The 54216-nt window shown below is 72.6% G+C and carries 58 protein-coding genes and 1 tRNA gene (1 of these 59 only partly in view); 35 read left to right on the plus strand and 24 right to left on the minus strand.

Annotation, left to right across the window (positions count from 1 at the left end; genetic code table 11):
• The 4 genes from BLW78_RS31350 to BLW78_RS12080 all read left to right on the plus strand — a co-directional run.
• Positions 1-823: methyl-accepting chemotaxis protein (locus BLW78_RS31350; RefSeq protein ID WP_244526926.1), on the plus strand; the 823-nt coding region annotated here is incomplete at its 5' end.
• A gap of 107 nt (positions 824-930) precedes the next feature.
• A complete protein-coding gene (locus tag BLW78_RS12070; protein WP_026605341.1) occupies positions 931-1347 on the plus strand; it encodes an FKBP-type peptidyl-prolyl cis-trans isomerase in 417 nt (138 codons plus the stop codon).
• 36 nt (positions 1348-1383) lie between these two features.
• Positions 1384-2754, plus strand: coding sequence for a Wadjet anti-phage system protein JetA family protein (locus BLW78_RS12075; RefSeq protein ID WP_091679805.1), 1371 nt, complete (start codon positions 1384-1386; stop codon positions 2752-2754).
• Positions 2747-3373, plus strand: coding sequence for a DUF4194 domain-containing protein (locus tag BLW78_RS12080; RefSeq protein ID WP_020095807.1), 627 nt, complete (start codon positions 2747-2749; stop codon positions 3371-3373). The genes BLW78_RS12075 and BLW78_RS12080 overlap by 8 nt, the downstream gene beginning before the upstream one ends.
• A gap of 169 nt (positions 3374-3542) precedes the next feature.
• Here BLW78_RS12080 and BLW78_RS12085 read toward each other — a convergent pair whose 3' ends face one another.
• A complete protein-coding gene (locus tag BLW78_RS12085) occupies positions 3543-5219 on the minus strand; it encodes a methyl-accepting chemotaxis protein (protein ID WP_020095808.1) in 1677 nt (558 codons plus the stop codon).
• Between the two features lie 176 nt (positions 5220-5395).
• On the opposite strand from BLW78_RS12085, the gene BLW78_RS12090 reads away from it, so the two are divergent.
• Positions 5396-8833: an SbcC/MukB-like Walker B domain-containing protein gene (locus BLW78_RS12090; RefSeq protein ID WP_091679808.1), complete on the plus strand. Its 3438-nt coding sequence runs from the start codon at positions 5396-5398 to the stop codon at positions 8831-8833.
• Positions 8834-8903: 70 nt separating this feature from the next.
• Here the strand turns inward: BLW78_RS12090 and BLW78_RS12095 are convergent, their stop codons facing one another.
• Positions 8904-9119, minus strand: coding sequence for a hypothetical protein (locus tag BLW78_RS12095; RefSeq protein WP_042674010.1), 216 nt, complete (start codon positions 9117-9119; stop codon positions 8904-8906).
• A gap of 413 nt (positions 9120-9532) precedes the next feature.
• Here BLW78_RS12095 and BLW78_RS12100 point away from each other — a divergent pair, with 413 nt between their 5' ends.
• Genes BLW78_RS12100 through BLW78_RS12110 form a run of 3 tightly spaced genes read left to right on the plus strand, consistent with a single transcriptional unit; the run spans position 9533 to position 11673 of the window.
• Entirely contained in the window at positions 9533-10663 is a 1131-nt protein-coding gene (locus tag BLW78_RS12100; RefSeq protein WP_091679812.1) for a S1C family serine protease, read from the plus strand.
• Positions 10660-10908: a hypothetical protein gene (locus BLW78_RS12105; protein ID WP_020095812.1), complete on the plus strand. Its 249-nt coding sequence runs from the start codon at positions 10660-10662 to the stop codon at positions 10906-10908. Before BLW78_RS12100 ends, BLW78_RS12105 begins: the two co-directional genes overlap by 4 nt.
• A gap of 3 nt (positions 10909-10911) precedes the next feature.
• Positions 10912-11673: a J domain-containing protein gene (locus BLW78_RS12110; RefSeq protein ID WP_091679814.1), complete on the plus strand. Its 762-nt coding sequence runs from the start codon at positions 10912-10914 to the stop codon at positions 11671-11673.
• A gap of 138 nt (positions 11674-11811) precedes the next feature.
• Here the strand turns inward: BLW78_RS12110 and BLW78_RS12115 are convergent, their stop codons facing one another.
• On the minus strand, positions 11812-13281 hold the full coding sequence (locus BLW78_RS12115) for a D-alanyl-D-alanine carboxypeptidase (RefSeq protein WP_091679817.1): 1470 nt from the start codon (positions 13279-13281) through the stop codon (positions 11812-11814).
• 338 nt (positions 13282-13619) lie between these two features.
• On the opposite strand from BLW78_RS12115, the gene BLW78_RS12120 reads away from it, so the two are divergent.
• The 5 genes from BLW78_RS12120 (at position 13620) to BLW78_RS12140 (ending at position 18821) form a co-directional block, all read left to right on the plus strand.
• Positions 13620-13964: a phasin family protein gene (locus BLW78_RS12120; RefSeq protein WP_091679819.1), complete on the plus strand. Its 345-nt coding sequence runs from the start codon at positions 13620-13622 to the stop codon at positions 13962-13964.
• Positions 13965-14169: 205 nt separating this feature from the next.
• On the plus strand, positions 14170-14556 hold the full coding sequence (clpS, locus tag BLW78_RS12125) for an ATP-dependent Clp protease adapter ClpS (protein ID WP_026605344.1): 387 nt from the start codon (positions 14170-14172) through the stop codon (positions 14554-14556).
• Positions 14557-14594: 38 nt separating this feature from the next.
• Positions 14595-17081, plus strand: coding sequence for an ATP-dependent Clp protease ATP-binding subunit ClpA (gene clpA / locus BLW78_RS12130; protein ID WP_026605345.1), 2487 nt, complete (start codon positions 14595-14597; stop codon positions 17079-17081).
• Positions 17082-17173: 92 nt separating this feature from the next.
• On the plus strand, positions 17174-17458 hold the full coding sequence (locus BLW78_RS12135; protein WP_020095819.1) for a hypothetical protein: 285 nt from the start codon (positions 17174-17176) through the stop codon (positions 17456-17458).
• A gap of 64 nt (positions 17459-17522) precedes the next feature.
• A complete protein-coding gene (locus BLW78_RS12140; RefSeq protein WP_091679822.1) occupies positions 17523-18821 on the plus strand; it encodes a flavin monoamine oxidase family protein in 1299 nt (432 codons plus the stop codon).
• A gap of 21 nt (positions 18822-18842) precedes the next feature.
• On the opposite strand, the gene BLW78_RS12145 is transcribed toward BLW78_RS12140, so the two are convergent.
• From BLW78_RS12145 to egtB, 3 genes are read right to left on the minus strand one after another with little or no spacing between them, the layout of a single operon-like run.
• Positions 18843-19907 carry an adenylate/guanylate cyclase domain-containing protein gene (locus tag BLW78_RS12145; protein WP_056525392.1) on the minus strand — a complete coding sequence of 355 codons (1065 nt, stop codon included), beginning with the start codon at positions 19905-19907 and terminating at the stop codon, positions 18843-18845.
• A gap of 27 nt (positions 19908-19934) precedes the next feature.
• A complete protein-coding gene (gene egtD, locus BLW78_RS12150; RefSeq protein WP_091679825.1) occupies positions 19935-20909 on the minus strand; it encodes an L-histidine N(alpha)-methyltransferase in 975 nt (324 codons plus the stop codon).
• A gap of 18 nt (positions 20910-20927) precedes the next feature.
• Complete coding sequence (gene egtB / locus BLW78_RS12155) at positions 20928-22196, minus strand: ergothioneine biosynthesis protein EgtB (protein WP_091679828.1); 1269 nt, start codon at positions 22194-22196, stop codon at positions 20928-20930.
• Positions 22197-22490: 294 nt separating this feature from the next.
• Here egtB and murI point away from each other — a divergent pair, with 294 nt between their 5' ends.
• Positions 22491-23366: a glutamate racemase gene (gene murI, locus BLW78_RS12160; protein ID WP_091679830.1), complete on the plus strand. Its 876-nt coding sequence runs from the start codon at positions 22491-22493 to the stop codon at positions 23364-23366.
• A 113-nt stretch (positions 23367-23479) separates the two neighbouring features.
• Positions 23480-24196, plus strand: coding sequence for a cache domain-containing protein (locus BLW78_RS12165; protein WP_091679833.1), 717 nt, complete (start codon positions 23480-23482; stop codon positions 24194-24196).
• Between the two features lie 59 nt (positions 24197-24255).
• Here the strand turns inward: BLW78_RS12165 and BLW78_RS12170 are convergent, their stop codons facing one another.
• Together BLW78_RS12170 and BLW78_RS12175 are read right to left on the minus strand one after the other, a co-directional pair.
• Positions 24256-24447, minus strand: coding sequence for a hypothetical protein (locus BLW78_RS12170; RefSeq protein WP_091679836.1), 192 nt, complete (start codon positions 24445-24447; stop codon positions 24256-24258).
• 424 nt (positions 24448-24871) lie between these two features.
• Positions 24872-25084, minus strand: a complete 213-nt coding sequence (locus BLW78_RS12175; RefSeq protein WP_020095827.1) for a hypothetical protein — start codon at positions 25082-25084, stop codon at positions 24872-24874.
• Between the two features lie 242 nt (positions 25085-25326).
• On the opposite strand from BLW78_RS12175, the gene BLW78_RS12180 reads away from it, so the two are divergent.
• The 4 genes from BLW78_RS12180 to BLW78_RS12195 all read left to right on the plus strand — a co-directional run bounded on the left by BLW78_RS12180 (position 25327) and on the right by BLW78_RS12195 (position 27680).
• Positions 25327-25539: a hypothetical protein gene (locus tag BLW78_RS12180; RefSeq protein ID WP_020095828.1), complete on the plus strand. Its 213-nt coding sequence runs from the start codon at positions 25327-25329 to the stop codon at positions 25537-25539.
• A 106-nt stretch (positions 25540-25645) separates the two neighbouring features.
• Complete coding sequence (locus tag BLW78_RS12185; protein WP_091679838.1) at positions 25646-25903, plus strand: hypothetical protein; 258 nt, start codon at positions 25646-25648, stop codon at positions 25901-25903.
• A gap of 133 nt (positions 25904-26036) precedes the next feature.
• Entirely contained in the window at positions 26037-26678 is a 642-nt protein-coding gene (locus tag BLW78_RS12190) for a DUF47 domain-containing protein (RefSeq protein WP_020095830.1), read from the plus strand.
• Between the two features lie 15 nt (positions 26679-26693).
• Positions 26694-27680 carry an inorganic phosphate transporter gene (locus BLW78_RS12195; protein WP_042673857.1) on the plus strand — a complete coding sequence of 329 codons (987 nt, stop codon included), beginning with the start codon at positions 26694-26696 and terminating at the stop codon, positions 27678-27680.
• Between the two features lie 30 nt (positions 27681-27710).
• On the opposite strand, the gene BLW78_RS12200 is transcribed toward BLW78_RS12195, so the two are convergent.
• From BLW78_RS12200 to BLW78_RS12215, 4 genes are all read right to left on the minus strand, one after another.
• The gene (locus BLW78_RS12200) at positions 27711-28064 is read right to left on the minus strand and encodes a GCG_CRPN prefix-to-repeats domain-containing protein (protein WP_091679841.1); all 354 of its coding nucleotides are present in this window, start codon (positions 28062-28064) and stop codon (positions 27711-27713) included.
• Positions 28065-28148: 84 nt separating this feature from the next.
• A complete protein-coding gene (locus tag BLW78_RS12205) occupies positions 28149-28412 on the minus strand; it encodes a GCG_CRPN prefix-to-repeats domain-containing protein (protein WP_042673859.1) in 264 nt (87 codons plus the stop codon).
• A 181-nt stretch (positions 28413-28593) separates the two neighbouring features.
• Positions 28594-29967, minus strand: coding sequence for a sensor histidine kinase (locus BLW78_RS12210; protein WP_091679842.1), 1374 nt, complete (start codon positions 29965-29967; stop codon positions 28594-28596).
• Entirely contained in the window at positions 29967-30701 is a 735-nt protein-coding gene (locus BLW78_RS12215; RefSeq protein ID WP_091679845.1) for a response regulator, read from the minus strand. Before BLW78_RS12215 ends, BLW78_RS12210 begins: the two co-directional genes overlap by 1 nt.
• Positions 30702-30852: 151 nt before the next feature.
• Between BLW78_RS12215 and BLW78_RS12220 the strand changes: the two genes are divergently transcribed.
• Positions 30853-31932 (plus strand): tartrate dehydrogenase, encoded by a 1080-nt coding sequence (locus BLW78_RS12220; RefSeq protein ID WP_091679847.1) that lies wholly within the window; start codon positions 30853-30855, stop codon positions 31930-31932.
• Between the two features lie 25 nt (positions 31933-31957).
• Here the strand turns inward: BLW78_RS12220 and BLW78_RS12225 are convergent, their stop codons facing one another.
• The gene (locus BLW78_RS12225) at positions 31958-33013 is read right to left on the minus strand and encodes a zinc ribbon domain-containing protein (RefSeq protein WP_091679850.1); all 1056 of its coding nucleotides are present in this window, start codon (positions 33011-33013) and stop codon (positions 31958-31960) included.
• A gap of 210 nt (positions 33014-33223) precedes the next feature.
• On the opposite strand from BLW78_RS12225, the gene BLW78_RS12230 reads away from it, so the two are divergent.
• The 4 genes from BLW78_RS12230 to BLW78_RS32030 all read left to right on the plus strand — a co-directional run bounded on the left by BLW78_RS12230 (position 33224) and on the right by BLW78_RS32030 (position 34622).
• Positions 33224-33685 (plus strand): cupredoxin domain-containing protein, encoded by a 462-nt coding sequence (locus BLW78_RS12230; RefSeq protein WP_091679853.1) that lies wholly within the window; start codon positions 33224-33226, stop codon positions 33683-33685.
• Positions 33686-33707: 22 nt separating this feature from the next.
• The gene (locus tag BLW78_RS12235; RefSeq protein ID WP_091680170.1) at positions 33708-34109 is read left to right on the plus strand and encodes a thiol-disulfide oxidoreductase DCC family protein; all 402 of its coding nucleotides are present in this window, start codon (positions 33708-33710) and stop codon (positions 34107-34109) included.
• A gap of 4 nt (positions 34110-34113) precedes the next feature.
• Positions 34114-34329 carry a hypothetical protein gene (locus BLW78_RS12240; RefSeq protein WP_012317770.1) on the plus strand — a complete coding sequence of 72 codons (216 nt, stop codon included), beginning with the start codon at positions 34114-34116 and terminating at the stop codon, positions 34327-34329.
• 158 nt (positions 34330-34487) lie between these two features.
• Positions 34488-34622 (plus strand): hypothetical protein, encoded by a 135-nt coding sequence (locus tag BLW78_RS32030; RefSeq protein WP_280142460.1) that lies wholly within the window; start codon positions 34488-34490, stop codon positions 34620-34622.
• Positions 34623-35089: 467 nt separating this feature from the next.
• Here BLW78_RS32030 and BLW78_RS12245 read toward each other — a convergent pair.
• Both BLW78_RS12245 and leuC read right to left on the minus strand, forming a co-directional pair.
• Positions 35090-35174 (minus strand) — tRNA-Leu (locus tag BLW78_RS12245).
• 67 nt (positions 35175-35241) lie between these two features.
• Positions 35242-36654, minus strand: a complete 1413-nt coding sequence (gene leuC, locus BLW78_RS12250; RefSeq protein WP_091679856.1) for a 3-isopropylmalate dehydratase large subunit — start codon at positions 36652-36654, stop codon at positions 35242-35244.
• A gap of 244 nt (positions 36655-36898) precedes the next feature.
• On the opposite strand from leuC, the gene BLW78_RS12255 reads away from it, so the two are divergent.
• Both BLW78_RS12255 and BLW78_RS12260 read left to right on the plus strand, forming a co-directional pair.
• A complete protein-coding gene (locus tag BLW78_RS12255) occupies positions 36899-37864 on the plus strand; it encodes a 2-hydroxyacid dehydrogenase (protein WP_091679858.1) in 966 nt (321 codons plus the stop codon).
• Positions 37861-38772: an AprI/Inh family metalloprotease inhibitor gene (locus tag BLW78_RS12260; protein ID WP_091679860.1), complete on the plus strand. Its 912-nt coding sequence runs from the start codon at positions 37861-37863 to the stop codon at positions 38770-38772. Before BLW78_RS12255 ends, BLW78_RS12260 begins: the two co-directional genes overlap by 4 nt.
• 42 nt (positions 38773-38814) lie before the next feature.
• On the opposite strand, the gene BLW78_RS12265 is transcribed toward BLW78_RS12260, so the two are convergent.
• The 4 genes from BLW78_RS12265 to BLW78_RS12280 form a co-directional block, all read right to left on the minus strand.
• Complete coding sequence (locus BLW78_RS12265) at positions 38815-39429, minus strand: cytochrome b (protein ID WP_091679862.1); 615 nt, start codon at positions 39427-39429, stop codon at positions 38815-38817.
• A gap of 67 nt (positions 39430-39496) precedes the next feature.
• Positions 39497-40063 (minus strand): NAD(P)H-dependent oxidoreductase, encoded by a 567-nt coding sequence (locus BLW78_RS12270; protein WP_244526927.1) that lies wholly within the window; start codon positions 40061-40063, stop codon positions 39497-39499.
• 184 nt (positions 40064-40247) lie between these two features.
• Positions 40248-40907, minus strand: coding sequence for a class I SAM-dependent methyltransferase (locus tag BLW78_RS12275; RefSeq protein ID WP_091679867.1), 660 nt, complete (start codon positions 40905-40907; stop codon positions 40248-40250).
• Positions 40908-40909: 2 nt separating this feature from the next.
• Positions 40910-42073 (minus strand): glycosyltransferase, encoded by a 1164-nt coding sequence (locus tag BLW78_RS12280; RefSeq protein ID WP_091679870.1) that lies wholly within the window; start codon positions 42071-42073, stop codon positions 40910-40912.
• 137 nt (positions 42074-42210) lie between these two features.
• Between BLW78_RS12280 and BLW78_RS12285 the strand changes: the two genes are divergently transcribed.
• Positions 42211-43422 (plus strand): DNA topoisomerase IB, encoded by a 1212-nt coding sequence (locus BLW78_RS12285; RefSeq protein ID WP_091680172.1) that lies wholly within the window; start codon positions 42211-42213, stop codon positions 43420-43422.
• Between the two features lie 35 nt (positions 43423-43457).
• On the opposite strand, the gene BLW78_RS12290 is transcribed toward BLW78_RS12285, so the two are convergent.
• Both BLW78_RS12290 and BLW78_RS12295 read right to left on the minus strand, forming a co-directional pair.
• Positions 43458-44144 (minus strand): LuxR C-terminal-related transcriptional regulator, encoded by a 687-nt coding sequence (locus BLW78_RS12290; RefSeq protein WP_091679872.1) that lies wholly within the window; start codon positions 44142-44144, stop codon positions 43458-43460.
• A gap of 212 nt (positions 44145-44356) precedes the next feature.
• Positions 44357-45253, minus strand: coding sequence for a GGDEF domain-containing protein (locus BLW78_RS12295; protein WP_091679875.1), 897 nt, complete (start codon positions 45251-45253; stop codon positions 44357-44359).
• Positions 45254-45327: 74 nt separating this feature from the next.
• Between BLW78_RS12295 and BLW78_RS12300 the strand changes: the two genes are divergently transcribed.
• Positions 45328-45684, plus strand: a complete 357-nt coding sequence (locus tag BLW78_RS12300; protein WP_091679876.1) for a hypothetical protein — start codon at positions 45328-45330, stop codon at positions 45682-45684.
• Here BLW78_RS12300 and BLW78_RS12305 read toward each other — a convergent pair.
• Both BLW78_RS12305 and BLW78_RS12310 read right to left on the minus strand, forming a co-directional pair.
• Positions 45656-46045, minus strand: a complete 390-nt coding sequence (locus tag BLW78_RS12305) for a hypothetical protein (protein ID WP_091679879.1) — start codon at positions 46043-46045, stop codon at positions 45656-45658. The genes BLW78_RS12300 and BLW78_RS12305 overlap by 29 nt on opposite strands.
• A 149-nt stretch (positions 46046-46194) precedes the next feature.
• Positions 46195-46425, minus strand: coding sequence for a hypothetical protein (locus tag BLW78_RS12310; RefSeq protein ID WP_026605348.1), 231 nt, complete (start codon positions 46423-46425; stop codon positions 46195-46197).
• A 319-nt stretch (positions 46426-46744) separates the two neighbouring features.
• Here BLW78_RS12310 and ruvB point away from each other — a divergent pair, with 319 nt between their 5' ends.
• The 3 genes from ruvB to ybgC all read left to right on the plus strand — a co-directional run bounded on the left by ruvB (position 46745) and on the right by ybgC (position 49436).
• On the plus strand, positions 46745-47800 hold the full coding sequence (gene ruvB, locus BLW78_RS12315; RefSeq protein WP_091679881.1) for a Holliday junction branch migration DNA helicase RuvB: 1056 nt from the start codon (positions 46745-46747) through the stop codon (positions 47798-47800).
• A gap of 367 nt (positions 47801-48167) precedes the next feature.
• The gene (locus BLW78_RS12320) at positions 48168-48893 is read left to right on the plus strand and encodes a DUF4142 domain-containing protein (protein WP_042669273.1); all 726 of its coding nucleotides are present in this window, start codon (positions 48168-48170) and stop codon (positions 48891-48893) included.
• A gap of 90 nt (positions 48894-48983) precedes the next feature.
• Positions 48984-49436: a tol-pal system-associated acyl-CoA thioesterase gene (ybgC, locus tag BLW78_RS12325; RefSeq protein ID WP_091679884.1), complete on the plus strand. Its 453-nt coding sequence runs from the start codon at positions 48984-48986 to the stop codon at positions 49434-49436.
• 3 nt (positions 49437-49439) lie between these two features.
• Here the strand turns inward: ybgC and BLW78_RS12330 are convergent, their stop codons facing one another.
• Complete coding sequence (locus BLW78_RS12330) at positions 49440-50228, minus strand: HpcH/HpaI aldolase family protein (protein WP_020093362.1); 789 nt, start codon at positions 50226-50228, stop codon at positions 49440-49442.
• Positions 50229-50536: 308 nt separating this feature from the next.
• On the opposite strand from BLW78_RS12330, the gene tolQ reads away from it, so the two are divergent.
• From tolQ to tolB, 4 genes are all read left to right on the plus strand, one after another.
• Positions 50537-51253, plus strand: coding sequence for a protein TolQ (gene tolQ / locus BLW78_RS12335; RefSeq protein WP_012317751.1), 717 nt, complete (start codon positions 50537-50539; stop codon positions 51251-51253).
• Between the two features lie 27 nt (positions 51254-51280).
• The gene (locus BLW78_RS12340; protein ID WP_020093363.1) at positions 51281-51727 is read left to right on the plus strand and encodes an ExbD/TolR family protein; all 447 of its coding nucleotides are present in this window, start codon (positions 51281-51283) and stop codon (positions 51725-51727) included.
• Between the two features lie 9 nt (positions 51728-51736).
• Positions 51737-53074, plus strand: a complete 1338-nt coding sequence (tolA, locus tag BLW78_RS12345) for a cell envelope integrity protein TolA (RefSeq protein WP_091679887.1) — start codon at positions 51737-51739, stop codon at positions 53072-53074.
• 66 nt (positions 53075-53140) lie between these two features.
• Positions 53141-54216, plus strand: partial view of a Tol-Pal system beta propeller repeat protein TolB gene (gene tolB, locus BLW78_RS12350; protein WP_091679889.1) — the 5' portion only. The gene runs 262 nt beyond the window's last position; only the first 1076 of its 1338 coding nucleotides appear in the window; it begins with the start codon at positions 53141-53143; its stop codon lies beyond the right edge, outside the window.

Below are 54216 nucleotides of genomic sequence, written 5' to 3' on the forward strand. Positions count from 1 at the left end.
CGACCGCTTCGCCGACGCCGTCGGCGGGATCGTCGCGCAGGTCTCGACCGCGGCGGCCGGCCTGCAGGCCACGGCCCGCGGCATGACGGAGACCGCGGCCGAGACCGCGGGGCAGTCGACCACCGTCGCGGCCGCGGCCGAGGAGGCGGCCAGCAACGTCGGCACCGTGGCGGCGGCGGCCGAGGAACTCGGCGCCTCCGTGCAGGAGATCGGCCGGCAGGTCGACGGCTCGGCCGGCCTCGCGCGGGCGGCGGTCGCGGAGGCCGACCGGACCGGCGCGCTGGTCCGGGACCTGAGCGAGGCCGTGGCGCGGATCGGCGACGTGGTCGGACTGATCTCGACCATCGCGGGCCAGACCAACCTGCTGGCGCTCAACGCCACGATCGAGGCGGCGCGCGCGGGCGCGGCCGGCCGCGGCTTCGCGGTGGTGGCCACCGAGGTGAAGGCGCTGGCCGAGCAGACCGCCCGGGCAACGGAGGAGATCGCGGGGCAGATCGGGCGGGTGCAGGCCTCGACCGGGCAGGCCGTCGCGGCGATCGGGACGATCACGGCCCGGATCCGGGACATCGACGGCGTGGCGACCACGATCGCGGCGGCGGTGGAGCAGCAGGGCGCGGCGACCCGCGAGATCGTCCGCAACGTCGGCCAGGCGGCGCAGGGCGCGGCGGCGGTCACCGGCCACGTCGTCGGCGTCGCCGCGGCGTCCGGCGCGACCGAGGCGGCGGCGGGCGAGGTCCTGGGCGCGGCCGCCGCCCTGTCGGCCCAGGCCGCGCACCTGACCGAAGAGGTCGGCCGCTTCCTCGACGGCGTCCGGGCCGCCTGAGCGCGTCCCCGGAGCGCGGACGGCCGCCTCCCTGGCCTGGACGGGTCCGAGGCGATAGAAGGCCTCCCGACGGCCGGCGCGCACGGCGCCGGCTCCAGGGAGAAACCATGCCTCGCCTGTCCCCCCTCTTCGGAGCCGCGTTGATCGCCATGACCACAGCCGCCAATGCCGAGACCGTGACCACCCCGTCGGGCCTCAAGTATCAGGACGAGGTCGTCGGCACCGGGCCCGAGCCGAAGGCCGGCCAGACGGTCACCGTCCAGTACACCGGCTGGCTCGACGAGGGCGGCAAGAAGGGCAAGAAGTTCGACTCGTCCCGCGACCGCAACCAGCCCTTCAGCTTCCCGCTCGGCGCCGGCCAGGTGATCAAGGGCTGGGACGAGGGCGTCGCCACCATGAAGACCGGCGGCAAGCGCACCCTGATCATCCCGCCGCAGCTCGGCTACGGCGCCCGCGGCGCCGGTGGCGTGATCCCGCCGAACGCCACGCTGATCTTCGACGTCGAGCTCCTCGGCGCGAAGTAAGCGGCACGGCTGCGCGACGGCGGGAATTTCGAGACGATGCTGTTCGCGCAGCTGTCCGACGAGCTGTTCAAGCCGCTGGCCTCGCCGAGCCGCGGCTTCAACGCGGCCCTGCTCCTGCACCTGCACCGGCGCGTCCTCGGGGCCGAGCCGGTGCGCAAGGCCGAGCTCCTGGCCGAGATCGGCGACTTCGCCGCCGGCTGGAGCGACCCCGAGGTCAGCGGCGACGAGCCGATCTCGGCCGACCCGGCCGAGCGCCGCACGGCGCTCTACCGGCGCCTCCTCGACACCGGTTGGCTGATCGAGCGCCGCGAGCGCTACGTCCCGGTCGCGGAGTTCGACCCCGAGGCCCGCCTCCTGCTGGAGGAGCTGTCGCGGCTGGAACGGGGCGAGACCCGCTCCTACGGGGGCGCCGTGCTGGAGGTGCTGGGCGGGCTCGAGAGCGCCCTGTCGGACCCGGCGAACCGATCCGAGGCGCTGTCCAACGCCGCGCGGGGCGCGGCCGCCTTCCTGTCCCACGTGCGCGGGCTCGCGGCCGGCATGCGCAAGGTCGAGGAGCGCATCCTGCGCGAGCCCGACCGCGCCAAGACCTTCCGGCTGTTCTTCGAGGATTTCGTCGAGCGCCACCTGATCAGCGACTACCGGACGCTGCACACCCGCTTCAACCCGTTCCGCTTCCGCGCCAGCGTGGTGCGCGAGGCCGGCCGGGCGCTGCGCGACGCCCTCACGGTCCGGGCCCTGGCCGAGGGCCTGATCCGCGAGGGGCGGAGCGCCGATCTCGACACGGCGCAGCGGGCCGTCCGGGCGGATCTCGCCCAGATCCTCGCGGTGTTCGAGGGCCTCGACAACCACCTCGACGCCGTCGACGCCGTGGTGGCGCGCCTGGAGCGCCGGATCGCCTCCGCGCTGCACGTGATGGACCGCCCGGACCCGAGCGGCGTCGAGCGCGTCGCCGCGATGCTGCGCGCCGTCGGCGGGTCGGAGATCGCCCCCGAGGTGCCGGGCGACGTCTCGCTGCTGCGGCCGCCGATCGGGCACGCGCATCTCCAGGCGCCGCGCGCCCGCAAGTCGGCCATCGACATGGAGCCGCTGCCCGACATCGAGGACGATCCCGTGGTCGACGCCTTCGCGGCCGCCAAGGCGGAGTTCCGCCGCCGCACCACCGTGACGCCCGAGAGCATGAGCGCCTTCGTGGAGGCCCGGCTCGGCAAGGCGGTGCGGCTGCGCGGGTCGCAGATCGTCATCGCGGGCGTCGACGACTTCATCGTGTTCCAGCGCCTGCGCGAGATCGACGTGCTGTTCGACGCCAAGCTCGGCGCGCGCTACGCCCTGACCCGGCTGCCCGAGCGCGTGGTCAACGGCTGGCTGGACTGCCCGGATTTCCTGCTGGAGCGCCGTCCCCGTGCTTGAGGGCTTCCGCGCGATCATCGACGGCGACGAGCCGCCGCCGCCCGGCGCCCGGGCGCCGGACGCCGAGGAGCTGTGCCGCGCCCTCCAGGTGCTGCTGAAGGGGCAGGTGATCTACGCCGAGACGCAGGGCATCGGCCGCTCCTACGAGCTCGCCCGGCACTACGCGCCGTTCTTCACCGACTACTTCGCCTGCCTCGGCTACGCGCTGACCGTCTCGCACCGCGACCAGATGGTCTCGCTGAGCCCGGCCGCCGACGCCCCGCGCCACGACATCGTCTCGGAGCGCCTGCGCAAGGACGAGACCCTGGTGCTGCTGGCGCTCCGGCTCCTCTACGAGGAGGGCCTGCGCGACCACCGGGCCGGAACGGACGGGATCGTCGACTGCACCACCGACGAGATCGTCGAGAAGATCCGCGCCGTGGCGCGCAACGAGCCCCCCGAGGAGGGCCGGCTCGCCGACATCCTGCGCCTCTACGCCAAGCGCGGCGGCCTGCGCCTCGGCGAGCGCGACCGGGTCGAGCGGGTCACACCGCTGTCGCTCCTGCCGGGGCTGACGGTGCTGGCCTCCGACGCCTGGATGGAGCGCCTGCGGGCGTGGTCCGAGGCCGGCGAGGCCTGATTCCGTCGTCCGGTCGACCAGTTCGGCGCCGTCTTTGCGAGCGGAGCGAAGCAATCCAGCCGGCGCCACGATTGCCGGCGTCGCGCTGCCCTGGGTCACTTCGCTGCGCTCGCGATGACGGCGTGAGATACGTCAACCGCGACGTGCGGCCGAACCCACTTGACCGCGCTCAGGCCGCCCGGACCGTCGCCAGGAAATGCTCGACCTCGCTGCCGAGATGGGCCGCCTGGCGAGCCATCTCGGAGGCCGAGGCCAGGACCTGCGCGGCGGCCGCGCCGGTCTCCTCGGCGGCGCCGGCGACCCCACTGACATTGACGGTCACCGACTCGGTCCCGGTCGCGGCCTCGGCGACGTTGCGGACGATCTCCTGCGTGGCCGCGCCCTGCTCCTCCACCGCCGCCGCGATGGAGTTGGCCATGCCGCTGATCTCGCGGATGCGGCCGGCGATGCCGTCGATGGCCTGGACGGCCTGGCCGGTCGAGCCCTGGATCTGCGCGATCTGGGCCGAGATCTCGGCCGTCGCCTTGGCGGTCTGGTCGGCCAGCGCCTTCACCTCGGTGGCGACGACCGCGAAGCCGCGGCCGGCGACGCCGGCCCGGGCCGCCTCGATCGTGGCGTTCAGCGCCAACAGGTTGGTCTGGCTGGCGATCGCCGAGATCAGGTCGACCACCTCGCCGACCCGGCGCGCGCCGGTGCTCAGGGCCTGGACGAGGTCGGCCGTGGCGGCCGCCTCGCGGACGGCGGCCTGCGCCAGGTCCGCCGAGGAGCCGACCTGGCGTCCGATCTCGTTGACCGAGGAGCCCAGCTCCTCGGCCGCCGCCGCGACCGTGGTGACGTTGGAGGAGGCCTCCTCGGCGGCGGCCGCCGCGCTGGTGGACTGGCCGGCCGTCTGCGTCGCCGTCGCGGTGAGGCTCTGGGCCGTGGACTGGAGCTGCGTCGCCGCCGACGTCACCGAGCCGACGATGCCGCCGATCGCGGATTCGAACCGGTCGGCGAGTTCGCGCGTCGCCTGCCGGCGCTGCGCCTCGGCGCCGGCCCGGGCCTGCGCGGTCTCGGCCTCGAGGGCGCGGGCGTGCAGCAGGTTCTCCCGGAACACCGCGACGGTCGCCGACATGGCGCCGATCTCGTCCCGCCGCGCCGCGTAGGGGATCTCGGCCTGGGTGTCGCCGTCGGCGAGCCGCCGCATGGACAGCGTCATCCCGGAAAGCGGCCGCGACACGCCCGTGAAGGCGTACAGCATGGCGCCGAGCGCGATGACGAGGCTGACGAGCAGGCTCACGACGGTCGTCCGGACCGCGTCGGCCTGGCTGTCGCGGGCCGCGCGTCCGGCCGCCTCGCCGTTCCGGATGTTCAGGTCGGCGAGGGCGCGGGTCGCGCTGGATGCCGCGAGGTAGTTGGCGTTCATCGGCCCGCGGAAATAGGCGAGCGCCTGATCGTGCTGGTCGGCCGGGAAGGCGCGCAGACGCGTCCAGTCGGCCTGCTGCACCGCCAGCTTGGCGAGCAGGTCGTCGTAGATCCCCTGCTCCTCCTTCGACGCCACCAGGCTGCGGTACGCCTCGGCCTTCGCCTGGCGGTTCCGCATCATCTCGTCGGCGTTCTTCAGGCTGGTCTCGCGCTCGGCGTCGGTATCCGCCGTCACGTAGCGGAACTGCCACAGTCGCGAGCGCATCACGAGGGCGTTGATCGCCTGGGCCTCGTTGATCGACGGCACGGCGTTGTCGATCAGCTCCGCGAGCCGCTGGTCGACCGCCTGCATCTTGTAGAGGGTCACGCCGCCCTGAACGATCGCCGCCAGGAGCAGGAGGGCGAAGAGGCCGCTGAGTTTTGCTTTGAGACTGAGACGCATCGGTCGGTTCCGGTCGTGCAGGCGAGACCGGCAGGACATGAACAGTTTGTGCTAACAGGGTTATAACCTGAGGTAGGATCAGGCTTCACGGGTTCGCGTGTGTCGGCTTGCATACGCGGCCGAGTCCGGCCAACTGGGCCGCTCATTCCCCGCCACCGACCCGACCCACCGACACCGTGTACGTCCTCACCGACATCGCCATCTCGAACTGGTACCTGATCCGCCGCGAGCAGATCCGCCTGCGCGGCGCCGCAGCGCTGGTCGGGCCGACCGGCGCCGGGAAGTCGACGATCTTCGACGCGGTCGGCACGGTGCTGGCCGGCAACAACGCCAGCCGCCTCGCCCTCAACGCCTCGGCCTCCGGCCGCAGCGCCCGCACCGTGCGCGACTACTGCCTGGGCTGGATTAGCGACCCGGCGGAGGGCGGCCGCCCGACGCGGGAATCCTGCGAGACCGTGCTGGTGCTGGTCTTCGAGAACCCCGATTCCGGCCGCGTGGTCTCGGTCGGCCTCGCCCTGGCGGCGCGGGCCGCCGAGCCGAAGGAGACCGTGCTGTCGCGCTTCATCGCGGTCGGGCACCGGTTCGAGGTCTCCGACTACGCCCGCACCGCCCCCGGCGGCACCTACACGGCGCCCTGGAGCGAGATCGCCGCGGAGCTGCGCGCCCGCGCGTCGAGCTTCACCGAGTACCGCACCTCCGGCGAGCGCTTCACGGCCGACGTGCTGGCGACCCTGCGCGAGGGCGCGCCGGCGCCGGAGCCGCGCCACTTCCTGCGCAGCTTCGCCAACGCGGTGGCGTTCAAGCCGATCTTCGACACCAGCGCCTTCGTGCGCGCCTTCGTGCTCGAGCCGGAGCCCCTCGACGTCGAGCGCGTGCGCCACTCCATCGCCAACTGGCGGCGCCTCCGGGAGACCATCGCCGAGCTGGAGACCCGGCTCGGGCGCCTGCGGCGCCTGCGCGACCGCTACGAGGCCTGGGGCGAGGCGGTCCTCGCCGCCGCGACGCACGAGCTGCGGGCGGCCAGCGCCGATCTGCGCCGCCGCAGTCTCGACCTCATCGCCGTCCGGGGCCGCCTCCGCGAGGGCGCCGACACCCTGCGCATCGCCCGCGAGCGCGTCGCGGCGAGCCGCGGCTACGTCCGCGAGATCGACGGCGAGATCGCCGAGAAGAAGGCGCTGGCCGCCGCGGGCGCCGCCGAGGGCCGGCTCGCGGCCTCGACGCTCGGCCTGTCCATGTTGGAGCGCGACCGCAAGGAGCTGATCGGCCGGATCGGCGACCTCGTCGCCCTCGTCGGGCAGATGGCCAAGCTCCAGCCGGTCACCCCGATCCTGCGGCAGAGCTGCCCGCAGGCGGCCCGCCTCGCCGAGGCCTGCGCCCGGGCTGGCCTGCGCCGGGACGCCTCGCCCGAGGAGATCCTGCGCCCCGACGGCCCGCTGGCCGAGCTGGCCGACGGGCTGGCGCGCCTGCCCGACTTCGACGAGGCCCTGGAGCGGGCCGCCGAGGACGCGGCGCTCAAGGCCCGCGCGCAGGAGAGCGAGGCCGAGCGCACGGCCCCGCGCACCGGCGGCGGCCCGGCGGCGCAGCTGTCCTCCGATACGGTGGCGTTCCGCGGCGAGCTGGAGCGACGCGGGATCGACGCGCTACCGATCTGCGAATTGGCCGAGATCGTCGACCCGACCTGGGGGCCGGCCCTCGAGGGGCTGCTCGGGCGCGCCCGCGAGGCCCTGGTGGTCGCACCGGACCGGCTGAGCGAGGCGCTCGGCGTGCTGCAATCCGGCCGCGACCGCTACAGCCGCTGCATCCTGGTCAAGACCACCGACACCGCCAAGCAGCGGTCCCGCCGCTACGACGACGGGCCGCTCACCGTGATCGAGACCAGCGACCCCCACGCCGAGGCGTTCCTCGGCGTGCGGCTCGGCGGCTACGACCTCGCCCGGGACGATGCCGAACTGGCGCGCCTGTCCCGGGCCGTGGCGCCCAGCGGCCGGACCACGGCCGGCATGGCCTACACGGTCACCCGCAGCGTCGACCTGCTGATGACCCGCGGCCATCGCGGGCCGACCGCCGACAGCCGCCGCGCCCACGAGATCGCCGTCGCGGAGGCGCGGCGCCTGCGCGGCGAGGCCGCGGTCCTGCGCGAGGCCGCCCGGACGGCCGCCGCGATCCGGGCCCGCGTCGCCCGGGGCCTCGACGCGGTGGAGGCCCTGCGGGCCGAGCTCGACGGGCTGGAGGGGCGGCGGCGCACGCTCCAGACCGAGCGGGAGGGGATCGAGAAGCGCGACACGGCCGGGCTCGCCGCCGAGATCGCCGCGCTGACCACCGAGCGGGTCGGCTACCTGCGGGAATTGTCGGAGGAGCTGGAGCCGAAGCTCGACCGCCTGCTCGCCGACGAGGCGGCCCTGCGCGCCCGTCTGGGGCCGGTGCGCGAAGCCGTCCGCGCCGCCCTGTCGGCCCGCCGCGCGGCCCTGCGCCAGCTGAGCGCGGGCGACGCGGCGCGGGTGCGCCTCGCCCGCGCCGAGCCCTTCGACCTCGGCGCGGTCGCCGAGGCGCGGCGGGCGCTCGCCGGCCTCGACGCCAAGGCGGCCGGGGCGCGGGTGAGCGCCGAGCGCGGCCTCGCGCGGGATTCTGCCGAGGCTGCCCGCTCGCACGGGCGCATCGCCGAGCGCGAGCTGGCGGAGGCCTGCGCCGCCTGGCGGGTGGAGAACCCGCTGGCCTCGGGGGACGCCCCGGCGATCGACGGCTTCGCCTGGGTGCGCCGGGAATACGAGGCGGTCGAGGGGCACGAGCTGCGCCGCTACCGGGCGCAGGCCGAGCGGGCCGAGTCCGAGATGCGCCGCCTCATGACCGAGGACCTGCTGACGCGCCTCGCCGACCGGTTCGAGCGGGTCCATGCCCGACTCGCGGCCCTGAACGAGCGGCTCTCGGCGCGCAGCTTCACCGGCCAGACCTACGCGTTCGAGGCGGCGGTGGACCGCCGCTACGCCGCCGTCCACGCGCTGGCCACCGAGACCGCCCGCTCGCCTGAGGCCGCGCAGGCGCTGCTCGCCGGCGAGGCGGAGGGGCCGATGGCGGCCGCGCTCGAGGAGATCACCGCGCTGATCGCCGGCGCGGACGACGCGGCGCGGCTCGCCGATTACCGCAACTACTTCGTCTACGAGATCGGCATGCGCGACCGGGCGGGCAACCGCACCACGATGTCGGCCCGGGCGCTGCGCGGCTCCGGCGGCGAGGCGCAGGCGCCGTTCTACGTAGCGATCGCCGCGTCGCTCGCCAGCGCCTACTACCCGGGCGACCGGCCGGGCGACGAGAATCCGGGGCTCGGCCTGTGCCTGCTCGACGAGGCGTTCTCGAAGCTCGACGTGCGCAACAGCCAGGCGCTGGTCGATCTCTACCGCGCCTGGGGGCTGCAGCTGCTGATCGCCGCCCCCGAGGACAAGCGCACGACGCTGACCGAGGTGATGGACACGATCGTGACGGTCTACAAGAGCCCGGATCTGACCTCGGTCCGGATCGAGGCCGAGCACCCGCTCGAGGCGGCCCGGCGGGCGCTGCACGCGATCAACCCCGACCAGGTCGGGATCGAGGGCTTCCGCCAGTCGGACGCCGCGGAGTGAGCCCGCGGGGCACCGGGGCGAGGCTTCGCGCCGCCGTCCCCGGTATCCCCGTTCTCCGGGTGATCGATCGTCAGTTCAGGTAGGTGCGGATCCAGTTCGGCGAGAGGATCTCGCCCTCTTCGGTGATGATCCAGGGCTGCTTGGCCGGGTCGGCCAGGGCGCCGGCCGCGGCGGCGATCGCCTCCCGCAGGGTCCGGTAGCGCTCGGGCTGCGCGAGCGGGGCGCTCGCCGGGGCCGTGCGCCAGATCGTCAGATCCGCGGGCCGTTCCAGAGCTTCGGTTTCCATGGGTACTCGTCCTTCCGAACCGTTTTGGACCGTTCAGATCGCCGCCGCCGGGCTCTGCCGAGGGGCTGCGGCGATCGATGGTCTGAGCGTCAATGCAAGCATCTCTGCGGCAGCTTTGCGATCAATTCGGGCGGTTCTCGAAACCAGCGTCCGGTGCCGAGGCACGAGTTCGGGCGCAGTTCGGTGTTCCATGTCCGTATTGAGCTCGACTGAGCTGCCCTGGACTTGCGAGAATTGTGGCTCCTGAATGATGACCATTCCGTTAGCCAGTCTGCGCCGGTCGCCGACGTGCGCCAGAACACGTCAGGGGCCTGTCGGCGGCGGCGCCTCTCTGTGTTGACGCCCCGATCCTGAACGCGCACTTAAGGCTCGGCCCGTCGGGGCCCGCCTACGCGCTTCTCTCGGAGTCACCCGTGCCGGATCGTACCGTGCGCATCGTCCTCGCCGCGGTCCTGGTCCTGCTGGCGCTCTACGTCGCCCAGCCCTACCTGCAGCCGCTGCTCTACGCGGCCGACACGCCCCGGGCGATCACGGCCCGCGGCGATCTGGCGCCGGCCGAGGCCTCGACGGTCGCGCTGTTCGAGCGCGCGAGCCCGTCCGTCGTTCACGTTTTCGCGCAGGGCGCCGCGCAGAACCGCGACCTGCTCGACCTCGACGACCAGGGCGGTGAGCAGGGCGGGACGCAGACCGGCACCGGCTTCGTGTGGGACGGCGCCGGTCACATCGTCACCAACACCCACGTCGTGCAGAACGCCGCGCGGAGCGGCGGCTCGGTCTCGGTCCGGATGAGCGACGGCGAGGTCGTGCCCGCCACCCTCGTCGGGATGGCGCCGTCCTACGACCTCGCGGTCCTGCAATTGGGGCGGGTGCGGACCATGCCGCCGCCGCTGGCGATCGGCACCTCGTCCGATCTCAAGGTCGGGCAGTCGGCCTTCGCCATCGGCAACCCGTTCGGCCTCGACCACACGCTGACCACCGGCGTCATCAGCGCCGTGCGCCGCCGCATGCCGACGAGCGAGGGCCGCGAAGTGTCCGGCGTCATCCAGACGGACGCGGCGATCAACCCGGGCAATTCCGGCGGCCCGCTCCTCGATTCCGCCGGCCGGCTGATCGGCGTCAACACCGCCATCGTGTCACCGTCCGGCGCCAGCGCCGGCATCGGCTTCGCGATCCCCGTCGACGTGGTGAACCGGATCGTGCCGGAGCTGATCAAGGCCGGCCGCGTGCGCAATCCCGGCATCGGCATCATCGCCGCCCAGGAGGCAGCCACCGCGCGGCTCGGCATCGACGGCGTGGTCATCGTGCGGGTGCTGCCCGGCTCCCCGGCCGCGCAGGCCGGTCTGCGCGGCGTCGACCCGCAGACCGGCGACCTCGGCGACGTGATCGTCGAGGCCAACGATCGTCCGGTCCACCGCCTCACGGACCTGACCGCGGCCATCGAGGAGGCCGGCCTCGGCGCCGGCGTGACCCTCAAGGTGGAGCGCGACGGCCGGATCCGGCAGGTCCGCGTCACCACCGCCGAGGTCGCGGAGAACCGACGATGACGCGCGCGGCCCTCCTCCTGACCCTGATCCTCCTCGCCGCCGCCGCGCGGGCCGGCGAGGCGCCGACGCGCGCGCGCCTCTGCCCGGAGAACCTGCCCGAGGGCGTGCGCCTCCCGCCGCAGCCCGGCTGCGACGCGAGCGTGCGCCCGCCGACGCCGCGCCGGCCGGGCCACTTCGATCTCGGGGACGGGACGAGCATCCAGATCGGCGGGAGCGCGTCCGCCCTCTACGGCGTGCGGCGCTGAGCGATGGTGCTGTTCGCCGGCCTGCTCGCCTGCCTGACCCTGTGGTGGCTGTCGAAGAACTCGGGCGGCCTCGGCCGGAGGCTCCGCGGCGGTCTCCGGGCTGGCCTCGGCGCCGCCCTCGGGCGGGCGCGTCTGCCGACCTTCGGCGCCTTCGCGCTGCTCGCGGCCGGGTTCCTGCTCATGCGCGGGAACTTCGTCCTCGCGGCACTGCTCGGGCTGAGCGGCGTCTGGATGATCGAGGGCCAGGCCGCCATGACCGCGCGGCTGCGCCGGCTGATCCGGCCGGGATCCGGCGAGCGCCCGCGCGACCCGGAGGACCGCCGCTTCCGCACGGTCCTGATCGACGCCCTCGTGCGCCCGGACGGCAGCCTGCGCACGGGCCGCGTCATCGCGGGGCCGGGCGCCGGCGCGTGGCTCGACAGCATGCCCACCGGGGCCGTGGTCGAGCTGCTGCGGCTCTGCCGGATCCGCGACGCCGCGGGCGCCGCCCTGCTAGAGCCGTATCTCGACCGCCGGTCGCCCGGATGGCGTGTAGACGCTGAGGGCGATCGCGACCCGCGGCCGCGCCGTCCGCCGCATCCAGGGGCGATGACGCAGGAGCAGGCGTACGAGATCCTGGGGCTTCAGCGCGGGGCGACCGCTGAGGAGATCCGGTCGGCCCACCGGTCTCTCATGAAGCGCGCCCACCCCGACCAGGGGGGCAGCGCCGAGGGCGCGGCGCGCGTCAACGCGGCCCGGGACAGGCTTCTGAACCGACATCGCTGAACTCCACGCGCGTTGTCAGAGAGTTACCGATCGTCGGCCGCGGACGAACTCGGTCGCGGCCGTTCCGTATCCGGCGCGCGGGCGCGCCGGTGGCTCGCGAAACGCGGCGCGGGGGCGCGCCGGCGGGTCTCGCGGGTCTCAGCTCCGGGTGGCGAAGCAGCTGAAGCCGCTGCGCTTCAGGGCCGAGCAGGCCTCCTGGGCGGAATCCTGCTCGGCGAAGCCCGAGAAGCGGGCGCGGAACAGCGTGGTGCCGCCGTGCTCGACCTTGACCGTGTAGGGCGCGGCCTTCGACAGGCTGCCGCCGACCTTGGCGCGCGCCTCCGAGAGCATCGTCCGGGCCTTGGACTCGTCGTCCATGGCGCCGAGCTGGATCACCCAGGCGGTCGGGATGACGCGGGCGCCGGAGACCGCCTTCGGCGGCTCGTCGCGCTCGAGGGAGGCCACCCGGGCCGTGGACTTGGACGCGCCCGGGAAGGGCGGCTGGGCGTTGCCGCCGCCGGCATAGGCCTGGGCCGCCTTCGGGATCCCCTGCGGGCCGGGCTTCCAGGTGCCGCCCGGCGTCGTCGTCTTGGCGGGGGACAGGTCGAGGGGCTCGCCGGTGGTGCCGGTCGTCTCGACGTCCTCGTCGTCCGCCGAGGCGACCTGCGTGCGGGTCCGCGAGACCGCGTCGGCGACGACCGCCGGGCGGGCGCGCTCGGCGACCTCGGTGACCGGAGCCGAGATCCGGGCGCCGGCATAGGCGCGCGGCAGGCTGGCGCGGACGAGGTCGGCCATGATCCGGTCGCGGCTCGCGCCGGACTTGCCGCCCAGCACGATCGCCACGATCTGGCGCCCCTCGGACTTCGCCGCGGTCATCAGGTTGAAGCCGGAATCCCGGGTGTAGCCGGTCTTGATCCCGTCGACGCCCTGGACGTTGCCCAGCAGGCGGTTGTGATTGCCGATCACCCGGCCGCGGAACGCGAAGGACCGGGTCTGGAAGTACCGGTAGTAGTGGGGGAACCGGTCCTGGATCGCCCGCGCCAGCACGGTGAGGTCGCGCGCGGTGGTCAGCTGGTCCGGATCGGGCAGGCCCGAGGCGTTGGCGTAGTGCGTGCGGCTCATGCCGAGGGCGTGGGCCTTCGCGGTCATCATCTGGGCGAAGCGCTCCTCGGAGCCGGCGATGTTCTCGCCGATGGCGCAGGCCACGTCGTTCGCCGACTTCGTCACGATCGCCTTGATGGCGTCCTCGACCGAGATGGTCTGGCCGGGGCGCAGGCCGAGCTTGGACGGCGCCTGGGCGGCGGCGTGGGCCGAGATGGTCAGGTCGGAATCGAGGGCGAACTTGCCCCGCTCCATCTGCTCGAACAGCATGTAGAGCGTCATCACCTTGGTGATCGAGGCCGGGTGCCGCAGGGCGTCCTCGTTCACCGCGTGCAAGGTCTTGCCGCTCTTCACGTCCACGACCATCGCCGCGTAGGGCGGGTTGTAGCCGCCGCCGGCGCGGGCATGGTGGTGGTGCCGACCGCGCCGGGCGTCGGCCGGTGAGGCCATGGCCGTCAGGACGGCGGCGGCCAGGATCGCGGCCGGGAGCGCTGGAATCGTCCGGGAGCGGCCTACTACGCTACGCATCACGCCTGATTGCCTCGCGAGACCGGATCTGGCCGGTCGTATCCCCTGCAGAGCCTTCCGCCGATCACGTGGCCCCGCTGCATCAGTGGAGAGTTAGGCAAGTGCAGTTACAGGCCCGTTAATGCGATCGCGGCGAGTGCCGGATCGTGCCGGTCCGGCATCCGCTTACCGGCCGTTCCCGACCCGCTGTTGCCGGTCGGCCATGCCGTGCCGGTTGCGGCCGGCCGCTCTTACAGGCCCGAGCTTGACGCTGGCTGTCGTGCCGCACACTCTCGCGGCGATCCGAAACTGTCGGTCGCGGATGGCGGGCCGGCTCGGCGGCGGACCGGAGATCGGCGATGCAGAGACCCCCTGCCCTCCCCCTGAGCCCGGTCGCCTCCGGCTTCGGGACGCCCCTGCGGCGGTTCGGGATCGCGAGCCGGGCGGCCCAGACCCTCGGCATCGAGTATCTCGACTCGGTCAAGAAGGCCCTCGACGACCTCGGGGCGACCTGGGGGGCGCTGGCGGCGGCCCGCAGCCCGACCGAGATCCTGGCGGTGCAGGCCGCGTACCTGCAGCGGGCCGGGGAGCGCGCCGCGGCCCGCTCGGCCGCCGCCGGCGATGCGATGCTGGGCCTGACCGGCGCGTTCCTGCGGCCGAAGGCGGTGGCGCCGGCCGCGGCCCGTCCCGGCCCGGCGCGCTAGCGGGTCGGCCATCATGCGCCGGGGACGCGCGGTGCAGGGCGGACAAGTGCGCACAGGCGTCTGGCGAAGTCGGCTCACCGTCTGTAGATTAAACGGCGTGGAGCTGAGCGCTGCTCCCGGCAGGCCAGGATCAGGATCGGCCGTGAGGGCCGGCGGCGCCCGCTCCGAGCAAGGGATCGGTTCGACGCACATGAGACAGGTCCCCATGCAGGGCACCGCGAGCTCGACGAGGGAGCACCGGCCGGCGCGTATCGCGGTCACGGCATCCGGTTCGCGCACGCCCGGGGGCGACGACCGGTCCAACACCGCGATCATCACGCGCACGAAGCCGCGGACCAAGCGGCCGAGTCTGTACCGGGTACTCCTTCTGAACGACGACTATACGCCGATGGAGTTCGTGGTCCTGGTGGTCGAGCGGTTCTTCAACAAGAGCCACGAGGACGCCTACCAGATCATGATGCACGTGCATCAGAACGGGGTCGGCGAGTGCGGGGTCTTCACCTACGAGGTGGCGGAGACCAAGGTGACGCAGGTCATGGACTTCGCACGCAAACACCAACATCCTCTCCAGTGCGTTATGGAAAAGAAATAGGCGCCGCTCGCGGTAGGCACGAAGGACAGAGGCCAGCTTTGCCAAGCTTCTCACGCAGCCTAGAACAAGCCCTCCACCGCGCCCTGGCGCTCGCCGGGGAGCGCCGGCACGAATACGCGACGCTGGAGCATCTCCTGCTCGCCCTGGTGGATGACCAAGATGCGGCCGCGGTCATGCGCGCCTGCAACGTCGAGATCGACACGCTCAAGCGCAGCTTGGTCGACTACGTCGATACCGAGCTCTCCAACCTCACCGGCGACGGCCGGCAGGACGCCAAGCCCACGGCCGGGTTCCAGCGCGTGATCCAGCGCGCCGTGATCCACGTCCAGTCGTCGGGCCGCGAGGAGGTGACCGGCGCCAACGTGCTGGTGGCGATCTTCGCCGAGCGCGAGAGCCACGCCGCCTACTTCCTGCAGGAGCAGGACATGACCCGCTACGACGCGGTCAACTACATCAGCCACGGCATCGCCAAGCGGCCCGGCGCCTCCGAGGCGAAGCCCGTGCGCGGCGCCGACGAGGAGGGCGCGTCCGAGCGTCCGAGCGACGAGGGCGATCCCCGCGGCGCCAAGAAGAAGGGCGACGCGCTCGACGCCTATTGCGTCAACCTCAACAAGAAGGCCCGCGACGGCAAGATCGACCCGCTGATCGGCCGCGAGAGCGAGGTCCAGAGGACGATCCAGGTCCTCTGCCGCCGGCAGAAGAACAACCCGCTGCTGGTCGGCGATCCCGGCGTCGGCAAGACCGCGATCGCCGAAGGTCTGGCGCGCAAGATCATCCAGCACGAGGTGCCGGAGGTGCTCGCCGACGCGACCGTCTTCTCCCTCGACATGGGCACGCTGCTCGCCGGCACCCGCTACCGGGGCGACTTCGAGGAGCGCCTCAAGCAGGTGATGAAGGAGATCGAGGCGCACCCGAACGCCATCATGTTCATCGACGAGATCCACACGGTGATCGGCGCCGGCGCGACCTCGGGCGGGGCCATGGACGCGTCGAACCTGCTCAAGCCGGCGCTCGCCTCCGGCACGCTGCGCTGCATCGGCTCGACCACCTACAAGGAGTACCGCCAGTACTTCGAGAAGGACCGTGCCCTGGTGCGGCGGTTCCAGAAGATCGACGTCAACGAGCCGTCGATCCCCGACACGATCGAGATCGTGAAGGGCCTGCGGCCGTACTTCGAGGAGTTCCACAAGCTCAAGTACACGACCGAGGCCGTGAAGGCCGCGGTGGAGCTGTCGGCCCGCTACATCAACGACCGCAAGCTGCCCGACAAGGCGATCGACGTGATCGACGAGACCGGCGCCTCGCAGATGCTGGTGCCGGAGGCGCGCCGCAAGCGCACCATCGGCATCAAGGAGATCGAGGCGACCATCGCCACGATGGCCCGGATCCCGCCGAAGACCGTCTCCAAGGACGACGCGGTGGTGCTCCAGCACCTGACCGAGAACCTGAAGCGCGTGGTCTACGGACAGCCGAACGCCATCGAGGCCCTGACCTCGGCGATCAAGCTGGCCCGGGCCGGCCTGCGCGACCCGGACAAGCCGATCGGCTCGTACCTGTTCGCGGGCCCGACCGGCGTCGGCAAGACCGAGGCCGCCAAGCAGCTCGCCGCTTCGCTCGGCGTCGAGATGCTGCGCTTCGACATGTCGGAGTACATGGAGCGCCACACGGTGAGCCGCCTGATCGGCGCGCCCCCCGGCTACGTGGGCTTCGACCAGGGCGGCCTGCTCACCGACGGGATCGACCAGCACCCGCACTGCGTGCTCCTCCTCGACGAGATCGAGAAGGCGCATCCGGACCTGTTCAACATCCTGCTGCAGGTGATGGACCACGGGAAGCTGACCGACCACAACGGCAAGCAGGTCGATTTCCGCAACGTCATCATCATCATGACGTCGAACGCGGGCGCCTCGGACCTGGCCAAGGCGGCCTACGGCTTCACCCAGTCGAAGCGCTCCGGCGACGACGTCGAGGCGATCAACCGGCTGTTCGCGCCGGAATTCCGCAACCGGCTCGACGCGATCATCTCGTTCGGCCACCTGCCGAAGGACGTGGTGGCGAAGGTGGTGGACAAGTTCGTCCTCCAGCTCGAGGCGCAGCTCGCCGACCGCAACGTCACGATCGAGCTCTCCGACGAGGCCCGGGACTGGCTGGTGGAGCACGGCTACGACGACGCGATGGGCGCGCGCCCGATGGCCCGGCTGATCCAGTCGACCATCAAGACGCCGCTCGCCGACGAGGTCCTGTTCGGCAAGCTCAAGGACGGCGGCGCGGTCCGCGTGGTCGTCCGCAAGCCGGAGGACGGCGAGGCCAAGGCCGGCGCCAAGGACAGCCTGGGCTTCGACTTCCCGGCGGGTCCCGTGACGCCCAAGCCCGAGAAGGACGTGACCAACGCCGCCAAGCGCCACAAGCGCGCCAAGCCCCGCACCGCGGCCCGGAAGAAGACGCCGAAGGACAACAAGGGCGGCGGCGGCAGTTCGGGCGGCGGCGTCCGGACCGTGCCGAAGGTGCCACTCGTGCGCGCCTAATGGTGTGCAGGCCGGCCGGCGGCCTTCCGGACTCGGGGGCCGCCGGTCTATGACCGCCGCGACGCGCATGCGCCGCGGCGAGGAGGCGCCCGATGACTGACAACCTGCACGAGGGACCCCTGTCCCCCGTCGCGCAGCCGGCGCCCCCCAAGAAGCTCACCCGGCGCGAGGAGCGCCGCCGGCGTCGCCAGCGGCGCCGCCGCGGCGAGGAGGTGCTGGCCTGGGTGCTCGTGCCGTTCATCTGCTTCGGCATCTACTGGGGCATCGCCGCCGGCTTCGACTTCTTCGGCACCTCGCCGGGCCAGGTCTGGGACCAGCTGATGCAGGTCAAGGCCATGATGGAGAAGCGTTCGGGTCCCCAGGGCGCGCGCGGCTAGCGCGCCGCCCCTGTCCGGACGCGGGAGGCGACGCCTCCGGAGACGGTTCCGAGCGGGCGCGCCCATGACATCGACCCGTCGATCGCTGCTCGCCGCCCCCCTCCTGGCGATGCCGGCCCTCCGGGCCCGCGCCGGCGGCGGATCCGTGGTCGTCGTCGGCGCCGGGGCCGCGGGGCTCGCGGCCGCCGCCCTCCTGCGGGCGGCCGGGCAGAGTTTCACCCTCGTCGAGGCCCGGGACCGGATCGGCGGCCGCGCCTTCACCGACCGGGCGCTCGGCGCCGCGTGCCGGTTCGACGCCGGCGCCGAGTACATCCACTGGGCCGAGCGCAATCCCTGGGCGCCCATCGCCCGGGCGGCCGGGGCGCACGTCGCCCGCGAGGACGGCTGGGCGCGCCGGCTCGTCGTCGACGGCCGTCCCGCCACCGCCGCCGAGGCGGCGCAGCGGCGCGCCGGCTTCTCCGGCCTCGACGCGCTGCTCGCCCCGAAGGGCGGCGACCCGTCCCTGGCGGAGGCGGCCCGGGCCGGCGGCCCCGACGCCGCCCTGGCGGCGGCCGGCCTGAGCCGGCTCTCCCTCGGCGAGGATCCCGAGCGGGTCTCGGCCGTGGACTACGACCGGCTCTGGTCCGGCTCCGACCTCTGGATCGACGGCTACGGCGACCTCGTGGCGCGGCACTTCGCCGACCTGCCGGTCAGCCTCAACTGCCCCGTGCGGGCGATCGACTGGTCGGGCCGCGGGGTCCGGGTCGAGACGGCGCGGGGCACGATCGCGGCCGCCGCCGCCGTCGTCACGGTGCCGGTCGGGGTGCTGAAGGCCGGGGCCGTGGCGTTCGCGCCGGACCTGCCGGACGCCGCCCGGACGGCGCTCGACGGCCTGTCGATGGGCGCCTACACCAAGATCGGCCTGCGCCTCGACCCCGCGCGCCTCGACGGTGCCGACCTCGGCGACGCGGTCTCGGTGGCGACGGGCGGCCCGACGATCTACTTCGAGATGCAGCCCTTCGGCCGGTCCCTGGCGGTGGCCAATCTCGGCGGCGACCTCGCGCGCGACCTGTGCCGGGCCGGTGAGGCGGAGGCGGTGGCGCTCGCCACCGAGCGCCTGGTCGCGGTCCTCGGCGGCGGCGCCCGCAGCGCCGTCCGGGCCGGGCGCCTCGCCGGCTGGTGGACGGACCCGCACGCCCAGGGCTCCTACTCGATCGCCGCCCCCGGCCACGCGGAGGCCCGAGACCAGCTGCGCGCCCCGGTCGGCGGGCGCGTGTTCTTCGCCGGGGAGGCGCTGGCGGGCGGCGGCGCCATGACGGTGGGCGGGGCGACCCTCGACGGCGAGCGCGCCGCCCGGGCGGTGCTGAAGGCGCTGGGCGCCTGAGCTGCCCGTCGCCGCGGCGGTTCACGCGGTCGCGGCGCGGCTCGGCAGCGGTCGCGCGGGTGCCGCGACGGCGGCCCGGCGCCGGATCGCCGCCACCGCCAGGGGCTCGGCGCGGCCGCGCAGGGCGTGGGCCCCGAGATCCTCCGCCACGAGGTCGTCCGGCAGCGGGCCGAGCCGGGCGAGGAGGTCGGCCGAGACGAGGACGTCGACGCCCAAGGTCTTCGACAGGGCCTCCAGCCGGGCCGTCGTGTTCACGACGTCGCCGAAATACGCGATCTTGTGTCGCTCCAGCCCGATCTCGGCGGTCACGACCGGGCCGCAATGCAGCGCGGCGCGGAACTGCGGCACCTGCCCGAAGCGATCCCGCCAGCTCTCCGCCTCGGCGGCGAGCCGCTCCTGGAACGCGAAGACGCAGCGCAGGCAGGCGGCGTCGCGCAGCCCCCGCTCCATCGTCCAGGTCACCAGCGCGAGGTCGCCGACGTAGTCGTCGATGGAGCCGCGGGCGCGGGCCACCGGCAGCGCCAGAGCGTTGAACACCTGCCCGAGATAGGCCTGCGCCGCCCGGTCGCCGTGGCGGTCGGCGAAGCGCGTCGACCCGGTCACGTCGAGGAAGAGGAAGATCCGCTCCTCGCTGATCGGCCGGTGGTAGCGCCCGATCAGCAGGTTGGCGAAGACGCCGGGTCCGATCAGGTCGCGGACCCGGAACACGAACACCACCAGGGCCGAGATGCCGAGCGCGTAGAGCAGGCCGGACTGCGACATCAGCATCGCGTTCCGCTCGCTGTACATGAAGCGGAACAGCTGGTTCAGCACCGTGCTGGCGACCGCGTTCCCGACCACGATCAGCGCGATGTAGAGCGCCACGGTGGCGAGCAGGAACAGCGGCGTCGCGAGGCCGCGGATGCGGTCGCGCAGGCGCGGCGCCAGCAGCTGGCGCTCGTAGAGCAGGATCGGCGTGCCGATGATCGCGCCGCGGATCGCCGTCCCGGTCAGCGGGGCGATCCCGAAGATCACCCCGTAGAGGAGCCCCGCCAGGGCTCCCAGGGCGGGCGCCACCAGCAGGAACCAGCGCGGGCCGAAGCGCATGGGTTCGCGTGCCCCGCCCGACCCCGCTCAGTCCAGCCGGAGCGCGTGGACCGAGAACAGCTGGTCCGGGTCGGTCCAGACCGTCAGCCACGTCCAGCCCGCCCGCTCGGTCAGCGCGCGGAACGTGGCCGGCGTGTACTTGTAGCTGCTCTCGGTGTGGATCGTCTCGCCCGCCGCGAACGCGAAGGTGTCGGCGCCGACCCGCACCGCCTGGGCGTCGCGGGCGACGAGATGCATCTCGATCCGCGAGGCGTCGGTGTTGAACACCGCCCGGTGGCTGAACGCGCCGGGCTCGAAGCGGCCGGCGAGTTCCCGGTTGATCCGGGTCAGGAGGTTGAGGTTGAAGGCCGCCGTCACGCCCTGCGCGTCGTCGTAGGCGGTCTCCAGCACCGCCGCGTCCTTCACGAGGTCGACGCCGACGATCATGTGGGCGCCCGGCCCCAGGATCCGCCCGAACCGGCGCAGCAGCGCCTCGGCCTCGTGCGGGTCGAAGTTGCCGATGGTCGAGCCCGGGAAGAACCCGGCGCGCGGCAGGCCGTTCAGGCTGTCCGGCAGGTCGAAGTCGCGGGTGAAGTCGGCCACGACCGGCTCGACCCGCAGGTCCGGGAAGTCGCCCCGCAGGACCTCCGCCTGCCCGCGCAGGAACTCGCCGGAGACGTCCACCGGCACGTAGGCCGCGAGGGTGTCGAGGTGGCGCAGGAGTCGGCGCAGCTTCACGGTCGAGCCGCTGCCGAACTCCACCAGCGCCGCGTGGGCCGGCAGCAGCGCGGCGATCTCGGGCCCGCAGGCGTCGAGGATGCCGATCTCGGTCCGGGTCGGGTAGTATTCCGGGAGCCGGGTGATCGCCTCGAACAGCGCGGACCCGGCCTCGTCGTAGAAGTATTTCGGCGACAGGGCCTTCTGGGGCTTGGACAGGCCCGCGCGGACGTCGTCGAGGAAGCTCAGCGGCGGCGCGTCCAGCGTGACCGGCGTCGCGTCGGCGAAGGTGGGCTTGATGGTCAAGGGCGGCTCCGGGGCGCGTCAGGCGGCGTCGGCGAGGCGCAGGCCGGTGAACTGCCAGCGCTGGTGCGGATAGAAGAAGTTGCGGTACGGCAGCCGGGCATGGCCCTCGGGGGTCGCCACCGACGAGCCCCGCAGCACGAACTGGTTGGCCATGAACTTGCCGTTGTACTCGCCGAGCGCCCCCGGGAGCGGCCGGTACCCCGGGTAGGGGACGTAGGCGCTGCGGGTCCATTGCCAGACGAGGCCGAAGGCGTCCGGCAGGCCGCCGTCGCGGGCTGCGACCTCCCACTCGAACTCGGTCGGCAGGAAGCGGCCGGCCCAGCGGGCATAGGCGTCGGCCTCGTAATAGCTGACGTGGGTGACGGGGGCATCGAGGTCCACCGGGCGCTCGCCGCCCAGCGTCATGGTCGCCCACCCCTCCCCGTCCCGGCGCCAGTAGCCGGGGGCCTCCCAGCCCTCCGCCGGCCCGGCATACCAGCCATCGGAGAGCCACAGCTCCGGCTTGGCGTAGCCGCCATCCTCCATGAAGGCGAGCCACTGGCGGTTCGTCACCAGCGCCCGGTCGAGGCGGCCGGCCGGGATCAGCGTCTCGTGGCGGGGCGACTCGTTGTCGAACGAGAACCCCTCGCCCGCATGCCCGATCCACGCGATCGCGCGGTCGAGGGTGACCTGGCCGGCCTGCGCCGCCGCCTTCGGGAAGCGCCAGTCCGGGTCGTAGGCCGGGTTCAGTGGGTTCTGCGCGAAGGCGTGCAGGATGTCGGTGAGGAGGAGCTCCTGGTGCTGCTGCTCGTGGTAGAGGCCGATCTCCAGGATCGGCAGCACCGCCTCGAGCGCGCGCTCGGAGGCCTGGCCCAGCAGGGCCTCGACCGCCCGGTCGATATGGGCGCGGTAGGCCGCGACCTCCGCCATGGTCGGGCGGGTGATCATGCCGCGCTGGATGCGCGGCTGACGGGGACCGGCCGCCACGTAGTACGAGTTGAACAGGTAGTGCAGCCGCGCGTCGTAGATCGCGTAGCCCGGCAGGTGCTCCCGCAGCAGGAACTGCTCGAAGAACCACGTGACGTGCGCCCGGTGCCACTTGGTCGGGCTGGCATCGGCCATCGACTGGACCTGCTGGTCTTCCGGCGAGAGCGGCGCGGCGCGGCGCTCGGTCTCGCTCCGGACCTGCCGGTAGGCGGCGATCCAGGCGGCCCGGTCGATCGGCCGGGCCGTGACGTGCGGCGGCGGGAAGGCCGGTGCCGCGGGGTCGCGTCTCTCGTCCGGGCGCAGTGCGGCTGTCGCTGCCATGACGATGATCCCTTTTTTCGGGCCTGACCGAGAACCGTCTTCTCGACCCCGGCCGGCGCGCAGAAGATATGTTCCGGCCGTGTTCCGACAACCTCTGCAAGAGCGGACGCGGCGGCTTCGCGTGCGCCTGGTCTGCGCGCGGTCGCCGCTCGGCCCACCGGGCCTCTTCGCCGCGTCGGCGCGCCGGTTAACGGAACGGGTTGGGGATCACGGGTCTTTCTCTCGCCGCAGTGACACCGCCTTAACCCTCGCTGCCGAGATTTTGGGACGCTCTTCGAGGAGTCCGGGGTTCTCATGCGGATCGATCTGATGGCCGGGGCCAGCCTGTCCGCCGCCGCTCTGCGCTGCGCCGCAGAGCCGACCATCCTGGTGTTCGATTCCGGCCTCGGCGGCCTGACCGTCCTCGACGCGGTGCGGCGCGCCCGCCCGGATGCCCGCTACGTCTATGTCGGCGACGACGCCGCCTTCCCGTACGGCCGGCTCTCGGAGGCGACCCTCGTCGCCCGCGTCCTCGCCGTGATGGAGCGGCTGGTCGCGACCCACCGGCCCGATCTCGTGGTCATCGCCTGCAACACCGCCTCGACGCTGGTGCTCCCGGCGCTGCGCCAGCGCTTCACGACGCCCTTCGTGGGGGTGGTCCCGCCGATCAAGCCCGCCGCCGAGGCGACGCGCTCGCGGCTCGTGACCCTGCTGGCGACGCCCGGCACGGTGGCGCGCTCCTACACCCACGACCTGATCGCGACCTACGCGGGCTCCTGCGCGGTGACGCTGGTCGGCTCGCAGAACCTCGCCGGCTTCGCGGAGACCGAGCTCGCGGGCGCGCCGGTGGACGACGCCACCCTCGCCGCCGAGATCGCCCCCTGCTTCGTCACCGAGGCGGACGGGCGGCGCACCGACGTGGTCTGCCTCGCCTGCACCCACTATCCGCTGCTGCTGCCGCGCCTCCAGGCGGTCACGCCCTGGCCGGTGACCTGGATCGACCCGGCGCCCGCCATCGCCCGGCGCGTCGTGCAGCTGATCGGCCCCCTCCCCCGCGAGGCGGACCGGCACGGCTCGGCGCTCGGCGCCTTCACGGCCGGCACCTGCCTGACCGACGCCTTGCGCGCGGCCCTCGCCGCCCGGGGCATCGGCGACGTCGCCGTGGAGGCGGTGCCGCTGCCGATGCAGTGAGGCAGTGCGGCGTCTCTCGCCCTGTCATCCCTTGTTCGGGTGATGACCGGTTCAGGCTGACAGGTCTCTCATTCCACCGGTTCGACACGTCATGTTGAAAGCGGGAGAGGCCGATGGCGTCCAGGGCTTCGAGACTGGCGATCCTCGCGCTGCTCGGACTGGGATCGATCGCGCCGGCCCGGGCCTGCGGTGACGGTGAGGCTCCGGTATCCTGCGACGATCCGAGCCCGAATGGCTTCGCCTCCTGGATGCTCGGCCGCGTCGATCGGGCCCTGAAAGCCGACCGGACCCGGGCGCTCCAGGACTTCACCGACGGCACGCGCGGGTTCCGCACCGCCGACACCTACGTGTTCTGTATCGATGCGGACGGCGTCATGACCGCCCACCCGAACCCGATCCTGAAGGGGCACGACGTCCGCGACCTGCACGACCGGACCGGCCACCACTTCATCCGCACGATGCTGGACACGGCCAGGCCCGGCCAGATCTCGGTGATCCGCTACCTGTTCCCCAAGCCGGGCAGCACCGTCGAGGAGCCCAAGACCACCTACTACACCCGGGCCGGGGACCAGACCTGCGCGGTCGGCGTGTACGACGCCGACGCCGCGGCCCCGACGGTCGCGACGCCCGAGGGCCGCGTCGCCCTGCTGCGCCAGAAGCTCGACGGCCAGATCCCAAGCAGTGCCCGCGCGGACTGGACCGCCTTCCTGGAGGCCCTGAACGCGCAGGGCGACGAGAAGGCGACGGCGATCGCCGAAGCCCGGCGCGAGCTGAGGGCGGCCGCGAGTGCGCTGGATCAGGCCGGGCTCGGCGCGGCGCGCGGCGAGTAGGCGGGGCGGCCGGGGGCGGCTCGGGCGCCGCGTCGGGGTCGCCTGTCAGGCCGTGCCCGTCACCGCAGGATCTGGGCGCCCGCGATCTGCGCCGTGGCGACCGGGGCCGCGTCGGCCTCGGCGGGCACGACCAGATGGACGAACAGCATGCCGGCCGCGACGATCAGCGCGAGGGCGAGGATGCGCCACAGTTCCAGGATCGGCTCCTGCGCCGGGGCATCCTGAATCACTCGGTTCGTCTCGCTCGGCATCGCTTCCGCTTTCCCGCCTGTGACCCTCCGGATCGGACACCCGGAGGATGAACGCTTGGTAAAATCCGCCCCGATCGGCCCGGCCCGCCGAGGCGGGCTCGGCGGGGAGCGGGGTCCGGCGTCGGGATTGTCGCCGCCACCGCGAGGCAGAGGGAGCGGGCGCTGGCGATCGCCTCGCCGACCGGGGCCGTGTCGCAGCGGAATGGGGCCGCAGCGGGACGGGCTCGGTCCCGCGGCGTGCGGTGCCGCACCCGCTGACGTTGCGGCCGGGGCGCGGTCCCGGTCACGAGGCCGAGCGCGGAGGCCTCACCCGGTCGTCTCGGATCCACCCGCACGTCCCGGAAGCGAGAGGGACCGGCTCGGGTGAGGCGTCGATGGCCGGCGCGGATCCGGGCCGGTCCCGGTGCCCGCAGGTCCGGTCGACCTACGCGGCGGCTGGCAGGGCGGCGACCTCGCAGCTGTCGGCGCGCAGGCGCCAGTCGACCACCCGGGCCCCCGCGCAGAGCAGCGCCTTGGCCTGCCAGACGGCCGACACCTCCGACGGCGCCCGGACCAGGATCGCGCGCTGCCGCACCCTGTGCTCGTGGCCGGTATCGTCCGCGACGGTCTTGTAGAAGGTGACGCGATAGAGGCGCATGGTCCGGGCTCCGGTTGGGGGCGGGGATCGTGGGAGACCGGGGCGGCGCGCGCATTGATCCCGCGCAAGGACGGGACGCCCGCCACGCGCGCGGGCGTCGCGGGTGGGCGCAATCAGTTGTCGACAGTTGAATACCGGGCGATACAGGGCGTTGATTACATTCGCGGGAATGGTCTAGCTTCATCAGCAATCGTCCGCAGTCCGGAACGGTCCGCGGCGGGGCTCCAGACCGGGAGTGCCTGATGTTCGAGAGCGTGTTCTGGGGTGCGGTACTCGTCGCGCTGATCGGTTCGGCCGCGCTGGTGGCGATCGGCGCCAGCGTCCAGCCGCGGTTGGGTCGCAAGATGGAGATGGACGCGCGCCTCGCCGATCCGCGCCGCACCTTCGGGCGCAAGCGGCGCTGGGCGCGTCCGCCGCGGACGATGCGGCGACCCGGCCTGCTCCCCATGCGGTGACTAGCGCTGCACCAAAGACGTACATCTCCCGCCGCCGGCGCGCGTGATAGCTACCTGTTCACTGCGGAAATGCAGTGTTCACGCCGGGCTGGAGGGATCGGTACTGATGAGCGTGCGTCAGATTTGTGATCAGGTTCGGATCGCCGAGCAGGCCTTCACCGCCGCGCTCGGCAACATGAAGGCCGCAGGCCTGCGCGAGTCGCTGACCCGCGAGCTCCAGGAGATGGAGAGCGCCGAGATCGAAGCCGGGCAGGACGCGGCCGCGGCGCGGTCGGCCTCCTGGAAGCGGGTCAAGATGCTGCACGGGCTCGGCTACCCGGTGGATTTCGGCTGGCTCCACGCCGCCGCCATCCCGGCCCGCTGAGCGGCGCCGGCCGGCGCCGCCCCGCTGGCAGATTGTTTGCCGGCTCCCGGATCGGGTCGGCGCTCTCGCCCGTTGTGCTTGCCGGGTGCCGCCGCACCCGGCCGCCGCGCCGACCTCTCGATCCGGACACGCCATGCTGGCTTGGTTTCGCGCCCTGATGCCGCGGGAGGACCGGTTCTTCGATCTCTTCGAGCGTCACGCGCGGACGCTCGAGGACGGCGCGGCCGCCCTGCGAGGACTTCTCGACGGGACTCAGGCCGTCCCGTCGGCCTACGCGGCGATCGCGGCCCACGAGGACGCGGCCGACGGGATCACCCGCGAGGCGCTGCTGGCGGTCCGCCGGACCTTCATCACGCCGTTCGACCGCGGCGACATCCAGGCCCTGGTCGGCTCCCTCGACGACGCCATCGACCAGATGCTCAAGACCGCCAAGGCGGTCCAGCTCTTCGAGGTGACCACCTTCGAGCCGGCGATGCGCGAGATGGGCGCGGTCATCCAGGAGGCCGCGCAGGTCACCGCCGAGGCGCTGCCGAAGCTGCGGGCCCTCGGCGAGAACGCCGCCGCGCTGAATAGCCTGACCGAGCGCGTCATCGAGCTGGAGGGGCGGGCCGACGACCTGCACAATGACGGGCTGAAGGCCCTGTTCAAGGCCTCGGGGCGGGACCCCATGGCCTTCCTCGTGGGGTCCGAGCTGTACGGCCACCTGGAGAAGGTCATGGACCGGTTCGAGGACGTGGCGAACCAGATCAGCAGCATCGTCGTCGAACATGTCTGAGCCGCAGGTCGCCGCGTGACGCTCCTCGTCGTCCTCATCGTCCTCGCCCTGGTCTTCGACTTCCTGAACGGGCTGCACGACGCCGCGAACTCCATCGCCACGATCGTGTCGACGCGGGTGCTGGCGCCCCGCTACGCCGTGTTCTGGGCGGCGTTCTTCAACTTCGTGGCCTTCCTGGTCTTCGGCCTGCACGTCGCCGGCACGGTCGGCTCGGGCATCATCGACGTCGCGACGGTGGACGACCGGGTCATCATGGGCGCGCTCGGCGGCGCCATCACGTGGAATCTGGTCACGTGGTACGCCGGCATTCCGTCCTCCAGCTCCCACGCCCTGATCGGGGGCCTGCTCGGCGCCGGCATCGCCAAAGCGGGGGTCGGCGTGATCGTCTGGCCCGGCGTCATCGCCACCAGCGCCGCCATCGTCCTCTCGCCGGCCCTGGGCTTCGCCCTCGGGCTGCTGCTGATGCTGGCGGTCTCGTGGATCTTCGTCCGCTCGACGCCGCACGCCGTGGACCGCGTATTCCGGGGCCTGCAGTTCGTCTCGGCCTCGCTCTACTCCCTCGGCCACGGCGGCAACGATGCCCAGAAGACCATGGGCATCATCGCGGCCCTGCTCTACGCCCACGGCGAGAGCGGGGCCTTCCACGTGCCGCTCTGGGTTGTGCTGTCCTGCCAGACCGCCATGGCCCTCGGCACCCTTCTGGGCGGCTGGCGCATCGTCCACACGATGGGCTCCAAGATCACGCGGCTGTCGCCCATGCAGGGCTTCTGCGCCGAGACCGGCGGCGCCGCGACGCTGTTCGCCGCGACCGCCTTCGGCATCCCGGTCTCGACCACCCACACGATCACGGGCGCCATCGTCGGCGTCGGCGCGGCGCGCCGCGTCTCGGCGGTCCGCTGGAACGTCGCGCAGGGCATCGTGATCGCCTGGGTGATCACGATGCCGGCCGCGGCCCTGGTCGCGGCCCTGACCTACGCGGCGTCGGGCCTCGTCCTGCCTTGAGGGCGGGTCGCGGCCGGATCCGGCACGGGATCACCAGCGGTGATGCCAGCCGCCGTGATGCCAGCCGCCGTGATGCCAGCCGCCGTGATGCCAGCCGCCATGCCATCCGCCGTGCCAGCCGGCATGGCGGAACCCGCCCCAGCGATAGCCGCCGCCCCATGCGAACCGGCGGTGCCAGCGGTAGCGGTAGCCGGAGTGCCACCGATAGCCGACGCGCGGATAGACCGGGACGTAGACGAACGGCCTGTAGCCCAGATTCGGCCGGCACCAGCCGTAGACGTTGCGGTGGAAGCCGGGACCGCAGCCGTCGCGCGCCTCGACGGGCGAACCGGCCATCAGAACTCCCGCGGCGAGCGCCACGGGCATGACGAGGGTGCGGATCATGACTCAACTCCAGCGGAGTCTCCACGGGAGTCCGGCCGCGGGGCCGGACGCGGAAGGGTGAGGGCGAGCGGGTACCGCGGCGGCTCAGTTCGGCCAGCAGCGGCGGCCGTAGGGGCCGATGTGGAAGCCCGCCGGGCACGAGCGGCCGCGGATGTAGCCGCCCCACTGGCCGCCGGTGCGGCAGCCGCCGTACGGGCCGCGATGGCCGTAGGGACCGCAGCCGCCGTAGACCTGGATGATCCGGGCGCCGTCGGCACCGTCGGAGACGGCGTCCTGCACCAGCGGCAGCGCCGAGGCGGGCACCGCGAGGCTCACGAGGAGGGCGGCGGGAGCGAGAACCTTCAACATCGGTGATCTCCTTCTGCTCGATCGGTCAGCGCGGCCCGGGGCCGGCTGCCGCCGCCGGGACGGAGGATCCGCCGCGGCGTGTGAGCGAAGGTTCGTCCGCGCGCGCTGCCCGGATGTGACCGGGGAGCGCCGTCCTGTAACGATGTGTAACGGCCGGTTGCGGGCCCGTTGCGGCCCGCCGTCAGGACAGGCTTGGCAGGGTCACGACGAGCCGCGCGCCGCCGTCCGCGCCGGCCTCCGCCACCACCGTGCCGCCGTGGGCCTCGGCGATCTGCCGGCTGATGGCGAGGCCCAGGCCGGTCCCGCCGGTCTGCCGGCTGCGCGAGCGCTCGACCCGGTAGTACGGGCTGAACACCGCCGTCCGCTCCGCCTCGGGAATGCCCGGACCGTCATCCTCGACGACGATGCGGCAGACCGTCCCGGCCCGGCTCACCGCCACCGCCACCGAGGAGCGTCCGAACTTGACGGCGTTCCCGATCAGGTTGGCCACGACCCGGCGCAGGGCGACCGCGTCACCGGCCACGGTGGCGTCCCGCACCTCCTCGCCGGTCAGGCTGATCGTGGCGCCCTGGGCGGCGTGCTCGGCCACCTCGACGGCGACGAGATCGGCGAGATCCACCGGCGCCCGGGTCGCCTCGACGGCGGTGCCGCGGGCGAAACCCAGGGACGCCTCGATCAGCTCGGTCATGGCGTCGAGATCCGCCACGAGCTTGTCCCGGAGCAGCGGCTCCACCACCACCTCGGCGCGGAGGCGCAGCCGCGTCAGGTAGGTTTTGAGGTCGTGCGAGATGGCGCCGATCAGCAGCGAGCGCTCGGCCATGAGCCCGGCGATCCGCTCCTGCATGCCCTGCACCGCCTGGGCGAGACGCCGGATCTCGGGCGCCCCCCGGGGCGCGCTCACCCGCTCCGGGGCGCGGCCGTCGAACCGGGAGACCGCGTCGGTGAGGCGGCGCAGCGGCGCGAGTTCGTGGCGCGTGCCGACCAGGACGAGACCGGCCGCCGCGGCGCCGAGCACAGCCACCCAGAGGCTCAGCGGCTGGCCGAACAGCCACGGCATGAGCGAGCGATGATGCTCGGCCGCGCTGATCACGGCGTACCGGCCGTCGGGCAGCCGGTAAGTCGCCAGCGCGAGGCGTCCGATCGGCCCGGCGCGCTCGGCCTGCGCGATGTTGGCCGGATCGACGCCGCGGCGCAGCAGGGCGGCGTCGGTGTAGGCCTGGACGCGGTCGGCCGGCTCGGCCGTCATCCGCCGGATCCGGGTTTCCAGGCGGGGCTCGCGGATCAGGTCGACGGTGTCGGGCGGCGCGTCGACGATCTCGGCCCGCAGCACCTCGCCGCTGACCGCCTTCAGGATGGCCGGCCTCTGGGCGGGATCCGCGTCGCGCAGCAGCGTCATGATGCCGGCGGCCTGGTCGACCCGCGGGAAGCGCGAGCCCGAGGGCAGCCGCTCCTCCCGGCGCTGCCAGTGATCCAGGGCCACGGTGGCGAGGACGAGCAGGGAGAGGGCGCCGAGCAAGAGCAGCATGATGCGCCCGAGGAGCCCGACGCGGCCCATCACGGCGTTCCGGAGCGGACCGGAGCGGCCAGGATGTAGCCGGCATTGCGCACGGTCTTGAGCAGGGACGCGGCCTGACTGCCCGAGGCGTCGAGCTTGTGCCGCAGGCGGCTGACCTGGACGTCGATGGTGCGGTCGAAGGCGTCGGCGGTCCGGCCCCGGGTCCAGTCGAGGAGCTGGTCGCGCGAGAGCACCCTCTGCGGCCGGGTGACGAAGCAGTGGAGCAGGTCGTACTCGGCGCTGGTCAGCGGGATCTCGGCGGCGGGATCGCCGGTGAACACTGTGCGGGCCGCGAGATCGACGACGAGGTCGGCGACACTGAGACGCTCGGGGGCGGCCGCGGCGGGCTGGCCGCTGGCGCCGTGGGCCCGTCGCAGGACCGCGCGGATCCGGGCCAGCAGGACCCGCGGGTTGAACGGCTTCGAGACGTAGTCGTCGGCGCCCATCTCCAGGCCGAGGACCCGGTCGATGTCCTCGTCCTTGGCGGTCAGCATCACGACGGGCGGCCCATCGGCGTCGCGGAGGCGGCGGCAGATGGAGAGGCCGTCCTCGCCGGGCAGCATCCAGTCGAGGACGACGAGGTCGGGCGGGGGGGCCGCCGCGATCAGGCGGTCGAGGGCCGCGCCGCCGTCGAGGGCGACGGCGCGGAACCCCTCGCCCTCCAGGTAGCCGGCGAGCAGGGCGCGGATGTCAGGATCGTCCTCGACGATGGCGATGGTGGTGCCCTCGTGCATGGGGCGAGCATAGGGGCGGCCGGCGGCACGGCAACGCGAAACTGCACAGTGTCACAAAACGTTACACGTCCCGATCCGGACACGGAGCCCGCGCCCACCGTCACGCGCTCGCTTTCTCGTCTCGCCCCCGAAGACACACGAGAAGACTCCCATGACGAAGACCTACACCATCGCGGCCATCCCCGCGGACGGCATCGGCGTCGAGGTCATCGCCGCCGGCATCGAGGTGCTCGACGCGCTGGCCGAGAAGACCGGCGCCTTCGCCTTCCAGTTCGACCATTTCGATTGGGGATCGGACTACTACAAGAGGCACGGCGCGATGATGCCGGCCGACGGCCGCGACCAGATCCGGAACCACGACGCGATCTTCTTCGGCGCGGTCGGGGCGCCGGACGTGCCCGACCACATCACCCTCTGGGGCCTGCGGCTCGCGATCTGCCAGCCCTTCGACCAGTACGCCAATGTCCGCCCGACCCGGATCCTGCCGGGCATCACCAGCCCGCTGCGCAACGTCTCGGGTCCGGAGCTCGACTGGGTGATCGTGCGGGAGAACTCGGAGGGCGAGTATGCCGGCGTCGGCGGACGGGTCCACCAGGGCCATCCCAACGAGGTCGCCACCGACGTCTCGATGATGACCCGCTCGGGGGTCGACCGGATCATCCGCTACGCGTTCGAGCTCGCCCGCTCCCGTCCGCGCAAGCTGCTCACCGTGGTCACCAAGTCCAACGCCCAGCGCCACGCCATGGTGATGTGGGACGAGATCGCCGCCGCGGTCGCGAAGGACTTCCCGGACGTGACCTGGGACAAGATGCTGGTCGACGCCATGACGATGCGCATGGTGACGAAGCCCGAGACCCTCGACACGATCGTGGCGACGAACCTGCACGCGGACATCCTGTCGGACCTCGCGGCGGCGCTCGCCGGCTCGCTCGGCATCGCGCCGACAGCCAACATCAACCCGGAGCGGACCTACCCGTCGATGTTCGAGCCGATCCACGGCTCGGCCTTCGACATCGCCGGCAAGGGCATCGCCAACCCGGTCGCGACCTTCTGGACGGCGTGCCAGATGCTGGAGCACCTCGGCGAGAAGCCGGCGGCCGACCGGCTGATGCGCGCGGTCGAGCGGGTCACCGCGGATCCGAACCTGCACACGCCGGACCTCGGCGGCACGGCGACGACCCGTCAGGTCACCGACGCGGTCATCGCGGCGATCCGGGGCGACAACGCCTGAGGCGTGCCCGGGCGCCCGGGCGGCGTCAGGGCGCCTCGCTCGCGAGATCCGGGCTCCGGGTGCCGCAGGCCCGGCAGAAGCGCTCGAAGGTGCTCTTGCGCTGCGCGCAGGATGGGCAGTGCGCGAAGATGCCGAGCCCGCAATGGGGGCAGAAATTCGTGCTCGCGTCGTCGAGGGCGATCGGCCGCTCGCAGCCCGGGCACGCCTTCTTGGCGAGGCGCGCCAGGGCCTGGTCGGTGGCGATCTCGGTCCGCCGCTCGGCGTCCGGGCGCGCCTCCACCACGGCCTGCCGGGCGCGGTAGGCGTGCAGCGCGTTGATCGCCGCCCGGCCCGCGACCAGGGTGACGATCACGCCGACGCCGTACTGCACGTAGCCGCCGTAGCTCGGCATGTAGGGCACGAGCTCGACGAAGAACGCGAAGGCCGCCGCGAAGGCGAAGCCCCACACGAAGGGCCAGTTGCGGGTGCGGCGGCGCTTGAGCAGGAGCCATCCGGCGAGGGCCAGCAGCGGCAGGGTCAGGGCGAGGCGATAGCCGAAGACGCGCAGCTCCTGGCCGCGCTCGGCCGCGTCGAGGCGCGTCTGCGCGGCGGCCCGCAGGTCGGTGTCCACGCGCAGCTGCGCCGCCTCGCGCTCCGACAGGTCGAGCCCCGTCCGCGCCAGGGCCGCGAGCCGCTCCTCGATGGTGCGCTCGGCGGCCTTCAGCGCGTCGAGCTGCTGCGTGCGCGCGATGAGCCCGGGATCCTGGTCGACCCGCTGCGTGGCGTCGCGGGTCTTCAGCCAGTTGGCGAAGGTCTCGCGCGCGCCCTCGGAGGCGGCCTGCGCAGCCTCGAGGGCGAGCTGGTCCTGCTCGACCGTCCGGCGGTTGTCGTCCTGCTCCCGGCGGATCTGCTTGAGGGCCTCGGCCGACGCCGTGCCCTGGTCGGTGTCGAGGAACTGGTCGAGAGTGTAGCGGTGCTCAACCTGCGGCAGATCGCCGACGACCAGCGAGCCGAGCCCGATCAGGAACCACGCGAAGACCAGCGCGACGAGCCAGAGCGCCAGCGTGAACCAGCGTTCGGAGAGCCTTGTACCGGACCGCACGCGAATCGACCTCACTCAAAACCGAAGCGGGTCCTTATACCGCGTGACGCCCCCGGGATATGCCGGCTGATCCGGCGGCGGGACCCGCGGGCGCGATCGCTGGCATCCGCCCGGGTGCGGCGTTGCGCCCGGGAACGTCGCTGACCGCGCCGCCTTTCCCGGCGGTGTGCTCGGCGGAGCGCGCTGCCCCTCCAATCCGGACGTATCGACATGCTGACACTCGCGCGCGGATCGGCGACGCTCCTGGCTCTCTCCGCTGTCCTGGCCGCAGGGCCGGCCCTGGCTCAGGGCAAGCCCCTGCCGCCGCCTGCCACAGACGCGATGCCGCCCGTGGAGCTGACGATCAGCCTGAAGGACGGCAAGCCGGTCTGCGACCCGGCCGAGCTCAAGCTTCCGGCCGACACCAACGTCGCGCTGAAGATCGTGAGCAGCGCCGACGCGCCGGTGACGATCACCGCGCCCGGGCAGTTCGAGAACGGCCTCGTGCTGCACGCCGACGGAGACCTCGTGCATGTCGCCAGCGAGAAGGGCTACACGGTCAAGCAGAACGGCAAGGGCACGCTGCGCCTGCGGACGATGAAGGCCGGGCAGGAGGAGTACGCCTGCACCAGCACGCGTAACGCCGACGCGCCCTTCAAGGGCAAGCTCGTCCTGAGCGCGCCCGCGAACTGAGCCCTTGAGCACCGGCGCGGCCATGGCCGAGGATCGCTCCGACGGGCGGCTCAGCGTCTACTACGACGGCGGCTGCCCACTGTGCCGGGCCGAGATCGACCAGTATCGCCGGTGCGCCGGCGCGGACCGGCTCGCCTTCGTCGATGTCGGCTCCGGGGCGCCCGAGCCGGCGCTCGGCGCGGGTCTCGACCGAGCCCGCGCCCTGCGCCGCTTCCATGTCCGGACCGCGGACGGGCAGCTGATCTCCGGCGCCGCCGCGTTCGCGCGCCTCTGGCAGACACTGCCCGGCTGGCGCTGGCTCGGCCGCCTGGTCGACCTGCGCGTCCTCGGTGTCCGGCCGATTCTGCCGGTCGCCGAGCTGGCCTACCGGTTGTCGCTGCCGCTGCGGCCGCGCCTGGCCCGGCTGATGGCCCGCCTCCGGTGAGCCGATGGCGACCCGCTGCGTCCACTATGTCGGCTTCCGGGACGACCGGTACTGGAACGCCTACCGGATCTTCGGCGGTCCGCGCGTGATCCACCGGCGCTGGGATTTCTACGCCACCCGCGACGTCGGGCCGGACGACGTGGTGGTGTTCGCCGAGGGTGACGAGACGCAGCCCGTCGCGGACAGGAACGCCACGGATCTCGACGAGCGCTGGCTGTAGCGGTCACGCGGGGCGTGCCCCTGCCGGGAAATGGGCTCCCGCGGATGCCGCCGCGTCTCCGTGCCGGAGGAAACCCCAGCACCTTAAGAGGTATTGCGCCCCCACAACAATTCGCGAGAGTAGCGGTGAGCTTCCACTCGCAATCGAGGAGGTCCGCGGTGGTCGAGATCCGTTTATCGGAGGACAACGACGGCCGCTGGACGGTCTACGCGCCGGGGCTGGTGGTCACTGATCTGACGCACGAGGAAGCCCAGGCTTTCGCGGCGAGCTACCGGCGCGTCACCGCAGCGTGATCGGGAAAAGCCGGCGCGGCCGTGCCGGCGGGTTGGCGTGGATCCCCGGAGGGACGTCACGCCGCCGAGAGCACGGCGCTGTCGCAGCGCGGGGCACGAAAAAACCGCCGCGGCCGGAGCCGAGCGGTTCGAGGTGATCTCGCTGGGGGAATGTCGAGACTTCGTCTACGCGCGGGATGGCAGCGCGGTTCCGGTCTCCAGGTCGAACGGTGCCCCCTGAGGCCCGGACGACCACCCCTACCGCCGCGCCTCCTCGCCGACCCGTGATCGCATGGCTCGCCACAGCCGAGGAAACGGCGGCACAGCGCCGGGGCTGGTCGGTCGAACGGGGCGACCGATACGCGGACATTGGGTCGGGCTTTGACGGCCCGAGAGGCGGGACGGGCGCCCGCATCCTCGGTCCGCAGATCCCGCACCCCAGAAACAACAAAGCCCGCCAATGCGTTGGCGGGCTGCTGTCAGGCATTTGGTGCCCAGGAAAGGACTCGAACCTTCACCTCTCGCGAGACTGGTACCTGAAACCAGCGCGTCTACCAATTCCGCCACCTGGGCTCGCCGTCGGCCATCGGCCGGCGACGGCTCCGTTTAGGCAACGGAGCCGCCGGCGTCAATCGCGATTTCAGCCCTGCGGCCACTCCCGGATGTCGACGAAGTGTCCGGTGACCGCCGCGGCCGCCGCCATGGCCGGAGAGACGAGGTGCGTGCGTCCGCGGGGACCCTGGCGGCCCTCGAAGTTGCGGTTCGACGTCGAGGCGCAGCGCTCGCCCGGACGCAGCTTGTCCGGGTTCATGCCGAGACACATCGAGCAGCCCGGCTCGCGCCAGTCGAAGCCCGCCGCCTTCAGGATCTTGTCGAGACCCTCGGCCTCGGCCTGCGCCTTCACGAGGCCGGAGCCCGGCACGATCATCGCCGAGACGCCCTCGTGCACCTTCCGGTCGCCGACGACCCGCGCGACCTCGCGCAGATCCTCGATGCGGCCGTTGGTGCAGGAGCCGATGAAGATCCGGTCCAGGGTGATGTCGGTGATCCGGGTGCCCGGCGTCAGGCCCATGTAGGCGAGCGCCTTCTCCTTCGACTGCCGCTTGTTCTCGTCGGCGATCTCGGACGGGTCCGGGATGCGGCCCTGGATCGAGATCACGTCCTCGGGGCTCGTGCCCCAGCTGACGATCGGCGGCAGGTTGGCCGCGTCGAGACGCACCTCGCGGTCGAAATGCGCGCCGGCGTCGGTGACGAGGCTCTCCCAGTAGCGGCGGGCCGCGTCGTAGGCCGCGCCCTTCGGCGCCTTCGGGCGGTCCTTCACGTAGGCGAAGGTCGTCGCGTCGGGGGCGACCATGCCGGCGCGGGCACCGCCCTCGATCGACATGTTGCAGATCGTCATCCGGCCCTCCATCGAGAGCGCGCGGATCGCCTCGCCGGCATACTCGATGACGTGGCCGGTGCCGCCGGCGGTACCGATCTCGCCGATGATCGCCAGGATGATGTCCTTCGCGGTCACGCCGGGCGGCAGCGTGCCATCGACGGAGACGCGCATGTTCCGGGCCTTGCGCTGCACCAGGGTCTGGGTGGCGAGCACGTGCTCGACCTCCGAGGTGCCGATGCCGTGGGCCAGCGCGCCGAAGGCGCCGTGCGTCGAGGTGTGCGAATCGCCGCACACGATCGTCTGGCCGGGCAGCGTGAAGCCCTGCTCCGGGCCGATGATGTGGACGATGCCCTGGCGGCGGTCGAGGGCGTCGTAGAACTCGATGCCGAAGTCTCGCACGTTCTCGGCGAGCGCCTCCAGCTGCGTGCGGCTCTCGGGATCCTCGATGCCCTGCGAGCGGTCCGAGGTCTGGACGTTGTGGTCCACGACGGCCAGCGTCTTCTCCGGATGGCGCACCTTGCGGCCGGCCACGCGAAGACCCTCGAAGGCCTGCGGGCTCGTCACTTCGTGGACGAGGTGCCGGTCGATGTAGAGGAGGCTGGAGCCGTCCGGCTGGACATCGACGACGTGGTCGTCCCAGATCTTGTCGTAGAGGGTGCGCGGGCTGGTCATCGGTCTTCGTCTTCGGCGATTGGGGTCGGTGCAGAACTCTCGCGATGATGCGTGGTCCTTAGTAGGCATCGCGCGCGGTTTTCGAAAGAGGCGAGCCCTGTGCCGGCCGAACGGCCGCCCGGCTGATCCGCGCGGTTGTCACCGCCGGCCACTCCTGCGCGCTGGCGCCCCACCCCGCACAGGCTCTATGCCGGGACGGGGGAGGCGGCCGACACCGACGCGCGGCCGAACGTGGGAGTGAACGATGGCTGAGGCCCCGGTCGAGATCCTGTTGCTCCGGAAGATGCACCCGTTGGTGGAGAAGGCCTTCGCGGGGCGGTACGGGGTCCACCGGCTGGCGGAGGCCGCGGACCCGGAGGCCCTGCTCGCCGAGATCGGCCCGAGGATCCGGGCGCTCTGCGTCGGTGGCGGGGTGGACGGGGCGCTGATGGACCGGCTGCCGAACCTCGAGCTGATCGCGAATTTCGGCGTGGGCTACGACGCTGTCGACGCCGCCGGGGCGCAGCGGCGCGGGATCGTCGTCACCAACACGCCGGACGTCCTCACCGACGAGGTCGCCGACCTCGCCCTCGGCCTCACCCTCGCCACCCTGCGGCGGATCCCCCAGGCCGACCGCTACCTGCGGGACGGCCACTGGCCCAAGGCGCCCTTCCCGCTCACGGCATCGCTGCGCGGGCGGCGGGTCGGCATCCTCGGTCTCGGCCGGATCGGGCGGGCGATCGCCCACCGCCTGGAAAGCTTCGGCGTCGCGATCGACTATCACGGCCGCAGCCGTCAGGCGGACGTCGCCTACACCTATCACGATACGTTGATCGGCCTCGCCCGCGCGGTCCACATCCTGATCGTGGTGGCGCCCGGCGGCGCCGACACGCGCAACCTCGTGGACGCGGCCGTGCTGGAGGCGCTCGGTCCCGAGGGCATCCTGATCAACGTCGCCCGGGGCACCCTGGTCGACGAGGCGGCGCTGACCGCGGCGCTGAAGGCGGGCACGATCCTCGGCGCCGGCCTCGACGTCTTCGAGAACGAGCCGCACGTGCCCGCGGATCTCGCCGCCCTCGACAACACGGTGCTGCTGCCGCATGTCGGGTCGGCCTCCGAGCACACCCGCGCGGCGATGGCCCAGCTCGTGGTCGACAACGTCGTCTCGTGGTTCGAGGGACGGGGTCCGCTGACGCCCGTCGCCGAGACACCCTGGAGACCGACCGCGTGAGACAGGCTCGGGCCGCCCTGCTGGCCGCATCGGCGCTGATCGCGACCGCCGCGATCGCCCGACCGGCCGCCGCCCAGGACGTGCCCGCCGCTACCGACGAGGCCGCACCGCCGTCCCCTCCTCCGGCCGCGGAGACGCTCGCGGCGCCCCCGGCTCCGACCGCTCCGCCGAGCCTCCCCGAGAAGCTCGGGCAGGTGCCGGGAACCTGGGACCTGTCGCGGGACGGCACCAACCGCCGCTGCGTCATGACGCTGGTGCTCGACAGCGGCGAGGCGGGGCAGCGGCTGCGCTTCCCGGCCGGATGCCGACGGGCCCTGCCGGTCCTGAACAGCGTCGCCGGCTGGCTCTTCGTCGACGGGGCCGTCCGCCTCGTCGATCGCAACGTCCGCCCGGTCCTCGATTTCGCCAAGCGGCCGGACCAGCGCAGCCTCGTCGCCCAGGCCGAGGGCGGCGAGCGCTACAGTCTCGTTCCCCTCGACATCGTCGCGATGCGGCCGGCCGACGCGGCCGCCGCGCCCGAGACCGCGCCGACGGATCCGGCGAGCCCGGCCCCCTCCCCGCTCCAGACCGCGGCCCCGGTGCCGGCCGAGCTGCAGCCGCCGGCGACCGCCTCGGCCGCGACCGCCTCGGCGGGGCCGGCGCCGGGCCTCTACGCCCTCGACCGCTTCCAGCAGCGCGATACCTGCCGGATCAACCTCGACGGGGTCGGCGGCGGCGTGCACATCGTCCCCGGCTGCCACGACAGCGGCCTGGAGGTGTTCGATCCGGTGCGCTGGCGCTACGCGAAGGGCCGGATGACGCTGACCGCCAAGCGGGGCCACAGCATCGACCTCGTGCCGAGCGGCGACGGCCGGTGGCGGCGCGATCCCGAGGTCGGCACCACCTTCGTCCTGCGCCGCGTCGATTGAGCGCACCGCGCGACGACGGCCGCGCGCTCGATGACGGGCGCGTCAGCGCGACGAGCCGCGCCCGTCCTGGACCGGCAGCATCCGCTCCAGCAGACCGTCGCGGCGGATCACCAAGTGCCACGCCGTGCCGGCGACGTGCAGCAGGACCAGGGCGTAGACGAGCCACTGGCCGAACACGTGGATCGACTCGAAGATCTTCTGCGTCGCGTCGTCCTTCGGCAGTCCCGGGATCGTGAACAGCCAGAAGTACGGCGTGTCGCGCCCGGACAGCGCGCTCAGCAGGTAGCCGCTGATCGGCATGATCAGGAAGATCGCGTAGAGCAGGAAGTGGTTGACGCGCCCGATCAGCGTCAGGAGCCGGGGCGCCTGCGGGTCCGGCGGCGCGGGCCGGATCATCCGCCAGAGGATCCGCACAACCACGATCGCGAGGATCGTCAGGCCGACCGACTTGTGCAGCACGAACATGCTGCCCTTGGCGGGCGTCGGCGGCAGGCTGATCGCGACCCAGGCGAGCGGCAGCACGGCCAAGACCAGGGCGGCGTTCAGCCAGTGCAGCGCCTGCGAGACCGGATGGTAGCGCGGCAGTCCGGACGCCGTGACGTAGGTGGCGGGCAGCGCGGTCGGCGCCTTGCCGGCCGTGAGCGGAGAGCCTGACATGATCCCTCGCGGATGAGCGTGGTCCCGCTTCGATCTAGGGCTCGCCTCCGGCCGGAATAGTCTCCCGTCAGACGGATACGCCGGTCGCGGTCGTCCGCGACACGTCGAGCAGGGCTGCGAGTTCCGCGGCCGCGGCGCGCAGCCGGATCGCCACGGTCTCGTCGACGATGCGGCCATCCACCAGGTCGTCGGACCCGGCATAGACCGAGGTCGGCGCGACGTGGGCCGCGAAGAAGCCGAACAGGGGCCGGAGCCCGTGCTCGACCACCAGGGCGTGGCGCAGGCCCCCGCCCGTCGCGGTCAGCGCCACCGGCATGCCGATCATCCGGGCCGGGTCGACGAAGTCGAAGACGTGCTTGAACAGCCCGGCATAGCCGCCCTGGTAGACAGGCGTCCCGACGATCAGCGCGTCCGCCGCCTCGATCGCCTCGACGAGGCGCGCGGCGGGCGCCGAGAGGTCGTCCCGCTGCGTCGCGCCGAGGCCCGGGCCGGCATCCATCAGGTCGTACACGGCGAGGTCGATCCCGCGCAGGCGACCGAGTTCGGCGCCGAGGGCCTCGACCAGGATGCGGGTACGCGAGGGTCGCTTGGCGCTGCCCGAGAAGGCGACGACGCGGGCACGGCTGGGCTTCACACTCGACTCGACACTCACCACGAAACCTTCCGCCGCAGCACGCCCTGATCCGGGACTCCGAACACCCTGGCGCATGCGCGGCACGCGACGCGGGTCGATTCGACGGTAACGCATTCCCGCGCCGGATAAAGCCTCGGCGCGGCCGCGCGGGCGGCGGTTCGGCGGGACCGTCTCGGCGGATCCGTCATCCGCGGAGCCGCCAGACGTGGCTGCGCTTGATCTCGGAATCCTCCAGCGCGCGCGAGACCGGAACCTCGTAGGTCGCGAGGCAGTCGAGGCGGTCCCGCGGAAGGTAGGTGCGGCCCGGATCGCCGATCAGCACGGTGACGCCGCGCGCCTGCAGGCGAACGAGCCAGGCGGTCACGGCCTCGGCGAGGTCGCGCTCGTAGAACACGTCGGCCGCCAGGACGAGGTCGGCCCGGGTATCCGTGGCGAGGAGATCGTCGGCGATCGCGGCGACGCGGTCGCCGACGCCGTTGGCCGCGGCGTTCAGCCCGATCGCCGCGACGGCGAAGGGGTCGAGGTCGCTGGCGACGACGTGGCGCGCCCCGGCGCGGGCCGCCGCGATCGCGACGAGGCCGGACCCCGAGGCGAAATCCACCGCGCGCGCGCCGTCCGCGACGTCCGGGTTGTCGAGGACGTAGCGGGCGAGCGCCTGGCCGCCCGCCCAGGCGAACGCCCAGAACGGCGGCGGCAGCCCGATCGCCTGCAACTCCTCCTCGGTCCGCTGCCAGAGATCGGTCGCCTCGTCGGCGACGTGCAGGCGGATCTCGGGCGCGTGGGGGACGGGCAGCAGGCGGGTGTTGGCGCGGATGAAGCCGGCGGGATCGTCCGGTGCGCGCACGGTCAGGCCTCCAGCAGGTCGCGCCACACGGCGCGGACCTGGTCGGTCACCGCCGTCTCGGTGAAGCCCCCGGTCTCGATCCGCGCCCGCGCGGCCGCGCCCAAGCCGGCGACGAGACCGGCATCGCCGCTCAGGCGCGCCAGGGCGGCGGACAGAGCCGGCGCGTCGTCCGGGGGAACGAGCAGGCCCTCGACGCCGTCGCGCACGAGGCTGCGGCAGCCCGGGACGTCGGACGCGACCAGCGCCCGGCCGCAGGCGGCGGCCTCCAGCAGCGTCCGCGGCAGGCCCTCCCCGCCGCGCGAGGGCAGGCAGGCGACGTGGTGGCCGGCCCAGACCCCCGCGACGTCGGTCGTCGGCCCGTGCCAGACGATGCCGTCGCGGCTCCAGGCGCGCAGGGTATCGGCGCCGATCGCCCGCCGGTTCGACGGGTCCGGCGCGCCGTACAGCGCCAATTCCACCGGCGCGCCCTGGCTCCGGGCGAGGCGGACGGCCTCGACGGCGACGTCGATCCCCTTCGACCACAGCATCCGGGCGACGACGGCCACCCGCAGCGGCGGCATCGGCGGCAGCGGCTGCGGGACGAGGATCGCGGGATCGACGCCGGCGCCGCCCACCACGGTCACCGACCGGTCGAGCGGGTCCAGGCCCAGGGCCAGGGCGTCGTCGGGGTTCTCGAAGAGGAAGCGCGTCCGCGACGAGGCCAGCGGCCCCCGGATCAGCGCCCGCAGGGCGAGGCGCGCCGCCCGGCCGAGGCGGTCGCTCCGGGCGCCGACGAGCCCGAGGCCGGTCAGGGCGAAGACGCGGGACGGGATGCCCGCCATGGCGGCGGCCGTGCCGCCGACCAGGATGCCGCGCAGCGCGATGCAGTGGACGATGTCGGCCTTCAGCGCCTTGAGGATCGCCGCGAGCTGCCCGGCCGCGTAGCCCGCGGCCATCGGGTTGAGGCTCGCCCGCTCGGCCTCCAGATTGACGACCTGCGCGCCGGTCGCCTCGATGGCGGCCCGGTGCAGGCGGACCCGCGTCACCACCGCGACCGAGAGACCCATGCCGACGGCGGCGCGGGCCATCGGCAGGAAATGCGAGGCGAAGAACCAGTCCTCGGTCACCACGAAGACCAGGCGGCGCATCGGAACGGGCAGGTTCCCGGGTTCGGCATCGGACTGCATCCGTCCCCTCTAGCACGGCGGCGGGGCCCGTCCTGCGACGGATGTGCAGGCCCGGAACGGCGATCCCGTGCCGCCGGTTGTCCAAGGCCTTCTCGCCGGGCGAGGCAGCCCGGCGGCGTCGATGGGAGGGGCTGTTCATGGCGTGCGTCGAGACGGCGGAGAGCGGCGGAGACCTCCGCGCCGCGGCCGAGGAGGCCGGGCTCGTCTACGTCGATGACGGCCGGCCCGGGCTGACCCGCCGCCGCAGCGGCACCGGCTTCCGCTACCTCGACGCGAAGGGCGCGCCGGTGCGCGACAGGGCCGTGCTGGCCCGCATCCGCGGCCTCGCGATCCCGCCGGCCTACACGGACGTCTGGATTTGCCCCCGCCGCAACGGCCACGTCCAGGCGACGGGCCGTGACGCCAAGGGGCGCAAGCAGTACCGCTACCACCCGGATTTCCGGCAGGCGCGGGAGGCGAACAAGTTCTCGCGGATCATGGCCTTCGCGGACGCGCTGCCGGGCATTCGCCGGCGCGTCGACGCCGACATGAGGCGGCCGGGCCTGCCCCGCGACAAGGTGCTGGCCACCGTGGTCCACCTGCTCGAGACCACGCTGATCCGCGTCGGCAACGACGACTACGCGCGGACCAACAAGAGCTACGGCCTCACGACCCTGCGCGACCCCCACGTCCGGATCGAGGGTTCGGCTCTGTCGTTCCGCTTCAAGGGCAAGAGCGGCAAGACCTGGGACGTGTCGCTGAAGGACCGGCGGGTCGCCCGGATCGTCAAGGCGTGCCAGGACCTGCCGGGCCAGGAGCTATTCCAGTATCTCGACCCGGACGGCACCCAGCGCGACGTCACCTCCTCGGACGTGAACGCGTACCTGCGCGAGATCACCGGCGAGGACTTCACCGCCAAGGATTTTCGGACCTGGGCCGGCACGGTGCTGGCGGCGCTGGCGCTGCGGGAGTTCGAGAGCTTCGACAGCGAGGCCGGAGCCAAGCGCAACATCCGCGCGGCCATCGAGAACGTCGCGGGCCGCCTCGGCAACACGCCGACGATCTGCCGCAAGTGCTACATCCACCCGCAGATCCTCGACTGCTACCTGGAGGGCGGCCTGCTCCTGCAGGTGAAGGACGCGGTCGAATCGGAGCTGAGCGAGGATCTGTCCACCCTGCGGCCCGAGGAGGCCGCGGTGCTGGGACTCCTGCAGGCGCGCCTCTCCGCCGCCGAGGACGCCGTCAAGGCCGGAGGTCGGGTCAAGCCGGCGGGCGCGCGGAAACGCGGGGCGAAGACGCCAGAGCGGTCCAAGAGCGGGACGGCGGCCAAGCGCGCGTCCGGAGCCCGGAAGGCGGCCGCGGCCGCTTAGGGGGGCGGTCTCGCCGAGACCGCCCGATCCCCCTCTCAGTGCCGGGACTGGTTGTCGTTGCCCGAGGACCGGTTGTCGGTGCCGCGCCGAACCTGATCGCCGGAGTCGACCACCGGGGCCAGGCCGAGCTGGCGGGCCAGCGAGACGAGGTCCTTGAGCCGGCCGGTCTGGGTCTTGCGCCGCAGGTTGAGCCGGTGAGTCTCCACCGTTCGCACGCTGAGCGCCAGCCGCCGCGCGACCTCCTTGTTGCTGAACCCGGAACTCAGGAAGCGCAGCACCTCGGCCTCGCGGGGCGTCAGCCCGAGGCTCTCGCCGGCCTCCGGGGGCATCGCCACCGGCTGCTCCGGCGGGACCAGCACGTCCGAGCCCTCCGCCAGCGCCAGCAGCGCCGCGCCGAGGTCTCGCGGCGACTTGGAGCGCGCCACGAAGGCGTCGGCGCCCGCCGCCAGCAGGGCGCGGAGGTCGTCCGCCGTCAGCGCGCCGAAGGCGACCAGCGTGCGCAGCGCCGGCTGGCGCTCCTTCAGGGCGACGATGCGGGCGATCCCGTCGGCCAGCCGGATCTCGTCGAGGAAGACCAGGGCGACGCTGCTGCCGGCGTCGGCGCGGTCGAGATCGGCCTCGCCGATGGTGTGGAATTCGGGCATGTGCTCGAGGGTGGCGCGAACCGTCGCGCTCAGGTCCTCCGGCTCATCCAGGATCAGGACGCCAACGGCCGTACTCATGACCTCGCACCTCTCTCTCCCGGCTTGATACAGGCGGCCGGGATCGAAGGCGAAGTTCCAAGATCCGTTCCAGCAACAACTCGCGAATATTAAGCTTTATATTGGCCGAATCGCTCCCCAGAAACGGATACTCGGCGAATCAATGCGCCGATCTGGGACGACGGTGGGACACCGCTCGACGGACTGTGCCGATCCGGGACGGGCGGTCCGGCTCAGCCCGCGACGGCGCGGATACCCTCGCTGTGATCCGGCACCACCCGGTTCCGGCCGCCGCCCTTCGCCGCGTAGAGCGCGACATCGGCCCGCTTGACCAGGGCCTCGACGCTGTCGCCGTCGCGCCACGTGCTGACGCCGAAGCTGCAGCTCAGCGCGATCGGACCCCGCGCCCCGCCGATCCGCAGGGCCTGGACGTCGGCGCGCAGGCGCTCGGCCTGCGCCACGGCCTCCGCGAGCCCGCCGCCGGGCAGGATGACGGCGAATTCCTCGCCGCCGAGGCGTCCCGCGATCCCGGCACCGGCGATCAGCTCGGCCACGGCCTTGATCGCCACGTCGCCGACATCGTGCCCGTGCTCGTCGTTGATGCGCTTGAAGTGATCGATGTCGAGGAGGATCGCCGAGACGGCGCCCGGCCTCGGGTCTCGCGCCGCGGCGGCCCGCGCGCGCTTGAAGAAGGCACGCCGGTTGTAGGAGCCGGTCAGCGGGTCCGTCTCGGCGAGGCGGATCAGCTCCTCCTGCATGGTGGTCAGGCGCTCGGCCGCGCGCAGGCGCGCGTTCAGCTCCTCGGCGCTCGGCGGCTTCTCGATGAAGTCGTCGGCGCCGCTGTCGAGGGCCTCGGCCAGGCTGCGGACGTTGCGGGCCGACGACATGGTGATGACGTGCAGCGGCCCGCGGGATTCGGCGAGGAGCCGGGCCGACCAGCAGAGTTCGAGCCCGCAGAGCGGCCGCACCTCCAGGCTGGTGATGAGGACCCGGACCGCCGGCGTCGCCGCCAGGAACTCCAGCGCCCGCTCCGAATCCGTGAACGGGTGCACCGCGTGGCCGCGCGGCTCGATCAGGGACGCGATGATCTGCAGCACGACGCGGCTCGAGTCGACGATGACGATCTGCATGGCGTGACCCGCACCCGATATCCGCGGTGTAAGCTGGAAGGCTTAACCGCCCCCCAACGGAGCTGAACCCCGGTATGAGCGTGGCCATTACCACTCCGGATCGGCGCTATATCGTTGTCCGGGCGCGTCTGTGGCGCCGCGCGAATCCCGACCTGTCGGAAACCTGTCGGGCCGCGCTGGTGCAGCGCCTGATGGCGGCGCGCCGGGGCGTGAAGGAGGCCAAGCGGGCCGAGCGCGCGGGCGAGCCGGGCGCCGCGGAGGCGCTCGCCGCCGCCAGGGCCGAGGTCGATGCGGCGAAGGTCGGACTCGGCGAGCGCGGCCCGGTCTGGTGGACGGACGGCGCGCCCGACCTCAACCGGCGCCTCGTCCGCAACACGCCCTACGCGGCGTGGTTCGCGGCGCTCAGCGCCGGGGAACCTGAACCGCGATGACCCGGGCCCCCGCGACCGGGTCGGCCCCGACGGCGCGCGCGCCGCGGCGGCCGTAGGGGGCGGCGTTGATCACCGTCAGGGCCGGCTCGGCCGCCGGAGCGGCCTGGATGCCGGTCACCGTCGGGACGCCGTAGGTGCCGTAGCTCCAGGGCGTGGGCACGATCTGGGTCGGGCGCGGCACGCGGGTCAGCGGGGCGCCGATATAGGTGCCCCGCACGAATTCGCCGGCAAAGCCCGGATCGGCGGCGTAGCCGGGCGCGTAGGCGACCGGCGCGTAGGGATCGGTGCTCCGGAAGGTCTGCGCCGACGCGGGCGCCGCCGCCGCCAGAGCGAGCAGGGTCACAATCGTCCGGTTGGCCATGGGTCCGGCTCCGAGGGGTGTCGGCGGGCGCGGTGCGCGCCGGGTGCGGGGCCAACAGACCGGATCACCGGCCGTTCCGCGTCTCCAGTCGCGCAGAGTGCGTAACGGTCCCGTCATGCCCAGCCGATCGGCCCCCGGCTGCACACCGGTCAGCGGCAGGTGGTGATCCGCCGGACCACCCAGCCCTCGCCCTCGATCCACAGACGGCGGCGGGCCCGGCTGCAGGTGACGTCGTCCTCCCGCTCCGCCGAGACGGGATGGACCTGCGGGTTGGCCTCGGCGACCTTGGTCTCGGCCGGGCCGTTGGCGGCCTGGGCCGCGAGCGGAACGGCGAGCATGACGGTGCCGGCTGCGGCGGCAGCGATCGTACGGAGTTTCATCGGGGAGAAGCGCCCTGCGGCCATGCTTGGAGGTTTGGTCCAGGAATGCGCGGGCCGGCGGTTCGGTTGCATCCCGGTTGCGTCGATCGCGACGGCCCGTGCGCTCGCTCACATCGCCGGTGGCGCCACACGGGCTGACGCCCGGCCACGACACCTGGCGACGACACCTGGCCACGACACTTGGCCACCTTGCCCGGCCGCGGCGCTTAGACTTCCCGGCTTTCACGGGTAAGGAAGAACAAAACCGGACGCGCCGGTGCCCAGCCGTCCTGCGAGACCGCCCATCGCGGGCCGCGGCACGGTCCACGAAGCAGGGTTCATGAGCAAGTCGAAGCCTCCGACCAACGCGCTCCTGACACCGGAGAAGCGCACCGAGGACGTCGATCAGACGATCCGCCCCCTGAGCCTTGCCGAGTTCATCGGTCAGCGCGCGGCGCGGGCGAACATGCAGGTGTTCATCGAGGCGGCGAGGAAGACCGGGCAGGCGCTCGACCACGTGCTGTTCGTCGGGCCGCCGGGCCTGGGCAAGACCACGCTCGCCCAGATCGTGGCGCGCGAGCTCGGCGTGAACTTCCGCTCCACTTCCGGGCCGGTGATCGCCAAGGCCGGGGATCTGGCCGCCCAGCTCACCAACCTGGAGGAGCGCGACGTCCTGTTCATCGACGAGATCCACCGGCTCAACCCGGCGGTCGAGGAGATCCTCTACCCGGCCATGGAGGATTACCAGCTCGACCTGATCATCGGCGAGGGCCCGGCGGCGCGCTCGGTCAAGATCGAGCTGCCGAAGTTCACGCTCGTTGGGGCCACGACGCGGGCGGGGCTGCTGACGACGCCGCTGCGCGACCGGTTCGGGATCCCGATCCGGCTGGAATTCTACGAGATCGACGAGCTGGAGCAGATCGTGGCGCGCGGCGCGCGGGTGCTGGGCCTGGGCATGTCGGCGGAGGGCGCCAACGAGATCGCCCGTCGGGCGCGGGGCACGCCGCGGATCGCCGGGCGGCTCCTGCGGCGGGTGCGGGACTTCGCGGTGGTGGCGGAGGCCGAGACGGTGACGCGGGCGATCGCCGACCGGGCGCTGCAGCTCTTGGACGTGGACGGGGCGGGTCTCGACGTGATGGACCGCAAGTATCTGAGCCTAATCGCGCGCGCGTTCGGGGGCGGGCCCGTGGGGATCGAGACGATCGGGGCGGCGCTGTCGGAGCCGCGGGACGCGATCGAGGACATCATCGAGCCCTACCTGATCCAGCGCGGCTTCGTGCAGCGCACACCCCGCGGACGCGTCCTCACCCGACACGCCTACCGGCACATGCAGATGCCGGAACCGAAGCGCGAGACGCCCGGGCAGTTCGGCTTTTTCGGTGACGGAGAGCCCTGAGGACCGGTCAACGCGTCTCCATGCATTGAATTCGGACCAGCATTTCACCGGGCACATGCGCGGGACGCGCGATGCTGCGCGCGGCAGCCGGGTGCGTTCCGCGTCGCGATCTCGGCAAGTCGCTGCCGTAACAGCCATTTTGTCGATCGTCTCGGAACAATATTGCCAAGCTTAGGCGGGGATCTCGTCGATCACGTAAGTGTAAAAACTGCCGGATCGCGTGGAACAGCGCCGAAACGCGACAGTTGGGGAGGCGACCGCGCCGGGTCCGCTCGGCGCCGGCAAGGCTGTCCCGATCAGGGTCCTGCCCTCCGATCGCGGCAGATCTTCGCGATCTCAAGAACAACGTCAGGGATAAACTTCCGCCATGAAGAAACTCACGCTCGCCGTGCTCGGCCTGTCCGTCGCCGCCATCTCGGCGCCCGCCTTCGCGCAGGACGCCCTGCCGATCCGCGTGCTGCCCTTCGCCAATCAGGACGGCGTCGGCGCCGCCGCGACCGAGACGCCCGCCTTCCGGGCCGAGGCGCTGCGTTCGGACGCCGCCAGCATCGAGGCGAGCCGGATCGCCCTCCAGCGGTCGCGCAACCCCCGGGTCCGCAACTACGCCAACCGCGTCCTTGTCGAGCGCAAGGCGACCACCGACGCGCTGCTGCCGCCGAACACCTCCCTCACCCGCAACGGCTCGGTGGTCTCCGACAACCAGGGCATCCGCACCGACCTGAGCAACCCGGTCGGCCTCGTGCTCGCGCCGGTGACGGTGGCCGCCAACATCGGCACCGGCATCGTCGGCGGCGCCCTCGGCGCGGTCGGCATCGTCGACAACAGCCCGGCCGAGCCTGGCCGCCGCGTGGCCCTCGGCGAGCGCGGACAAGCGCGTCTGGCGCAGCTCCAGGCGGCCCCGAACGGCCGGGCCTTCGACCGGACCTACATCGACCAGCAGGCCCGCTCGGACGCCCGCACCCTGGCGCTCTACGACGCCTACGCCAAGCAGGGCGACAACGCCCAGGGCCGCAAGTTCGCCACCGAGGCCCTGCCCTACATCGCCGACGAGCACGCCCACTCGGCGAGCCTCGCGGCCCGCATCGGCGGCTGAGCGCCGCGCATGGCGTGATCTGCGCGAGGGCCGCCCCAGGGCGGCCCTCGTCGTGTTGCGCCGTCGCACAGCCCGTCGCTAAAGGGGCGCATGAGCGCGATCGAGCCCGCCAAGAATGGATCCGCGGAGGACGGTGCCCCGCCCCACCGGATGGGCGTGCGCGTCTACTACGAGGACACAGACTTCTCCGGCTTCGTCTACCACGCCAGCTACCTGCGCTTCCTCGAGCGCGGCCGCACCGAATTGTTGCGGGAACTCGCCGGCGACCAGTCGGACCTGCACCGCGACGCACGCGGCCTCGTCTTCGTGGTGCGGCGCATGAGCCTCGATTTCCTCCGGCCGGCCCGGATGGACGACCTGCTCACCGTCGTGACCCGCACGCGCGCCCTGCGCGGCGCCTCGATGCAGCTCGCCCAGGACGTCCGACGGGGCGACGAAGTGCTGGTCTCCGCGGAGGTCACGGTCGCCTGCGTGCGGGACGGCCGCGCCGTCCGCCTCCCGGACGCGCTGCGGCGGCGGCTCGCGCCCGGTGAGGCCGCCTAGACCTCAGCCGGCCCGCGCCGGGTCGGCCTCGCAGAGCACCCGCGCGAAGGCGTTGACGATGGTCAGCGCGTCGTACTCGACCGAGACCAGCTGGTAGCCCATCCCGACCATCTCCCGGGCGCGCGCCGGCGACGGCGCGAAGGCGCAGGGAATCTTGCCCGCCGCCCGGGTCTTGCGCGCGATCTCCCCGAGGGCCGCCGTGACCGCCGATCCCAGCGGGTCGATGGCCGCCCCCTTGGACAGGGCGATCGACAGGTCGGCGGGGCCGACAAGGACGCCGTCGATGCCCGGCACGGCGAGGATCGCCTCTAGGTCGGCGATCCCCGCCTCGGTCTCGCACATGGCGATCGTGAGCGCCCGATCGTTGGCGCCCGCGAGGTAGTCCGCGCCGTTCCGGAGCCCCGAGAGCCACATGGCCCGGTCCGGTCCCCAGCTCCGCTGGCCGACCGGCGGGAATTTCGCGGCCGCCGCCAGGGCCTCGGCATCCGCGACGGTGTTGATCATCGGCGCCACGACGCCGGCGGCGCCCGCGTCGAGCATCCGCGAGACCATGGCGAAGTCGCCCACCGGCACGCGCACCAGGGTCGATTTGCCGGCCAGGGCGACCTCGGTGATGGCCGCACACGACGTCTTGTAGTCGTAGGTGCCGTGCTGCTGATCCAGCAGGACGGCGTCGAATCCGGCGCGCGCCAGGAAGCCGGCCAGCATCGGGTCGGCGATCATGGACCAGCCCAGGAACCGGGCCGGGCCGGTGGGCAGCAGATCGGGCAGGCTGGGAACGGGGAGGGTCATGCGCGTCCTGCGTATCTCAGGGCTGTCGACTCGGCGCCGTGGGCCGCGACCATACGGGAGGCGCTTTCGGCAGGTCCAGCCCGGACGGCCCGTCGGACGGCGGCACATGCCTCAGGATCGCCCGGATCGAAACCGATCCTTAACCCTGCCGCGCCCTTAACGGAGGCGATGCCACGGCGGGGCGCGGGGGCCGTCGACGGCCCTTACTTTCGACAGATTCGCGGGCGACAGCGTTGATATCGCTCACGGATCCGGCGGACGCGGGCCTCGCCCGGCGCATCGCGATCCGGAGCAGGAGACCTCGACGGATGAACCCAGCCGACGCGATGCAGGCCGCGCCTGTCGCCGACATGACGCTGCTCGGCCTGTTCCTGCAGGCCCACTTCGTCGTGAAGATCGTGATGATCGGGCTGCTCAGCGCCTCGATCTGGTGCTGGTCGATCATCGTCGACAAGACGCTGCTGTTCCGCCGGACCAAGGCCGAGATGGACGCGTTCGAGGACGCCTTCTGGTCCGGCCGCTCCCTGGAGGAGCTGTTCCGCTCGTTCAACGACCGGCCGGCCACGGGCCTCGCCGCCGTCTTCGTCGCCGCCATGCGCGAGTGGAAGCGCTCGTTCGAGGGCTCCGGCCGGCAGATCCAGTCGCTGTCGCAGCGCATCGAGAAGCAGCTCGACGTCACCATCCACCGCGAGGTCGAGCGGCTGGAGTCGCGCCTGCTGTTCCTCGCCTCGATCGGCTCGGCCGGCCCGTATATCGGCCTGTTCGGCACCGTCTGGGGCATCATGACCGCGTTCACCTCGATCGCGGCCTCGAAGAACACCTCGCTCGCGGTCGTCGCCCCCGGCATCGCCGAGGCGCTGTTCGCCACCGCCATCGGCCTGTTCGCCGCGATCCCGGCGGTGCTCGCCTACAACAAGCTCCAGGCCGAAGTCTCCAAGGCGCAGTCGCGGCTGGAGAGCTTCGCCGACGAGTTCTCCGCCATCCTCTCCCGCCAGATCGACGAGCGGCTGCCGCTCGCCGCCTGAACCGGCTGATCCAGAGGAGACCGATCCATGGGCATGGCAGCGGGCGCATCGCAGGGCGGCAAGCGCCGCCGGCGCCGGGGCCGCCGCGGCGGACCCATCAACGAGATCAACATGACGCCGTTCATCGACGTCGTGCTCGTGCTCCTGATCATCTTCATGGTCGCGGCGCCGATGATGACCGTCGGCGTCCCCCTCGACCTGCCGCAATCCAAGGCCTCGCCGCTCAATTCCGACGTGAAGCCGATCACCCTGTCGATCCGCCAGACCGGCCAGGTCTTCCTCGGGGAGGACGAGCTCACCGACGACTCGATCGTGCCGAAGCTCATGGAGACCGCCAAGACCGGGACCGAGGAGCGCGTCTTCGTGCGCGGCGACAAGCGGGTCGATTACGGCCGCGTGGCGCAGGTGATGGCGATCGTGACCGGCGGCGGCTTCAAGAAGGTCGCCCTCGTCACCGAGCCTGAGCATCAGTAGGGCCGTCCCGTGGAGTTCCGCTTCGACCGCAAGGAACCGGGTGTCTGGATCTCCGCCGGCACCCACGTCGCGCTCCTCGCGCTGGCGCTGGTCAGCGTCGCGGCCCCGGCCCTGCCGGAGGCCCAGGAGGGCGTGCCCGTCGAGGTGATCACCGAGAACCAGTTCTCCGAGATCACCAAGGGCGAGCGTCAGGCCGACAAGCCGATGCCGAACGCCACCTCGCGGGCCGACCGCAAGGCCGAGAAGCTCGAGGACCGCGAGCCTGAGAATTCCAAGCAGGACGCGCCGACCGCGCCGACCCGCACGGCCGAGATGAAGCTCGCCAACGCGGACGAGATGCCGCTGCGCGCCGAGCCCGATCCGCAGGAGGCGGCCCAGGCCGCCAAGGCGGCGGAGAAGGCGGCGCAGGAGAAGCGCGACGCCGAGAAGGCTGCCGCCAAGGCGGCCGAGAAAGCGGCCGAGAAGGCCGCCGCGGAGAAGGCTGCCGCCGCCAAGGCCGAGGCGAAGGCCAAGGCCGAGGCGGTCGCGAAGGCCGAGGCCGAGAAGCGCGAGCAGCTCGAGAAGCTGATCGAGAAGCAGGAAGCCGAGGCCGCGGCGGCCGCCCAGAAGGCCGCCGCGAAGAAGGCCGAAGCTGCCGCCAAGGCGGCCGAGAAAGCGGCCAAGAAGGCCGCCGACGCGAAGGCCAAGGCCGAGGCGGAAGCCGAGCGCCAGAAGGAGATCGCGGAGGCCAAGGCCGAAGCCGAGCGCGAGAAGGCCGAGGCCGCCGCCAAGGCGAGAGCCGAGGCCGCGAAGGCGGAGGCCGCCGCCAAAGCCGAGGCTGCCGCCAAGGCGAAGGCGAAGGCCATGGCGGACGCGAAGGCCAAGGCCGATGCCGAGGCCAAGGCGCGCAAGCAGGCCGAGCTCGCCGACAAGTTCAACGCCGGCGACATCCGCTCGATGCTCGCCTCGAAGGCGCCGTCGCAGTCGACCGGCGCCACCGGCCACGCGGTGCAGAAGGTGGCGGCGCTCGGCGCCGCGACCGGCAACGCGCAGCGCCTCTCGCCGTCGCTGCGCGACGCCCTGGTCGGCCTGCTCCAGCAGCAGATCGAGCGGTGCTACTCGGCGCCCCCCGGCGCGGCCCAGGGCGTGGTCCTGCCGGTTCTCGACATCCGCCTGAATCCGAATGGCTCGCTCAGCACGGAGCCGCGGATCATGCGCGGCGGGGCGAGCGCGGTCGACCAGTCAATCGCGCAGGCCGCACTCCGGGCGGTCCGCCGCTGCGCGCCGTACAACATTCCGGCCACCTACGCGCCGTACTACAATGACTGGAAGGCCATCAACGCGGAGTTCGAGTTCACGGCGACCTGAGGTCTTCCAGCCAGTGTCCCGCCGTCCCCGCGTTCCCGTCTGATCGTCACTCGGATCCGACCCACCATGCTGCACCTCCCCTCCGTCGGGCGCATCCCGACGTCCTATGCCGCGCGCCTGCTCGCGCTCCTCGTGATGCTGACGGGCTTCCTGGCGGGGCCGGCCCAGGCGCAGCTGCAGCTGCGCATCGGCGGCGGCAACTTCCAGCCGATGCCCATCGCCATCGCGGATTTCGGCGGCGACCCGAGCCTCGCGGGCCTCGTCTCCGGCGTGGTCACCAACGACCTGCGCCGCTCCGGCTACTTCACGCCGCTCGACCACGCCCGCTTCCCCGAGCAGCCGAACTTCGACGCCGCGCCGAACTTCGAGAAGTGGCGCGCCACCGGCGTGCAGGGCCTCGTCACCGGCCGGGTCGTCCGCGAGGGCGGCCGGGTCAAGGTCGAGTTCCGGCTCTGGGACGTGACCAACGGCCAGCAGATGACCGGCCAGCAATACGGCACCGACGCCGCCAACGTCCGGCGCACCGGCCACCTGATCGCCGACGGGGTCTACACCAAGATCACCGGCCTCGGGCCCTGGTTCGACAGCCGCATCGCCTTCGTGGACGAGACCGGCCCCAAGGAGAACCGCCGCAAGCGCCTAATGGTCATGGACCAGGACGGCGCCAATGTCCGGGCGATCACCACCGGCGAGATGTCGATCGTGGCGCCGCGCTACTCGCCGGCCACGCAGGACATCGCCTTCATGGCCCAGGCCACCGGCCACCAGCCGCGGGTGCAGATGATCAACCTGGAGACCGGCTCCCGCCAGGCGCTCGGCAACGTCGATTCGATGAGCGCGAGCCCGCGCTTCTCCCCGGACGGCCGCAAGATCGTGATGAGCGTCCAGCAGGGCGGCAACGCCGACATCGTCACGATGGACCTCGCCTCGAAGGCCCAGCGCTCGATCACCAACGGCATGGCGATCGACACCTCGCCGACCTACTCGCCGGACGGGTCGCAGATCGCCTTCGAGTCCGACCGCGGCGGCTCCCAGCAGGTCTACGTGATGGGGGCGGACGGCTCGAACCCGCACCGGATCACCTTCGGCCCCGGCTCGGCCTCGCAGCCGGCCTTCTCGCCCCGGGGCGACCTGATCGCCTA

This window comes from Methylobacterium sp. 275MFSha3.1 (assembly GCF_900108435.1).
In the GTDB taxonomy this organism is placed as follows: Bacteria; Pseudomonadota; Alphaproteobacteria; order Rhizobiales; family Beijerinckiaceae; genus Methylobacterium.

What these genes read in the sequence shown, in the direction of transcription:
- BLW78_RS12070 (WP_026605341.1), top strand. Translation starts at nt 931, where the DNA reads ATGCCTCGCCTGTCCCCCCTCTTCGGAGCCGCGTTGATCGCCATGACC.
- BLW78_RS12075 (WP_091679805.1), top strand. Translation starts at nt 1,384, where the DNA reads ATGCTGTTCGCGCAGCTGTCCGACGAGCTGTTCAAGCCGCTGGCCTCG.
- BLW78_RS12085 (WP_020095808.1), bottom strand. Translation starts at nt 5,219, where the DNA reads ATGCGTCTCAGTCTCAAAGCAAAACTCAGCGGCCTCTTCGCCCTCCTG.
- BLW78_RS12095 (WP_042674010.1), bottom strand. Translation starts at nt 9,119, where the DNA reads ATGGAAACCGAAGCTCTGGAACGGCCCGCGGATCTGACGATCTGGCGC.
- BLW78_RS12105 (WP_020095812.1), top strand. Translation starts at nt 10,660, where the DNA reads ATGACGCGCGCGGCCCTCCTCCTGACCCTGATCCTCCTCGCCGCCGCC.
- BLW78_RS12110 (WP_091679814.1), top strand. Translation starts at nt 10,912, where the DNA reads ATGGTGCTGTTCGCCGGCCTGCTCGCCTGCCTGACCCTGTGGTGGCTG.
- BLW78_RS12115 (WP_091679817.1), bottom strand. Translation starts at nt 13,281, where the DNA reads ATGCGTAGCGTAGTAGGCCGCTCCCGGACGATTCCAGCGCTCCCGGCC.
- BLW78_RS12120 (WP_091679819.1), top strand. Translation starts at nt 13,620, where the DNA reads ATGCAGAGACCCCCTGCCCTCCCCCTGAGCCCGGTCGCCTCCGGCTTC.
- clpS (WP_026605344.1), top strand. Translation starts at nt 14,170, where the DNA reads ATGCAGGGCACCGCGAGCTCGACGAGGGAGCACCGGCCGGCGCGTATC.
- BLW78_RS12135 (WP_020095819.1), top strand. Translation starts at nt 17,174, where the DNA reads ATGACTGACAACCTGCACGAGGGACCCCTGTCCCCCGTCGCGCAGCCG.
- BLW78_RS12140 (WP_091679822.1), top strand. Translation starts at nt 17,523, where the DNA reads ATGACATCGACCCGTCGATCGCTGCTCGCCGCCCCCCTCCTGGCGATG.
- BLW78_RS12145 (WP_056525392.1), bottom strand. Translation starts at nt 19,907, where the DNA reads ATGCGCTTCGGCCCGCGCTGGTTCCTGCTGGTGGCGCCCGCCCTGGGA.
- egtB (WP_091679828.1), bottom strand. Translation starts at nt 22,196, where the DNA reads ATGGCAGCGACAGCCGCACTGCGCCCGGACGAGAGACGCGACCCCGCG.
- murI (WP_091679830.1), top strand. Translation starts at nt 22,491, where the DNA reads ATGCGGATCGATCTGATGGCCGGGGCCAGCCTGTCCGCCGCCGCTCTG.
- BLW78_RS12165 (WP_091679833.1), top strand. Translation starts at nt 23,480, where the DNA reads ATGGCGTCCAGGGCTTCGAGACTGGCGATCCTCGCGCTGCTCGGACTG.
- BLW78_RS12170 (WP_091679836.1), bottom strand. Translation starts at nt 24,447, where the DNA reads ATGCCGAGCGAGACGAACCGAGTGATTCAGGATGCCCCGGCGCAGGAG.
- BLW78_RS12175 (WP_020095827.1), bottom strand. Translation starts at nt 25,084, where the DNA reads ATGCGCCTCTATCGCGTCACCTTCTACAAGACCGTCGCGGACGATACC.
- BLW78_RS12180 (WP_020095828.1), top strand. Translation starts at nt 25,327, where the DNA reads ATGTTCGAGAGCGTGTTCTGGGGTGCGGTACTCGTCGCGCTGATCGGT.
- BLW78_RS12185 (WP_091679838.1), top strand. Translation starts at nt 25,646, where the DNA reads ATGAGCGTGCGTCAGATTTGTGATCAGGTTCGGATCGCCGAGCAGGCC.
- BLW78_RS12190 (WP_020095830.1), top strand. Translation starts at nt 26,037, where the DNA reads ATGCTGGCTTGGTTTCGCGCCCTGATGCCGCGGGAGGACCGGTTCTTC.
- BLW78_RS12200 (WP_091679841.1), bottom strand. Translation starts at nt 28,064, where the DNA reads ATGATCCGCACCCTCGTCATGCCCGTGGCGCTCGCCGCGGGAGTTCTG.
- BLW78_RS12205 (WP_042673859.1), bottom strand. Translation starts at nt 28,412, where the DNA reads ATGTTGAAGGTTCTCGCTCCCGCCGCCCTCCTCGTGAGCCTCGCGGTG.
- BLW78_RS12210 (WP_091679842.1), bottom strand. Translation starts at nt 29,967, where the DNA reads ATGGGCCGCGTCGGGCTCCTCGGGCGCATCATGCTGCTCTTGCTCGGC.
- BLW78_RS12215 (WP_091679845.1), bottom strand. Translation starts at nt 30,701, where the DNA reads ATGCACGAGGGCACCACCATCGCCATCGTCGAGGACGATCCTGACATC.
- BLW78_RS12220 (WP_091679847.1), top strand. Translation starts at nt 30,853, where the DNA reads ATGACGAAGACCTACACCATCGCGGCCATCCCCGCGGACGGCATCGGC.
- BLW78_RS12230 (WP_091679853.1), top strand. Translation starts at nt 33,224, where the DNA reads ATGCTGACACTCGCGCGCGGATCGGCGACGCTCCTGGCTCTCTCCGCT.
- BLW78_RS12235 (WP_091680170.1), top strand. Translation starts at nt 33,708, where the DNA reads ATGGCCGAGGATCGCTCCGACGGGCGGCTCAGCGTCTACTACGACGGC.
- BLW78_RS12240 (WP_012317770.1), top strand. Translation starts at nt 34,114, where the DNA reads ATGGCGACCCGCTGCGTCCACTATGTCGGCTTCCGGGACGACCGGTAC.
- leuC (WP_091679856.1), bottom strand. Translation starts at nt 36,654, where the DNA reads ATGACCAGCCCGCGCACCCTCTACGACAAGATCTGGGACGACCACGTC.
- BLW78_RS12255 (WP_091679858.1), top strand. Translation starts at nt 36,899, where the DNA reads ATGGCTGAGGCCCCGGTCGAGATCCTGTTGCTCCGGAAGATGCACCCG.
- BLW78_RS12265 (WP_091679862.1), bottom strand. Translation starts at nt 39,429, where the DNA reads ATGTCAGGCTCTCCGCTCACGGCCGGCAAGGCGCCGACCGCGCTGCCC.
- BLW78_RS12280 (WP_091679870.1), bottom strand. Translation starts at nt 42,073, where the DNA reads ATGCAGTCCGATGCCGAACCCGGGAACCTGCCCGTTCCGATGCGCCGC.
- BLW78_RS12285 (WP_091680172.1), top strand. Translation starts at nt 42,211, where the DNA reads ATGGCGTGCGTCGAGACGGCGGAGAGCGGCGGAGACCTCCGCGCCGCG.
- BLW78_RS12290 (WP_091679872.1), bottom strand. Translation starts at nt 44,144, where the DNA reads ATGAGTACGGCCGTTGGCGTCCTGATCCTGGATGAGCCGGAGGACCTG.
- BLW78_RS12295 (WP_091679875.1), bottom strand. Translation starts at nt 45,253, where the DNA reads ATGCAGATCGTCATCGTCGACTCGAGCCGCGTCGTGCTGCAGATCATC.
- BLW78_RS12300 (WP_091679876.1), top strand. Translation starts at nt 45,328, where the DNA reads ATGAGCGTGGCCATTACCACTCCGGATCGGCGCTATATCGTTGTCCGG.
- BLW78_RS12305 (WP_091679879.1), bottom strand. Translation starts at nt 46,045, where the DNA reads ATGGCCAACCGGACGATTGTGACCCTGCTCGCTCTGGCGGCGGCGGCG.
- BLW78_RS12310 (WP_026605348.1), bottom strand. Translation starts at nt 46,425, where the DNA reads ATGAAACTCCGTACGATCGCTGCCGCCGCAGCCGGCACCGTCATGCTC.
- ruvB (WP_091679881.1), top strand. Translation starts at nt 46,745, where the DNA reads ATGAGCAAGTCGAAGCCTCCGACCAACGCGCTCCTGACACCGGAGAAG.
- BLW78_RS12320 (WP_042669273.1), top strand. Translation starts at nt 48,168, where the DNA reads ATGAAGAAACTCACGCTCGCCGTGCTCGGCCTGTCCGTCGCCGCCATC.
- ybgC (WP_091679884.1), top strand. Translation starts at nt 48,984, where the DNA reads ATGAGCGCGATCGAGCCCGCCAAGAATGGATCCGCGGAGGACGGTGCC.
- BLW78_RS12330 (WP_020093362.1), bottom strand. Translation starts at nt 50,228, where the DNA reads ATGACCCTCCCCGTTCCCAGCCTGCCCGATCTGCTGCCCACCGGCCCG.
- tolQ (WP_012317751.1), top strand. Translation starts at nt 50,537, where the DNA reads ATGAACCCAGCCGACGCGATGCAGGCCGCGCCTGTCGCCGACATGACG.
- BLW78_RS12340 (WP_020093363.1), top strand. Translation starts at nt 51,281, where the DNA reads ATGGGCATGGCAGCGGGCGCATCGCAGGGCGGCAAGCGCCGCCGGCGC.